Source organism: Agromyces mediolanus (assembly GCF_014648575.1).
GTDB classification, from domain to species: domain Bacteria; phylum Actinomycetota; class Actinomycetes; order Actinomycetales; family Microbacteriaceae; genus Agromyces; species Agromyces mediolanus.
The window spans coordinates 91,491-148,126 of record NZ_BMRJ01000004.1 but is presented as its reverse complement, the minus strand read 5'-3'; the positions used below and the strand labels follow the sequence as shown (position 1 = coordinate 148,126).

At 71.2% G+C, this 56,636-nt stretch carries 51 protein-coding genes (1 of these 51 only partly in view); 23 read left to right on the top strand and 28 right to left on the bottom strand.

Annotation, left to right across the window (positions count from 1 at the left end; genetic code table 11):
- Nucleotides 1-299: the 3' portion of a hypothetical protein gene (locus IEY71_RS15745; RefSeq protein WP_229781798.1), read on the top strand. Its footprint begins 154 nt before the window's first position; the window shows 299 of its 453 coding nt (coding positions 155-453); its start codon lies off the left edge, out of view; the stop codon is at nt 297-299.
- 36 nt (nt 300-335) lie between these two features.
- Here IEY71_RS15745 and bcp read toward each other — a convergent pair whose 3' ends face one another.
- The 4 genes from bcp to IEY71_RS15725 all read right to left on the bottom strand — a co-directional run bounded on the left by bcp (nt 336) and on the right by IEY71_RS15725 (nt 4,285).
- Entirely contained in the window at nt 336-812 is a 477-nt protein-coding gene (bcp, locus tag IEY71_RS15740) for a thioredoxin-dependent thiol peroxidase (RefSeq protein WP_189086321.1), read from the bottom strand.
- 111 nt (nt 813-923) lie between these two features.
- The gene (locus tag IEY71_RS15735; RefSeq protein WP_189086320.1) at nt 924-2,417 is read right to left on the bottom strand and encodes a sensor histidine kinase; all 1,494 of its coding nucleotides are present in this window, start codon (nt 2,415-2,417) and stop codon (nt 924-926) included.
- 3 nt (nt 2,418-2,420) lie between these two features.
- Entirely contained in the window at nt 2,421-3,677 is a 1,257-nt protein-coding gene (locus IEY71_RS15730; RefSeq protein WP_189086319.1) for a CpaE/TadZ family protein, read from the bottom strand.
- Nucleotides 3,677-4,285 carry a hypothetical protein gene (locus IEY71_RS15725; protein WP_189086318.1) on the bottom strand — a complete coding sequence of 203 codons (609 nt, stop codon included), beginning with the start codon at nt 4,283-4,285 and terminating at the stop codon, nt 3,677-3,679. The genes IEY71_RS15730 and IEY71_RS15725 overlap by 1 nt, the downstream gene beginning before the upstream one ends.
- Before the next feature lie 159 nt (nt 4,286-4,444).
- Between IEY71_RS15725 and IEY71_RS15720 the strand changes: the two genes are divergently transcribed.
- Entirely contained in the window at nt 4,445-4,738 is a 294-nt protein-coding gene (locus tag IEY71_RS15720) for a helix-turn-helix domain-containing protein (RefSeq protein ID WP_189086317.1), read from the top strand.
- A gap of 101 nt (nt 4,739-4,839) precedes the next feature.
- On the opposite strand, the gene IEY71_RS15715 is transcribed toward IEY71_RS15720, so the two are convergent.
- Complete coding sequence (locus IEY71_RS15715; protein ID WP_189086316.1) at nt 4,840-5,418, bottom strand: hypothetical protein; 579 nt, start codon at nt 5,416-5,418, stop codon at nt 4,840-4,842.
- Between the two features lie 179 nt (nt 5,419-5,597).
- Between IEY71_RS15715 and IEY71_RS15710 the strand changes: the two genes are divergently transcribed.
- A complete protein-coding gene (locus IEY71_RS15710; protein WP_229781797.1) occupies nt 5,598-6,041 on the top strand; it encodes an Rv3235 family protein in 444 nt (147 codons plus the stop codon).
- Nucleotides 6,042-6,131: 90 nt separating this feature from the next.
- On the opposite strand, the gene secA is transcribed toward IEY71_RS15710, so the two are convergent.
- From secA to mtrA, 6 genes are all read right to left on the bottom strand, one after another.
- Complete coding sequence (secA, locus tag IEY71_RS15705) at nt 6,132-8,933, bottom strand: preprotein translocase subunit SecA (protein ID WP_189086314.1); 2,802 nt, start codon at nt 8,931-8,933, stop codon at nt 6,132-6,134.
- Nucleotides 8,934-9,155: 222 nt separating this feature from the next.
- Entirely contained in the window at nt 9,156-9,860 is a 705-nt protein-coding gene (hpf, locus tag IEY71_RS15700) for a ribosome hibernation-promoting factor, HPF/YfiA family (RefSeq protein ID WP_189086313.1), read from the bottom strand.
- 23 nt (nt 9,861-9,883) lie between these two features.
- Nucleotides 9,884-10,654, bottom strand: coding sequence for a ComF family protein (locus tag IEY71_RS15695; RefSeq protein ID WP_189086312.1), 771 nt, complete (start codon nt 10,652-10,654; stop codon nt 9,884-9,886).
- A gap of 130 nt (nt 10,655-10,784) precedes the next feature.
- The gene (locus IEY71_RS15690; RefSeq protein ID WP_189086311.1) at nt 10,785-12,461 is read right to left on the bottom strand and encodes an LpqB family beta-propeller domain-containing protein; all 1,677 of its coding nucleotides are present in this window, start codon (nt 12,459-12,461) and stop codon (nt 10,785-10,787) included.
- Nucleotides 12,454-14,121: an MtrAB system histidine kinase MtrB gene (gene mtrB, locus IEY71_RS15685; RefSeq protein WP_189086310.1), complete on the bottom strand. Its 1,668-nt coding sequence runs from the start codon at nt 14,119-14,121 to the stop codon at nt 12,454-12,456. Before mtrB ends, IEY71_RS15690 begins: the two co-directional genes overlap by 8 nt.
- A 3-nt stretch (nt 14,122-14,124) precedes the next feature.
- Nucleotides 14,125-14,805 carry an MtrAB system response regulator MtrA gene (gene mtrA / locus IEY71_RS15680; RefSeq protein ID WP_189086309.1) on the bottom strand — a complete coding sequence of 227 codons (681 nt, stop codon included), beginning with the start codon at nt 14,803-14,805 and terminating at the stop codon, nt 14,125-14,127.
- A 175-nt stretch (nt 14,806-14,980) separates the two neighbouring features.
- On the opposite strand from mtrA, the gene IEY71_RS15675 reads away from it, so the two are divergent.
- The 6 genes from IEY71_RS15675 to IEY71_RS15650 all read left to right on the top strand — a co-directional run bounded on the left by IEY71_RS15675 (nt 14,981) and on the right by IEY71_RS15650 (nt 21,420).
- Complete coding sequence (locus tag IEY71_RS15675) at nt 14,981-16,210, top strand: DUF7847 domain-containing protein (RefSeq protein ID WP_189086308.1); 1,230 nt, start codon at nt 14,981-14,983, stop codon at nt 16,208-16,210.
- A gap of 6 nt (nt 16,211-16,216) precedes the next feature.
- On the top strand, nt 16,217-16,867 hold the full coding sequence (locus IEY71_RS15670; RefSeq protein ID WP_189086307.1) for a DUF4129 domain-containing protein: 651 nt from the start codon (nt 16,217-16,219) through the stop codon (nt 16,865-16,867).
- 11 nt (nt 16,868-16,878) lie between these two features.
- Nucleotides 16,879-18,144 (top strand): DUF4350 domain-containing protein, encoded by a 1,266-nt coding sequence (locus IEY71_RS15665; RefSeq protein WP_189086306.1) that lies wholly within the window; start codon nt 16,879-16,881, stop codon nt 18,142-18,144.
- Nucleotides 18,141-19,112, top strand: a complete 972-nt coding sequence (locus IEY71_RS15660) for an AAA family ATPase (RefSeq protein WP_189086305.1) — start codon at nt 18,141-18,143, stop codon at nt 19,110-19,112. Before IEY71_RS15665 ends, IEY71_RS15660 begins: the two co-directional genes overlap by 4 nt.
- Before the next feature lies 1 nt (nt 19,113).
- Nucleotides 19,114-20,499: a DUF58 domain-containing protein gene (locus tag IEY71_RS15655; RefSeq protein WP_189086304.1), complete on the top strand. Its 1,386-nt coding sequence runs from the start codon at nt 19,114-19,116 to the stop codon at nt 20,497-20,499.
- A 195-nt stretch (nt 20,500-20,694) separates the two neighbouring features.
- The gene (locus IEY71_RS15650; RefSeq protein ID WP_189086303.1) at nt 20,695-21,420 is read left to right on the top strand and encodes an aquaporin; all 726 of its coding nucleotides are present in this window, start codon (nt 20,695-20,697) and stop codon (nt 21,418-21,420) included.
- A gap of 101 nt (nt 21,421-21,521) precedes the next feature.
- Here the strand turns inward: IEY71_RS15650 and IEY71_RS15645 are convergent, their stop codons facing one another.
- A complete protein-coding gene (locus IEY71_RS15645; RefSeq protein ID WP_189086302.1) occupies nt 21,522-22,517 on the bottom strand; it encodes a stage II sporulation protein M in 996 nt (331 codons plus the stop codon).
- A gap of 17 nt (nt 22,518-22,534) precedes the next feature.
- Here IEY71_RS15645 and IEY71_RS15640 point away from each other — a divergent pair, with 17 nt between their 5' ends.
- Nucleotides 22,535-23,371, top strand: a complete 837-nt coding sequence (locus tag IEY71_RS15640; RefSeq protein WP_189086301.1) for an RDD family protein — start codon at nt 22,535-22,537, stop codon at nt 23,369-23,371.
- A 97-nt stretch (nt 23,372-23,468) separates the two neighbouring features.
- Here IEY71_RS15640 and ahcY read toward each other — a convergent pair whose 3' ends face one another.
- The 3 genes from ahcY to IEY71_RS15625 form a co-directional block, all read right to left on the bottom strand.
- On the bottom strand, nt 23,469-24,950 hold the full coding sequence (gene ahcY, locus IEY71_RS15635; RefSeq protein WP_189086300.1) for an adenosylhomocysteinase: 1,482 nt from the start codon (nt 24,948-24,950) through the stop codon (nt 23,469-23,471).
- 97 nt (nt 24,951-25,047) lie between these two features.
- Nucleotides 25,048-26,484 (bottom strand): phosphomannomutase/phosphoglucomutase, encoded by a 1,437-nt coding sequence (locus tag IEY71_RS15630; protein ID WP_189086371.1) that lies wholly within the window; start codon nt 26,482-26,484, stop codon nt 25,048-25,050.
- Nucleotides 26,484-26,699 (bottom strand): DUF3499 family protein, encoded by a 216-nt coding sequence (locus tag IEY71_RS15625; RefSeq protein WP_189086299.1) that lies wholly within the window; start codon nt 26,697-26,699, stop codon nt 26,484-26,486. Before IEY71_RS15625 ends, IEY71_RS15630 begins: the two co-directional genes overlap by 1 nt.
- A 153-nt stretch (nt 26,700-26,852) precedes the next feature.
- Between IEY71_RS15625 and IEY71_RS15620 the strand changes: the two genes are divergently transcribed.
- Complete coding sequence (locus IEY71_RS15620; RefSeq protein WP_229781796.1) at nt 26,853-27,188, top strand: hypothetical protein; 336 nt, start codon at nt 26,853-26,855, stop codon at nt 27,186-27,188.
- A gap of 25 nt (nt 27,189-27,213) precedes the next feature.
- Here the strand turns inward: IEY71_RS15620 and IEY71_RS15615 are convergent, their stop codons facing one another.
- The 5 genes from IEY71_RS15615 to IEY71_RS15595 form a co-directional block, all read right to left on the bottom strand.
- Nucleotides 27,214-28,635, bottom strand: coding sequence for a DUF5719 family protein (locus tag IEY71_RS15615; RefSeq protein ID WP_189086297.1), 1,422 nt, complete (start codon nt 28,633-28,635; stop codon nt 27,214-27,216).
- Nucleotides 28,625-31,690 (bottom strand): glycosyltransferase family 2 protein, encoded by a 3,066-nt coding sequence (locus tag IEY71_RS15610; RefSeq protein ID WP_189086296.1) that lies wholly within the window; start codon nt 31,688-31,690, stop codon nt 28,625-28,627. The genes IEY71_RS15615 and IEY71_RS15610 overlap by 11 nt, the downstream gene beginning before the upstream one ends.
- Nucleotides 31,691-31,842: 152 nt before the next feature.
- A complete protein-coding gene (locus IEY71_RS15605; RefSeq protein WP_189086295.1) occupies nt 31,843-32,163 on the bottom strand; it encodes a WhiB family transcriptional regulator in 321 nt (106 codons plus the stop codon).
- A gap of 214 nt (nt 32,164-32,377) precedes the next feature.
- Nucleotides 32,378-33,340: a UDP-glucose 4-epimerase GalE gene (galE, locus tag IEY71_RS15600; RefSeq protein WP_189086294.1), complete on the bottom strand. Its 963-nt coding sequence runs from the start codon at nt 33,338-33,340 to the stop codon at nt 32,378-32,380.
- A gap of 60 nt (nt 33,341-33,400) precedes the next feature.
- Nucleotides 33,401-33,550 (bottom strand): hypothetical protein, encoded by a 150-nt coding sequence (locus IEY71_RS15595; protein ID WP_189086293.1) that lies wholly within the window; start codon nt 33,548-33,550, stop codon nt 33,401-33,403.
- Between the two features lie 84 nt (nt 33,551-33,634).
- Here IEY71_RS15595 and IEY71_RS15590 point away from each other — a divergent pair, with 84 nt between their 5' ends.
- Complete coding sequence (locus tag IEY71_RS15590; protein ID WP_189086292.1) at nt 33,635-34,603, top strand: GlxA family transcriptional regulator; 969 nt, start codon at nt 33,635-33,637, stop codon at nt 34,601-34,603.
- 12 nt (nt 34,604-34,615) lie between these two features.
- Here the strand turns inward: IEY71_RS15590 and manA are convergent, their stop codons facing one another.
- Entirely contained in the window at nt 34,616-35,863 is a 1,248-nt protein-coding gene (gene manA / locus IEY71_RS15585; protein ID WP_189086291.1) for a mannose-6-phosphate isomerase, class I, read from the bottom strand.
- A 104-nt stretch (nt 35,864-35,967) separates the two neighbouring features.
- Between manA and IEY71_RS15580 the strand changes: the two genes are divergently transcribed.
- Nucleotides 35,968-37,149: an acyl-CoA dehydrogenase family protein gene (locus tag IEY71_RS15580; RefSeq protein ID WP_189086290.1), complete on the top strand. Its 1,182-nt coding sequence runs from the start codon at nt 35,968-35,970 to the stop codon at nt 37,147-37,149.
- On the opposite strand, the gene IEY71_RS15575 is transcribed toward IEY71_RS15580, so the two are convergent.
- Together IEY71_RS15575 and IEY71_RS15570 are read right to left on the bottom strand one after the other, a co-directional pair.
- Entirely contained in the window at nt 37,146-38,243 is a 1,098-nt protein-coding gene (locus IEY71_RS15575; RefSeq protein WP_189086289.1) for a glycosyltransferase family 2 protein, read from the bottom strand. The genes IEY71_RS15580 and IEY71_RS15575 overlap by 4 nt on opposite strands.
- A 55-nt stretch (nt 38,244-38,298) precedes the next feature.
- Nucleotides 38,299-41,448, bottom strand: coding sequence for a CDP-glycerol glycerophosphotransferase family protein (locus tag IEY71_RS15570; protein ID WP_189086288.1), 3,150 nt, complete (start codon nt 41,446-41,448; stop codon nt 38,299-38,301).
- Nucleotides 41,449-41,530: 82 nt separating this feature from the next.
- On the opposite strand from IEY71_RS15570, the gene IEY71_RS15565 reads away from it, so the two are divergent.
- The 3 genes from IEY71_RS15565 to IEY71_RS15555 are packed head-to-tail and all read left to right on the top strand — an operon-like array spanning nt 41,531 to nt 45,631.
- Nucleotides 41,531-42,943, top strand: a complete 1,413-nt coding sequence (locus tag IEY71_RS15565; protein ID WP_189086287.1) for a bifunctional cytidylyltransferase/SDR family oxidoreductase — start codon at nt 41,531-41,533, stop codon at nt 42,941-42,943.
- Between the two features lie 23 nt (nt 42,944-42,966).
- On the top strand, nt 42,967-44,328 hold the full coding sequence (locus IEY71_RS15560; RefSeq protein ID WP_189086286.1) for an O-antigen ligase family protein: 1,362 nt from the start codon (nt 42,967-42,969) through the stop codon (nt 44,326-44,328).
- Between the two features lie 16 nt (nt 44,329-44,344).
- Entirely contained in the window at nt 44,345-45,631 is a 1,287-nt protein-coding gene (locus IEY71_RS15555; RefSeq protein ID WP_189086285.1) for an O-antigen ligase family protein, read from the top strand.
- A gap of 27 nt (nt 45,632-45,658) precedes the next feature.
- Here IEY71_RS15555 and IEY71_RS15550 read toward each other — a convergent pair whose 3' ends face one another.
- Complete coding sequence (locus IEY71_RS15550) at nt 45,659-45,874, bottom strand: hypothetical protein (RefSeq protein ID WP_189086284.1); 216 nt, start codon at nt 45,872-45,874, stop codon at nt 45,659-45,661.
- A 53-nt stretch (nt 45,875-45,927) separates the two neighbouring features.
- Nucleotides 45,928-47,373 (bottom strand): LicD family protein, encoded by a 1,446-nt coding sequence (locus IEY71_RS15545; protein WP_189086283.1) that lies wholly within the window; start codon nt 47,371-47,373, stop codon nt 45,928-45,930.
- 71 nt (nt 47,374-47,444) lie between these two features.
- Between IEY71_RS15545 and IEY71_RS15540 the strand changes: the two genes are divergently transcribed.
- From IEY71_RS15540 to IEY71_RS15530, 3 genes are read left to right on the top strand one after another with little or no spacing between them, the layout of a single operon-like run.
- On the top strand, nt 47,445-48,383 hold the full coding sequence (locus IEY71_RS15540; protein ID WP_189086282.1) for an ABC transporter permease: 939 nt from the start codon (nt 47,445-47,447) through the stop codon (nt 48,381-48,383).
- Nucleotides 48,367-49,110, top strand: a complete 744-nt coding sequence (locus tag IEY71_RS15535) for an ABC transporter ATP-binding protein (RefSeq protein ID WP_229781795.1) — start codon at nt 48,367-48,369, stop codon at nt 49,108-49,110. The genes IEY71_RS15540 and IEY71_RS15535 overlap by 17 nt, the downstream gene beginning before the upstream one ends.
- 14 nt (nt 49,111-49,124) lie before the next feature.
- Nucleotides 49,125-49,829, top strand: coding sequence for a class I SAM-dependent methyltransferase (locus IEY71_RS15530; RefSeq protein ID WP_229781802.1), 705 nt, complete (start codon nt 49,125-49,127; stop codon nt 49,827-49,829).
- A gap of 13 nt (nt 49,830-49,842) precedes the next feature.
- Here the strand turns inward: IEY71_RS15530 and IEY71_RS15525 are convergent, their stop codons facing one another.
- The 3 genes from IEY71_RS15525 to IEY71_RS15515 are packed head-to-tail and all read right to left on the bottom strand — an operon-like array spanning nt 49,843 to nt 52,060.
- Nucleotides 49,843-50,928: a glycosyltransferase family 4 protein gene (locus IEY71_RS15525; RefSeq protein WP_189086280.1), complete on the bottom strand. Its 1,086-nt coding sequence runs from the start codon at nt 50,926-50,928 to the stop codon at nt 49,843-49,845.
- Nucleotides 50,925-51,326: a DUF2304 domain-containing protein gene (locus IEY71_RS15520; RefSeq protein WP_189086279.1), complete on the bottom strand. Its 402-nt coding sequence runs from the start codon at nt 51,324-51,326 to the stop codon at nt 50,925-50,927. Before IEY71_RS15520 ends, IEY71_RS15525 begins: the two co-directional genes overlap by 4 nt.
- The gene (locus IEY71_RS15515; RefSeq protein ID WP_189086278.1) at nt 51,323-52,060 is read right to left on the bottom strand and encodes a glycosyltransferase family 2 protein; all 738 of its coding nucleotides are present in this window, start codon (nt 52,058-52,060) and stop codon (nt 51,323-51,325) included. The genes IEY71_RS15520 and IEY71_RS15515 overlap by 4 nt, the downstream gene beginning before the upstream one ends.
- A gap of 116 nt (nt 52,061-52,176) precedes the next feature.
- Here IEY71_RS15515 and IEY71_RS15510 point away from each other — a divergent pair, with 116 nt between their 5' ends.
- The 4 genes from IEY71_RS15510 to IEY71_RS15495 form a co-directional block, all read left to right on the top strand.
- On the top strand, nt 52,177-53,268 hold the full coding sequence (locus IEY71_RS15510) for a polysaccharide biosynthesis C-terminal domain-containing protein (RefSeq protein ID WP_189086369.1): 1,092 nt from the start codon (nt 52,177-52,179) through the stop codon (nt 53,266-53,268).
- Nucleotides 53,265-54,410 (top strand): non-hydrolyzing UDP-N-acetylglucosamine 2-epimerase, encoded by a 1,146-nt coding sequence (wecB, locus tag IEY71_RS15505; protein ID WP_189086277.1) that lies wholly within the window; start codon nt 53,265-53,267, stop codon nt 54,408-54,410. The genes IEY71_RS15510 and wecB overlap by 4 nt, the downstream gene beginning before the upstream one ends.
- A 3-nt stretch (nt 54,411-54,413) precedes the next feature.
- Nucleotides 54,414-55,601 carry a glycosyltransferase gene (locus IEY71_RS15500; protein ID WP_189086276.1) on the top strand — a complete coding sequence of 396 codons (1,188 nt, stop codon included), beginning with the start codon at nt 54,414-54,416 and terminating at the stop codon, nt 55,599-55,601.
- A gap of 39 nt (nt 55,602-55,640) precedes the next feature.
- On the top strand, nt 55,641-56,636 hold a 996-nt coding region (locus IEY71_RS15495; protein WP_308426165.1), incomplete at its 3' end, for a polysaccharide biosynthesis protein.

Below are 56,636 nucleotides of genomic sequence, written 5' to 3'. Positions count from 1 at the left end.
CCCTCGCCCCATCGTCCTACGCGACCGCGGTCGCGCTCATCGTGCTGGTCGCGATCGGCGCCGTGTTCACCGCCGCCGTCGCCGTCGCCTCGATCCGCCGCGCCGGATGGTCCCGCGCGGGCGCCATCGTCTGGCAGGTGCTGCAGGTGTCGGTCGCCGCCGGCGCCTTCCAGGGGCTGTTCGCCCGCCCCGACATCGGCTGGGCGCTGCTCATCCCCGCGATCGTCGTCGTGGTCCTCATGCTCGCCCCGTCGGTGCGCCGCGCCTACGGCAACGCCGGAGCGGCGCCGGAGCACTGAGCTTCCGGCGCCGCCCCGGCGGTGTGCGGCGGTGGCTCAGCCGTCGAGGCCGAGCTCGCGGCGGATGCGCGCGACGTGCCCGGTGGCCTTCACGTTGTAGAAGGCCTTCGCGATGCGGCCTTCCTCGTCGATGACGAACGTCGAGCGGATGGAGCCGACGACGATCTTGCCGTAGAGCGACTTCTCGCCCCAGACGCCGTAGGCCTGCTGGACGGCGAGGTCGGGGTCCGCGAGGAGGGTGAAGTTCAGCCGGTCCCGCTCGGCGAAGCGCTTGAGCTTCTCGACCTCGTCCTTGGAGACGCCGAGCACCCGGATGCCCGCGGCCTTGAAGGAGTTGAGGCTGTCGCGGAAGTCGCACGCCTCGGTCGTGCAGCCCGGGGTCATCGCCTCGGGGTAGAAGTAGAGCACCACCTTGCCGCCGCGGAGCGACGAGAGCGTCACCGGGGTGCCGTCCTGGTCGTCGAGCGTGAAGTCGGGGGCGAGATCGCCGGGGGCGAGTCGTGCATCGTTCATACCGACCATGGTAGGCCGCCTCCGCCGTGCCGCCCCGCGCCGGATGCCCCGCTGGCCGCCCCGGCACCGGATGCCCAGCCACCACCGGCGGCTCGTCGGCGGCGCGCCAGCTCAGGCCGGCGCGATCCAGCGCAGCGGCACCTCGATGGTCACCTCGGTGCCCGTGCCCACGACCGTGTGCCAGTCGATGGTTCCGCCGAGCTCGCCCTGGATGAGCGTGCGCACGATCTGCGTGCCGAGCCCCTCACCGACGCGCCCCTCCGGGAGCCCGGATCCGGTGTCGCGCACCTGCACCGTGAGCAGCTGCTCGGATCGGTCGGCGACGACCTCCACCTCGCCCACTTGGCCGGCGAGGCCGTGCTCGACCGCGTTCGTGACGAGCTCGGTCAGCGCGAGCGCGAGCGGGGTCGCGTACTCGCTCGGGAGCACGCCGAAGCTGCCCGACCGCTTCGGGTGCGCCGTCGTGTTGTGGGCGGCGGCGACCTCGGCGACGAGCAGCAGCGCGCGGTCGAACACCTCGTCGAAGTCGACGTTCTGCGAGAGCCCGGTCGACAGCGTGTCGTGCACGACGGCGATGGCGCCGACCCGGCGCATCGCCTGGGTCAGCGCCTCGCGCGCTTCGTCGGAGTGGGTGCGGCGCGCCTGGATGCGCAGCAGCGACGCGACCGTCTGCAGGTTGTTCTTGACCCGGTGGTGGATCTCCCGGATCGTCGCGTCCTTGGTGATCAGCTCCTGCTCCTGGTGGCGGAGCTCGGTGACGTCGCGGGTGAGCACGATCGCGCCGATGCGCGCGCCCTTACGCCGGATCGGGATGGCCCGGAGCGAGACCGTGACGCCACGGGACTCGACGTCCGTGCGCCAGGGTGCGCGGCCGGTGACCACGAGCGGAAGCGACTCGTCGATGACGAGCTTGCCGGCAAGGAGCCGCGTCGTGACATCGGCGAGCGACTCACCCTCGAGCTCGTCGTCGAAGCCCATGCGGTTGAACGCCGACAGCGCGTTCGGGCTCGCGAAGGTCGTCACGCCGTCGACGTCGAGGCGGATGAGCCCGTCGGAGGCGCGCGGGGCGCCCCGGCGCGGGCCGGTCGGCGCACCGAGGTCGGGGAAGTCGCCGGAGGCGATCATCTGGAAGAGCTCGCCCGCGCAGTCGTTGAAGGTGAGTTCCTGGCGGCTCGGCGTGCGCGTCGCGCCGAGGTTCGTGTGCCGGGTGATCACCGCGACCGGCTCGGGCGCGACCGCGGTGCTCGACTCCGCGAGCCGCCTCATGACGGGCACCGCGCGCACCCGGGTGGGCATCTCCTCGTACCAGTCGGGCGCGGAGGAATCGATGATCTCCGCGCTCGAGTAGGCCTGGGTGACGAGGTCCCGCCACTGGGGCTTGATGCGCTGGCCGACGAAGTCGCGGTAGAAGAGCGTCGCGGCGCTCGACGGGCGCGAGTGCGCGACGGCAACGAAGTCGTCGTCACCCGACGGCACCCACAGCACGATGTCGGCGAAGGCGAGATCGGCGAGCAGCTGCAGGTCGCCGACGAGCATGTGCAGCCAGTCGACGTCGGCCTGACTGCTGCGGCCCTGGGCGAGGACGAGTTCACTGAGGGTCGACACGGTTCAAGCGTAGTGCGGCGCACGTCGTCGCACGCGATCCAGGAGTCGTGTTCCGGGCGCGCCGTCGCCGAGCGCGCCCGGCTCGCCCCTGCCGCCGAGGAGCCGCTCCGCCGTGTACTCGCGAACCGCCGTGGCGAGGGCCGAGCGGGGCGCTGCGTCTCGGAGCGCCCGCGCCCGCAGGATGGCGGCGTCGGCCCCACGGACGTCCTGCGGGAGGAGCCACGCCCGCTCGATGCCGCCCAGCCGGTGCAGCGTCGACCGAACCTGCCCGTAGGCGTCGAAGCCGAGCGCCCCGGGGCGGACGCGGTTGACGAGCACGTCGATCTGCGCCGGGTCGACGTGCTCCGCGAGCTCCGCGCAGCCCCGGAGGAGACGGCCGAGCCCCAGCGGATCGGCGAGCCCGACGGCGATCACCCGGTCGGCGGCCTGGAGCGCGGCGAACGTCGCGGCATTGCGCCGCGGCGCGAACTGGTCGCTCGTGAGCTCCTCGTCGCGCTCGAGACTGAAGCCCGTGTCGATGACGACCGTGTCGGCCTGCGCCGAGATCGCCGCGATCGCCGTCGCGACACGCTCGGCGCCGAGCTCCGGCCAGCGGGCGGCGCCGATGAGCCCCGTGAACACGTCGAATTGCGCGCCGCTCGTCGTGCACGGCTGCGCCAGTCGCTCGAGTTCGGCGCGGTCGAGTGCTCCCATGCCGGCGAGCCGGCACGCCGCGGCGAACCCCGGCGTCTCGTCGAGGAGCCCGAGGGCGGCCGCCGTCGCCCCGCCGTACGGATCGGCGTCGATGAGCGCGACCCGCCCGCCGGCCGCCGCCAGCTCCGCAGCGACGTTCACGGCGATCGTCGTGCGCCCCGGTGCGCCGGCCGGCCCCCAGACCGCGATCGTCCGAACCGCCGACGGGCCCGGCGGTTCGGCATCCGGCGCGGCGAGCCCGACGACGACGGGCTCGAGCTCGGACCAGCCGAGCTGCGAGCCGAGCACCTCGTGGAGGCCGGTCGACCGTGCCGCGGCGCGCTGCCGGTCGTCGTCGGCGAGCGCGATGACCCGGATGCCGAGGGCATCGCAGGCGGTCAGCAGCGCTCGGTCGAAGGTGCCCGCACCGGCGCCGACGAGGACGACGTCGGGGGCGTGCTCGCCCAAGCCGGCGCGCAGTTCGGCCCAGCTGCTCGCGCGCGCGACGAGCTGATGCCCGTGCTCCATCGCGTCCGGGAGCAGCCGGCGCTCGAGCTCCGGCGAGAGTGCGACGGCGAGCCGGACCATCAGGCCGCTCGCCGCGCGGGGACGAGGTCGATCGCGTCTCCGGCGGAGAGCGACTCCAGCAGGAGCGGCAGACGCTCGCGGTCGAGCCGCAGCTCGACGAGCGGGCCGTCGGCGCCGGGCGAGTCGACCGCCAGCACGGACACGACCTCCGCACCCGGCACGAGCACGACGGGAGGCTCGAACCCGCGCTCGATCGCACCGGCCACCCAGACGTCGACCACGCTGCCCGGCTCCACCTCGGCCGGGAGCGCACCACGGCTCGGCACGACGACCGTCGCGACGGCGTCGTCGGCGGCCGAGCCGATCGCCTCGACCGGGATGAGCTCGCCAGACCCGACGGTGCGGGTCAGTACGGCGCCGGCCGGCGGCACGGTCTCGGCGGACAGGTACCGCGCCGTGTGCTCGCCGAGGACGACCCGGACGCGCTGGAGCCCGTCGAGCTCCAGCTTCGAGCCCGCCGGAATGGTGTCGCGCGCCGTGTAGACCTCGACCGAGCGATCGAGTCCGCCCACGATCACCCAGACGCCCAGCACCGATCCGACGACGAGCACGACGCCCACCGCCAGCCTGAGGTCGATGCCTCTCCCCCGTCGAGCGCGCCAGCCCATTCGTTCTCCTACTCCTTCGTTCGCGCGGCCGGTGCCGGCGTTCGCCGACGGCACCACGATCCCCGCCCGGTCACCCCATCGTCGCCACGGCGCCGACTGCTTGCCCGGAGTTATCCACAGACCGCACGTTCGACGCCCGCCGGGTCGATAATCGAGGGCATGACCTCACCTGGATCGACTGGCGAGCTCGGGCGGTTCCTGACCCTCGCCGATACCGCGGAGCTCCTCGCCGTCGACGTGGGCGTCGTCGACGCCCTCATCGGCTCCGGCGAGCTGCCGGCCATCCGGGTCGGCGAGCACGGCCCCTGGCGCGTCGAACGCGCGCAGCTCGAGGTCTGGATCGACGAGCAGTACGAGACCGCCCGTCGTCACGCAGCCTGGAACGAGGGCGAGTTCGCGACCCTCGCGGAGCTCTCCGGCGTGCGCCGCGGCGGGGTTCACCCGGTCGACTGAGCTCGTTCGGCACTCGCCGCGCGGGCCGAAACCACCACTGGATCACTTCGGGATGCCAATGGCTCGACGATCCCCGGTCGGCCCGCGAGCCGACGGAACGCTCAGAACGCGACCGTCGAGATCCGTTCGAACGGCACCAGCCGATACGCCCTGACCTCGACCTCCCGCCGCGGCGTGCCCGCCGGATGAACGGCGAGTTCCAGGTGGTCGCCGCCGACGCGATCGATGGTGCCGTGCCAGCTCGCGCCGCCGACCCCGTGCACGAGGACGGGCGCACGGCGGCGCGCGAGATCACGGAGGACGAAGCCGAACCCGATGCGCGCGGCGAGCGCCGTCGGCGGCTCCGGGACGGCCACGAGGCTCGCCGTGAGATCGTCCCGATCCGCCAGGATCGCCGTGATTGCGGGGATGCGCACGATGAACTGCCCGAGTCCCGGTGGCTCCGGTCGCGCCGCCACCCAGTCCCGACCGAACGACGTCAAGCCGAGCGACAGCGTGCGTCCGTCGACGAGTTCGCAGCGCAGGGGCCGCCCGGCCTCGTGCAGCGCGCGCATCCGCTCGCGCAGCGAGAGCCGACCGAGCCGATGGCGTTCCTCCTCGAGCGCGAGGGCCCGCTCCTCCTCGCGCTGCTCGTGATCGATCTGCGCCGCGAGGTCGTCGATGAGCCGTTCGAACCGCATGCCGGCGACCATAGTCCGCCCGTCCGCGAGGCCACCTGAGACTCTCCACAGGGCCGCCGTTCGCTTGACAGGGATTCCAGGCCCCGTCTAGCGTTCAAGCACGGGTCCCCCTCCTCCCCCATTCGGGGGTGATCCGGTCGTCGGGCTGCGCTCGGCGATCGCCACGATCCAGGAGCAGCATGGTCCCCCACTTCGAATCGGCGCAGCCCGCCGAGCCCTTCCACGACCACGTCCCGTTCGACCGCGACGACTTCTTCGGTCCGCAACCGGCCGGCCGGGCCGAGCTCCCCGATCCGATGCCGGTGCTTCGCAACCTCGCGCACTGCGTCGTCGAGGCGCTCGCCGGGGCGCGGGAGCTCGAGCAGCTCGCGCGCTGGGTCACCGACGATGTCTACCGCGGGCTCGAGAAGCGGGTCGCCCTCGCCGCACGTGCCCGCCGCGTGCGCGGCGCACGCCCGCAGCGCCCGGTCTTCGCGATCGGCACGATCCGGGCCAGTGAACCCGCCGACGGCGTGGTCGAAGCGGTCGTGCTCGTGCACCAGCGTCCCCGCACTCGCGCCATCGTCATCCGGCTCGAGGGCTTCGATGCCCGGTGGCGCGCATCCGTGCTCGGCGTGCTCTGAACGCGTCCCGCCGACGGCCCGGCCGGGCACGAGGCGTGGACACGGCGAGGGCCGCGCATCCTCGGATGCGCGGCCCTCGTCTCGTGATCCCTAGCGGCCCTTGCGGTCCTGGGCGCGCCGCTCGGCCCGGTTCTGCGGGGAGGCCTCGCCGGTGGCCTGCCCGAAGGCGCCGCGCGCGCCGCCCTGTGCGGGTGCGTCGCCGGCCCCCTCGCTCTGCGACTCGGCGACCGCACGACGGAGACGCTGCGTCGCCGCCTGCTGCAGCTGACCGCGCTGGTTCCGCACTTCGGCCTCGCCCGAGTCGCTCGGCGCGGTGTAGCTGAGCTTCTCCTCGGGGGTCGCCTGACGGCCGAGCCCCTTCGCCTCGATGTTCGGCCCGGCGACGCCGCCCTGCTGCGCGACCTCGACCTCGAGGTTGAACAGGAAGCCGACGGTCTCCTCGCGGATCGAGCCCATCATCTGCTGGAACATGGCGTAGCCCTCGCGCTGGTACTCGACCAGCGGGTCGCGCTGCGCCATGGCGCGCAGGCCGATGCCGTCCTTCAGGTAGTCCATCTCGTACAGGTGGTCGCGCCAGCGGCGGTCGATCACCGAGAGCACGACCCGGCGCTCGAGCTCACGCATCGCCGGGCTGCCGAGCTGCTCCTCGCGGCGCTGGTAGGCGAGCTTCGCGTCGGAGAGGATCTCGCGTCGGATGAAGTCGCGGTTGACCCGGCCCTTCTCGCCTGCCTCGGCGACGACCTCGTCGATGGTGATGTCGATCGGGTAGAGCGTCTTCAGCTCGGTCCAGAGCGCGTCGAGGTCCCACTCGTCGGGGTTGCCCTCGGCCGTGTGCTGGTCGAGGACCTCGTCGATGACGTTCTCGAGGAAGGCCTGCGTGCGCTCGTGCAGGTCGTCGCCCTCGAGGATGTGCCGGCGGTCGGAGTAGATCGCCTCGCGCTGCCGGTTCAGGACGTCGTCATACTTCAGCACGTTCTTGCGGATCTCGGCGTTGCGGGCCTCGACCTGCGACTGCGCCGAGCGGATGGCCCGGGAGACGACCTTCGACTCGATGGCCACGTCGTCGGGCACGCCCCGGGCCATGATGCTCTCGGCCGCGCCGGCGTTGAAGAGCCGCATCAGGTCGTCCGTGAGGGAGAGGTAGAACCGGCTCTCGCCGGGGTCGCCCTGACGCCCCGAACGACCGCGGAGCTGGTTGTCGATGCGTCGCGACTCGTGCCGCTCCGTGCCGAGCACGTAGAGGCCGCCGGCCTGGAGGACCTTCTCGCCCTCGATGTCGACCTCGCGCTTGACCTCGGCGAAGACGTCGTCCCAGGCGGCCTCGTACTCCTCGGGCGTGTCGACGGGCGACAGGCCCTTCTCGTGCATCCGCTGGACCGCGATGAACTCGGCGTTGCCGCCGAGCATGATGTCGGTGCCTCGACCGGCCATGTTCGTGGCGACGGTGACGGCGCCGTGGCGGCCCGCCTGCGCGATGATCGCGGCCTCTCGCGCGTGGTTCTTCGCGTTCAGGACCTCGTGGCGCACGCCCTTCTTCGCGAGCAGGCGCGAGAGGTACTCGCTCTTCTCGACGCTGGTCGTGCCGACGAGGACCGGCTGTCCGTTCTTGTGCCGCTCGACGATGTCCTCGACGACCTGCGCGAACTTCGACTCCTCGTTCTTGTACACGAGGTCGGGCTGGTCGATGCGCTGCATCGGCTTGTTCGTCGGGATCGGCACCACGCCGAGCTTGTAGGTCGACATGAACTCGGCGGCCTCGGTCTCGGCCGTACCGGTCATGCCCGAGAGCTTCGAGTAGAGGCGGAAGTAGTTCTGCAGGGTGACGGTCGCGAGGGTCTGGTTCTCGGCCTTGACCTGCACGCCCTCCTTCGCCTCGATCGCCTGGTGGATGCCCTCGTTGTAGCGACGACCGACGAGGATGCGGCCGGTGTGCTCGTCGACGATGAGCACCTCGCCGTTCATCACGACGTAGTCCTTGTCCTTCTTGAACAGGGCCCTCGCCTTGATCGAGTTGTTCAGGAAGGAGATGAGCGGCGTGTTCGCCGACTCGTAGAGGTTGTCGATGCCGAGGTAGTCCTCGACCTTCTCGATGCCGGGCTCGAGCACGCCGACGGTGCGCTTCTTCTCGTCGACCTCGAAGTCCTCGCCGGGGACGAGGCGCTCCGCGAGGCGGGCGAACTCGGTGAACCAGCGGTTCGCCTCGCCCGAGGCCGGGCCCGAGATGATGAGCGGCGTGCGCGCCTCGTCGATGAGGATCGAGTCGACCTCGTCGACGATGGCGAAGTAGTGCCCGCGCTGCACCATGTCGGACGCCTGCCACGCCATGTTGTCGCGCAGGTAGTCGAAGCCGAACTCGTTGTTCGTGCCGTAGGTGATGTCGGCGGCGTACTGCTCGCGGCGCTGCTGCGGCGTCTGGCCGGAGAGGATGCATCCGGTCGTCATGCCGAGGGCGCGGAAGACGCGTCCCATGAGCTCCGACTGGTACGACGCGAGGAAGTCGTTCACCGTGATGATGTGCACCCCGCGGCTGGTGAGCGCGTTGAGGTACGCCGCGGTCGTCGCCACCAGCGTCTTGCCCTCACCGGTCTTCATCTCGGCGATGTTGCCGAGGTGCAGCGCGGCGCCGCCCATGAGCTGCACATCGAAGTGGCGGAGGCCCAGCGTGCGCCGGGACGCCTCGCGCACGGCGGCGAACGCCTCGGGCAGCAGGTCGTCGAGCGACTCGCCGTTCGAGTAGCGCTCGCGCAGCTCGACCGTCTCGTGCTTCAGTTCCTCGTCGCTGAGGTCCTTGAAGTCGTCCTCCAGGGCGTTGATCGCCTTCGCGTAGTTCTCGAGACGCTTGAGGGTACGGCCCTCGCCGACGCGCAGGACCTTTTCCAGAATCGAAGCCACGAAATGCTCTCCCAGTGTCGTCGGCCGCACCCGCTCGGGTGGAGGGCGCGCCCGCTGCCGCCTGTGCAGACGGTCATCATAGCCATGCTAGTGGGCAGCGAGCTGGACACGAGCCGGATGCGCGCCGGGCGCGACCGGTGCGTCCGCCGGCCCAGATCGCAGCCCCAGGTGCAGACTGCGGGGCATCCGGCCGGCGACCGGATGCCCCGCGCGATCGTGCGGCTAGGAGGCGACCGCCTCGCGACCCTTGGTGACCGGGTCGTCGATGGCGGCGCCGGCCTGCTCGTCGATGCCGATCACTCCGTAGTCCCAGCCCTTGCGCCGGTAGACGACGCTCGGCCGGCCCGACTCGGAGTCGACGAAGAGGTAGAAGTCGTGCCCGACGAGTTCCATGAAGTAGAGGGCCTCGTCGACGGTCATCGGTGCGGACGCGAACACCTTCCGGCGGATGACGACCGGGGTGTACACCTCGTCCTCGCCGTGCTCGTCCTGCTCCTCGACGACCGGGATGCTGCCGGTGCGGACCCGTTCGAGCACTTCGGCGCCCGCGGCCTGCACGCCGACCCCGGCGAACCCGGCGTCCGCAGCCTCGCGCAGCGAGGTGTGCCGGTGGGCGCCGCCGCGGTGCACCTTCTTGCGGTCCTTCGCCCGCCTGATCCGTTCGAGCAATCGCCCGAGCGCCACGTCGAACGCGGCGTACTTGTCGCTGCCGTCCGCCTCCGCCCGGACGACGGGGCCGCGGCCGACGAGCGTGAGCTCGACGCGGTCGGGGCCCGGGTTCCCGTTCTTCTCGCTGTGGCGCACGAGCTTCACATCGAGCGCGATCGCCCGCTCGGCGAGGTGCGAGACCTTCTCGGCCTTCTCAGTGACGTAGGCACGGAATCGATCGGTGACCCCAAGGTTGCGTCCGACGATGTTCAGTTCCATTACGGCCTCCATCTCCCGGCGTGTCACCCGGTTCTGAAGGGTGGTTGGACCACGCCTGTGCTGCCACCGTAGCCCGCTTCGGGCCGCTTGTCACGGAGAGTTCGCCGAAGATCTCCTGCGATGTTCATCGGTGGCGGCGCGGGGTCTCGGCGAGCACGGCGAAGCCCGCGACCCGCCCCCCCGGCGGACTCGATCGCCGCCGCGGCGGCCGCGAGCGTGGAGCCGGTGGTGAGCACGTCGTCGACGAGCAGCAGGGTCCGCCCCGCCGCTCCCCGCGCGCGGAGCCAGCCGGTGGAGTTGCGTCGTCGCGCCTCGGCGTCGAGCCCGGCCTGGTCGAGGTGGGCGGCGACGGGCCGCAGTACGCGGGCGGACCGCAGCCCGAGCTGCGCGAGCAGGCGTTCGACGGGCCGGTAGCCGCGCGCCCGCAGCGCCGCGGGCGTCGACGGGATCGTGCAGAGCTCGATCCCGTCCGACCCTCCCGGCGCGGCGATCGCCAGCAGCGCGGCGGTGATCGCCGCACCGAGCGCGGGCGCGAGTGCCGCGGCCGTGTCGGTGCGGCCGGCGTCCTTGAACGCGCCGAGCACGGGCCGGACCACCCCGCCGAAGGAGAGCCCCGCCCAGGCGGCGAGCGCCGCGTCGCCCGTCTCGCGGACGACGAGCCGCGGGGCGGGGGCGAGCTCGCGCAGGCACCTCGCGCAGACGGATCGGTCGAACGCCCCGCACCCGGCGCAGGAGACCGGCAGCGCGAGCGCGACGGCCTCGGCGAAGGCGGCGCCGACCCGTGATCGATCCATGCCTCGAGGATCCCAGCGAGCCATCCGCCCGTACGCCGCACCCCCCGTTCCCGGGGGGAAGTGCCATCGTGCGAGAGCTGGGGAGGACGACTCCGCCTCGGCCCGCGAGCTGGGTGCCGAGGGAAACGGCTCAGCCCGCGAGCTGGGTGCCGAGGAAGCGCACGCCGCTCGCCCGGACCTGCCACCCGACGCCGCTCACCGTCTCCAGCTCGCCGTCCCTCGTGAGCACGCGGTACTCCCTCGGACTGGCCGCCGCGTCGAGCTGGATACCGCCGGCGGGGCCGTCGCGGCGCGTCGCGAGGCCGCCGAGCACCTGGCTCACGATGCCGCTGCCGCCCTCCGTGGCGGTGAGCGACGCCACCGTCGTCTGGTCGAGCCAGCTGACGTCCTCCGCGTCGCCCGTCTCCCCCGCGAGCACCAGTTGCGCGGTCCCGAGCGACTGCGGGACGCCGTCGCCGGTGCGCGCGACCGCCACCGCGACGAAGCTGCTCGTCGCGCCGTCGTCGAGCAGGGCGATGAGCCTCGTGCCGTCGGGCGCCAGCTCGAGCGCCGCGATGCCGCTCGACGCCCACGGCGGGGTGATCGCCACGGCGCTGCCGTCGGGCCCGGTCACGCGGATCTCCCGCGGCGAGCCGGCCGGCACGGTCCAGATGTACCCCTGGCCGTCGATCGCCGGCGCGATCAGCCCGGCGCGGTCGTCCACGCGGACGGGCTGGGCCTCGAAGTCGACCCGGTACACGTCCCCCTCGACGGAGCGCACCGCCGCCGCCTGGGCGTCGGGCGCGAGCGCCGCGGCGGTCGGCAGCAGGGAGGCGATCTGATCGGAGAGGCCGGGGATCGGCTCGATCTCGCCACCGCCCGCCGCGAGCCGGCCGAAGCTCGTCCCGTCGTAGACGACCGCCCGGGTGTCGGCGACGGGGTCGGTGATGGCGGTGAAGGCGAGGGGGCCGGTCTGCACCGTGCCGTCGAGGGAGAGCTGGACGTCGTCGACGTTCGGCACCGAGGCGAGGCTCTCGCGCAGTTGGAAGCGCATCCGCTGCGCCGCCAGCTCGTCGTCCACCGGCACGCCTTCGAGGGAGACGTCAGCCACGCCCCCGTCGATCGGCACCGCGTCCGGGTCGAGGCGGACGCCCTCCGGGAACGCGGACACCACCCCGGCGTCGAGCCAGTCCGCCGGCCCCGCGAGGAGCGCGCGGACGATGCTCGTCTGCACCGACTCGCGACCGGCGAACCAGCGCACGTCGGGGACGGCGAAGCGGAAGTCGACGTCGTAGAAGTAGAGGGTGTGGGTGCGGTAGACCCGCGAGAAGTTCGACTCGTCCATCAGCACGCCGGCCGGGGCCTCGCTGATCCGCCACTCCGCGCCGACCTTCACGAAGCGGTAGTCGAGCTGGATCGGCGCCTGCGACTGCGCCGCCTGGTACTGCCCGTTGGCGGCGAGCTCGGCCGCGGGCACGGCGTCGATCTGCAGGCGGGTGTCGTCGACGCGGACCGTGTCGCGGTCGGCGAAGCGATCGATCGTCGCCCCCTCGCCCGGCTGCCACTGGTCGGCGAACTGCGGGGCGAGGTACTGCCTGGCCACGGCGTAGTTGCTCCGCGGACTCGTCGCGGCGTTGATGAAGCCGCGGAGGATCTCCTCCTGGCTGGCGCCCTCGGTCGGCGACGGCGCCTGCAGGTCGAGCTCGAGCGTCTCCTCCCCCGTTCCCGGGCTGCCGGCGTTCACCCCGCCGGAGCTCGGCAGGGAGGCGCAGCTCGCGAGCAGCAGCGCGGCGAGCGCCGCCGCGGCGAGCGCGAGACTCTTACGCATCGGGCACCCCCAGGCTCTTCGTGTCCGTGGTCACCGTGTTCGGCGCGCCGGGCCCGACCGCTTCCGGGTCGACCGGTGCGAGCGGGAGCGGCGACTCGCCGAACTCCCCGCCCGCCTTCCTCGGGATGGTGAGCCGGAAGACGGTCCCCACGCCCGGGCGCGACCAGAGGTCGAGCGCCCCGCCGTGGGCGACCGCGTCCTCGAGCGAGATCGCGAGCCCGAGCCCGGTGCCGCCGATGGTCCTGGTGCGACTCGGGTCCGCTCGCCAGAAGCGGTCGAAGACGTGCGCCTGCTCCTCCTCGCTCATGCCGAGCCCGTAGTCGCGGACGCTCAGCGCCACCGCCTGCTCGTTCGAGTCGACCGCGATCACGATCGGTCTGCCCTCGCCGTGCTCGATCGCGTTGCCGAGGAGGTTCCGGACGATGCGGCGGATCCGCCGGGGGTCGACCTGCGCGTCGAGGTGGCCGCCGGGAGCATCGAGCCGCAGCTCACTGCCCCGCTCCTGCGCGAGTTCGTGCATCGACTCGATCGCATCGCCGGCGAGATGCACGAGGTTCGTGGGCTCCGTCGCGAGCTCGACGGAGCCGGCGTCGTAGCGGCTGATCTCCAGCAGGTCGGCGAGGAGCTGCTCGAATCGGTCGGTCTGGGTGTGCAGGAGTTCGACGGTCCTCGCGGTCGGGCCGGGGAAGTCGTCGCGCTGCCCGTAGAGCACGTCTCCGGCGAGCCGGATCGTCGTGAGCGGCGTACGCAGCTCGTGCGAGACGTCCGAGACGAAGCGCTGCTGCACGACGGAGAGCTCGGCGAGTTCCCGGATGCGCGCCTGCAGGCTGTCGGCCATGCCGTTGAACGAGGCGGCGAGGGTGGCGAGCTCGTCCTCGCCCTTCTCCGGCATCCGCACGCCGAGGTCGCCCGCGGCGAGCCGCCGACTCGTCATCGCCGCGGTACGGATCGGCTCGATGACCCAGCGGACGACGAGGAGCGTGACGACCGCGAGGAGCGCGAGGAGCGCGATCGCCCCGACGACGCCGGTGGCCTGCATCTGGTCGAGGGTCTGCTGGGCGTCGGCGAAGTCGTAGCCGATGTACAGCTCGTACCGGCCGGCGCCCGGCACCTGCAGATCGGAGCCGACGACCACCCCGGGGTCCGTGCCGCCCGCGCCGTCGTCGAGGGCCACGGACTGCCAGAACTGGCCGCCCGGGTTCTCCTGCACCCGCTCGCGCAGTTCGTCGGTCAACACGGCTTCGAGGCCGGGGGCGATGCTGCCGAGCGGGGCGATCGTCGACGGGTCCTGCTCGGGCGCCCGGTAGACGCCGATGAGCGAGCTCCCCGAGCTCGACTGCACGATCTTCACCGTCGAGTCCATGAGGGACTGCATGGCGGCCTGGTCGGACGCGTCCGAGGGATTGAGGATGCGCTGCGCGGCGGCCGTGGCGTTGTTCGATGAGCCGAGCACCTGGTCGAGCTGCGTCTGGAACAGGTTCGAGGCCACGCTGAAGCTGATGTACAGCCCGATGACGAGGATCGCGAGGCCGGACAGCGCGAGGGTGATCAGCACGGTGCGGAACTGCAGCGAGTGGCGCCAGAGTGACGCCAGCCGCCGCGGGATGCCTCGCCAGCGGCCGATCCGCAGCGTCGCCGGCGCCGCCTCGGCCGAGCTCATGGCCTAGGTGGTGGCGCCGGCGCGGTAGCCCACGCCGCGCACGGTCATGACGATGCGGGGATTGTCGGGGTCGTGCTCGACCTTCGCGCGGAGGCGCTGCACGTGGACGTTGACGAGCCGGGTGTCGGCCTTGTAGTGGTAGCCCCAGACCTGCTCGAGCAGCATCTCCCGCGTGAACACCTGCTGCGGCTTCGCGGCCAGGGTGTGCAGCAGGTCGAACTCGAGGGGCGTCAGATTGATGCGCTCGTCGCCGCGCCGCACCTCGTGCCCGGCGACGTCGATGACGAGGTCGCCGACGCCGAGCGTCTCGGGCGCCTGCTCGGGCGCCGGGCGCAGTCGGGTGCGGATCCGCGCGATGAGCTCCTTCGGGTTGAAGGGCTTCACGATGTAGTCGTCGGCGCCGGACTCCAGCCCGCGCACCACGTCGGCCGTGTCGCTCTTGGCGGTGAGCATGATGATCGGCGTGCCTGACTCGGCCCGGATGCGGCCGCAGACCTCGATGCCGTCCATTCCCGGGAGCATGAGATCGAGGAGGACGAGGTCGGGTCGCGCCTCGCGGAACGCCTCGACGGCCTGCGCGCCGTCGCTGCAGAAGATCGGCTCGAAGCCCTCCGAACGCAGCACGATGCCGATCATCTCGGCGAGGGCCGTGTCGTCGTCGACGACCAGGATGCGTTGGGACATCGATTCACATCTCCGCTCGGGCCGGGGCTTCTGCGACGTGGCCGGTCGTCCCAGCGTAGCCGTTCGGCGGCGGCGGGGGCGGGATCCGGGTGCTCGCGCCCCCGCCTGTGCACGGCGGCGACGCGTTCCGTTCCGGATGTGAAAGCATGGGAAGACCGCCGGAAGGAGCCCGTTCGTGACCGATCCGCAGTGGCAGCCGCCCGCAGAGGGCGCGTGGCCGCCGCCGGCGAACGGCGGCCCGGTCCCCGGTCCCTGGTCAGCCCCCGGCGCGCCGCAGTGGGCGAACGGCTCCCAGCAGGCCTACGGCGCCACGCCCCCGCCCGGATACGGCGCGCCCCAGCCGGGATGGACGCCGCCGCCGAAGCCGGGCCTCCTGCCGCTCCGACCGCTCGGCTTCGGCACGCTGATGTGGGCGCCGTTCCGCACGCTCCGGCGCAATCCGGGGCCGGTGCTGGGCAGCGGGCTGATCGTGCAGCTCGTCGTCGCGCTGACCACCGTCGGCGCCTTCGTCCCGTTCTTCTTCGCGATGACCGCGCGGCTCGGCTCCGCGAGCGTCGCCGACCAGGACGCGATCACCGCGGGGGCGGTCGGAGGCTTCCTGCTGCTGATGCTGATCCCCATGGCGCTGTCCATCGTGGGCAGCGCGTTCTTGCAGGGCATCATGGTCGTCGAGGTGGCGAGCAGCACGCTCGGCGAGCGGCTCCGCTTCGGCGAGCTGTGGCGGCGCACCGCCCGACGCATCTGGCCCCTCGTCGGCTGGACCCTGCTCGTCGCGATCGCCGTCGTCGTCGCGATCCTCGCCGTCGTGCTGCTCGGCGTCCTCGTGGGCGTCGGCTTCGCCTCGGTCACTTCGGGCGGAGTCGGCGGCATCGTCGCGACCGTCCTCATCGTCGGCGTGGTCGCGCTCGGCGTCGTCGCGCTCGGCGTCTGGCTCGCCGTGAAGCTGTCCCTCGTCCCGAGCGTCATCGTCATGGAGCACGTCGGCGTCGGCCGCGCGATCGCCCGCTCGTGGCAGCTCACGAACGGGTATTTCTGGCGCACGTTCGGCGTCGAGGCGCTCGTCGCCGTCATCCTGTACTTCGCCGCCCAGCTCGTGACGACGCCGGTCACGCTCATCGGCGGCATCATCGCCGGCCTCATCGATCCGACCGGCACGGGCAGCGGGGCGGGCGCGATCATCGCCGTCTACGCGATCTCGATGGTGCTCTCGCTCGTCATCGGCGCGGTCACGGCCGTCGTCCAGTCCGCCGTCGTCGCCGTCGTCTACCTCGACCTCCGCATGCGCAAAGAGGGGCTCGACCTCGTCCTGCAGCGGCACGTCGAGCTCCGCGAGGCCGGCTCCCCGGTCGGCGACCCGTTCGTGCCGTCCGCGGCACCGCTCGCGAGCTCGCCGGGCTGGGCCTGAACCGCCGTGCGCATCGAGATCCCGGTCGACCCGGATGCCGAGGAGGCCCGGCGCTGGCTCATCGACGAGCTCGCGAAGCCCGAGTACCGTGCGGCCGAGCCGAGCTGGTTCGACCGGCTGATGCAGCGCATCGGCGAGTGGCTGGGCGAGCTCTTCTCGGGGGCCGGCGGGGTGCCGCAGCCCTTCGTCATCGGGATCGTGGTCCTCATCGTGGTCGCCCTCGTCGTCATCGGGCTGCTGGTGTTCGGCGTGCCCAGGCTCCGACGACGGCGCGCCGCGCAGGTCCCGTTGTTCGAGGACGGCGACGTCCGCGGGCTCGACGAGCTCCGCAGGGCCGCCGCGCTCGCCGCGCAGCGCGGCGACTGGCCCCTCGCCATCGAGGAGCGGTTCCGGGCGCTCGCCCGCGGCCTCACCGAACGCGAGCTCGTGCGCGTCCATCCCGGCACGACGGCGCACGCGATCGCCGCGGCGGCGACGACACCGTTCCCCGAGCACGCCGCCGGGCTGCAGCAGGCCGCGCGGGCGTTCGACGAGGTCCGCTACCTGGGCCGCAGCGGCGGCGCAGCCGAGTACGAGCAACTGACCGCGCTCGAGACCGTCATCGCGACGACCCCGCCCGTCGACGCGGTCGCGCACGGACCGGCGGTGCCGGTGTGAGCGGCCCGAGCGTGCCCGAGGCCGTTGCGCCGGCGACCCCAACGGACACCGGCGCCCGGGCGGCGACCTCGCTCACGCCGACCCTGCGCGGCGGCCTGCACCGCGCCCGCACCTGGATCGCCATCGCGGCCGTCGCGGTGCTGGGCGCCGTCGTGCTGCTCGTGCTCCAGGGCCGGGTCAGCGGCGGTGGCACCCCGCTCGGCGCCGACAATCCCGGCCCGGCCGGGGCGAAGGCCGTCGTCGAGGTGCTCCGCGCGCAGGGCGTCGAGGTCGGCGAGGTCTCCACCTTCGACGCTGCGCGAAGCGCTGCCCGCGACGGGGCGACCGTCGTGGTCGCCGATGTGGCGGGCTTCCTCGAACCCGAACGGCTCGCCGAGCTCGCGGGCTCGGCCGATCGCCTCGTGGTCATCGCCCCCGACTTCGCCTCGCTCGACGCGCTCGCCGACGGCGTCCGGCTCGCTGGTTCGGCGAGCGGACCGCTCGAGCGAGCCGGCTGCGCCCTTCCGGCGGCCGAGCGGGCCGGGACCCTCTCCGATGGGCAGCGTCTGCTCCGAATCGACGACGAGGCCCGGGCCGCGGGCTGGCAGGGCTGCTTCCCCGACGGCGAGTTCGGCGTCGCTCTCGCCGAGGGGCCGAGCGACGGCGGACGGATCACGGTGGTCGCGGCCCCGACCGCGTTCGCGAACGACACGATCGACGAGGCCGGCAACGCGGCGCTCGCACTCGGGCTCCTCGGCGAGACGGCGGAGCTCACCTGGTACGTGCCGGGCCTCGAGGACGTGGATGCCGCCTCCGCCCCGACGCTCGGCGAGCTCACCCCGGGTTGGGTGACGCCCGTCATCCTGCTCACCATCGCGCTCGTCGTCGCGGCGGCGGTGTGGCGCGGCCGCCGTTTCGGACCGCTCGTCGCGGAGGACCTGCTCGTCGACGTCCCCGTCGCCGAGACCCGCGAGGGCCGCGCGCGCCTCTACGAACGCAGCTCGGTCCGCACCCACGCGCTCGACCAGCTGCGGATCGGCGCGCTCGGCCGCCTGCTCGGCCTGCTGAAGCTGCCCCGCTCCGCCGATGCCCGTGAGATCGCCGTCTCCGCCGCGCTCGCGACCGGACGGGCCCCCCACGCCACCGAGCGGCTGCTCGTCGACGAGGAGCCGGCCGACGACCGGCGGCTCGTCGAGCTCGCCGCCGCGATCCACGAGCTCGAGGCCGAGGTGCGGCGCACCCTGCGACCCGACGCGGACCCCACGCAGACCACCGAACGACCAGGAAGGCCCTCATGACCGACCCCATCCAGACGGATGCCGAGCTGCGCGACGCCCTGAACCGGGTGCGTGCCGAAGTGGGCAAGGCCGTCGTCGGCCAGGACGGCGCGATCACCGGCCTCATCATCGCCCTGCTCGCCGACGGCCACGTCCTGCTCGAGGGCGTTCCCGGCGTCGCGAAGACCCTGCTCGTGCGCACCCTGAGCCGCACGCTGCGACTCGAGACGCGCCGGCTGCAGTTCACTCCCGACCTGATGCCCGGCGACGTCACCGGCTCCCTCGCCTACGACCCTCGATCGGGCGAGTTCGCGTTCCGCGAGGGCCCGATCTTCACGAACCTGCTCCTCGCCGACGAGATCAACCGCACCCCGCCGAAGACCCAGTCGGCGCTGCTCGAGGCGATGGAGGAGCGGCAGGTCTCCGCGGACGGCGTCACCCGCCCGCTCCCGGACCCGTTCCTCGTGGCCGCGACGCAGAACCCCATCGAGTACGAGGGCACCTATTCCCTGCCCGAGGCGCAGCTCGACCGCTTCCTCATGAAGCTCGTCCTCGAGGTGCCCGAGCGCGACGCCGAGTTCGCGATGCTCCGCCGTCACGCCGACGGCTTCTCCCCGCACGACCTCGAGGCGGCCGGGGTCCAGCCCGTGCTCTCGGCGGGCGAGCTCTCGGCCGCGCGCGCCGCGGCCGGCCGGGTGGGCGCCTCCGACGACGTCCTCGCGTACCTCGTCGATCTGGCCCGGGCGACTCGGCGCGCGCCGTCGCTCCGCCTCGGGGTCAGCCCGCGGGCGGCGACCGGCCTGCTGGCCGCGGCGAAGGCCTGGGCCTGGTTGACCGGCTACGAGCGCCTGACGCCCGACCACGTGCAGGCCATGCTGCTGCCGGTCTGGCGTCACCGCGTCCAGCTGCGGCCGGAGGCCGAGCTGGAGGGCGTCGCCGTCGATCAGGTGCTCCGCGGCATCGTCCAGCAGGTCAGGGTCCCGCTCTGAGATGACGATCTCCGGGAGGTTCGTGCTGCTCCTCGCGCTCGGCGTGGTGCCCATCGTGGTCGCGGGTGCGCTGGCGGGCGCCGCGTCGGGTGCGCCGACGCCGGCCGCGGTGGCGGCCGCCGGGGGGCAGGCCGCGTGGCTCATGCTGCTCGCCTGGGCGGCGCTCTGCGTCGGGCTCGGCGCGATCGATCTCTCCCTGGCCGCCTCCCCGCGGCGGGTCGCGCTGCAGCGGGAGCTGCCGCCGCGGGTGCGGCTCGGAGAGGCCGCGGAGTCGCACCTCATCGTGCAGAACCTCGGCGGGCGGGCGCTCCGCGCCGTCGTCCGCGACGGCTGGCAGCCCTCCGCCGGCGTCGTCGGCGCGAACCGCTCCCGGCTCCGCATCCCCGCCGGCGAACGGCGTCGGGTGTCCCTCGTGCTGGTCCCCCGCCGACGCGGCGACCGTCGGGTCCAGCAGGTCACGATCCGCAGCGCGGGACCGCTCGGCCTGTGGTCGCGGCAGGCGACGCTCGCCGCGCCCGGCGTGCTGCGCGTGCTGCCCCCGTTCGCCTCGCGGGTGCACCTGCCGTCCCGGCTGACGAGGCTCCGGGAGCTCGACGGGCGCACGCCGATCCTGATCCGCGGGCAAGGCACCGAATTCGACTCCATCCGGGAGTACGTCCGCGGCGACGACGTCCGCTCGATCGACTGGCGGGCGACCGCGCGCCGCACCGACCCCGACGCCCCGGGCGGCACCCGGCTGATGGTGCGCACCTGGCGCCCGGAGCGTGACCGGCGCATCGTGATCGTCACCGACACCTCGCGGACCGCGGCCGCCCGCGTCGCCGACGAGCCCAGGCTCGACACGGCCTTCGAGGCCTCCCTGCTGCTCTCCGCCCTCGCCTCGCACGCCGGCGACCGGGTCGACTGGCTCGCCTGGGACCGCCGCGTCCGCGGCCGGGTGCACGGGGCGAACGGGGCCGAACTGCTCGCGAAGCTCGTCGACGTCATGGCAACCATCGACCCGGAGCTCATCGAGGCCGACTGGGCCGCCGTCCCCGCGCAGGTGCGGCGGCTCACCAGCCGTCGCGCGCTCGTCGTCCTCCTCACGGGCGTGGACTCGCCCGCGAACGCCGCCGGTCTGCTCGCCATGCTCCCGCAGCTCACCTCACGCCACCTCGTGATCGTCGCCTCGGTGGCCGATCCCGAGGCCGTGGCCGCGAGCGCCCGCACCGAGGACCTCGACGACGTCTACCGGGCCGCCGCCGCCGAGCGCGCCCTGCTCGACGGGGCACGGGTCGAGGCGGCCATCCGCCGGCTCGGCGCGGAGACGGTGAGCGCCCCGCCGCACGAGCTCCCGCCCGCGCTCGCAGACCGCTATCTGGCGTTGAAGGCCGCTGGCCGGCTGTAGCCGTCGCCTCCGAGCGGCCCGATGCGGCACGCGATGTCGCCCGCCGTCATCCGACGTCGTGGCGCGACACACCGGTGCGCCTCGCCGCTTCGGCGATCCGTGTTCTCGATAGGCTCATGCCCGGCGCGGAGGGGTCCCGCGCCGTTTCGTCGCCTCCGCAGGAGGCGATTCGTCTCCCTAGGAAAGGACACCAGCATGGCCGGAACGGCCGCCCCCTCGACGGGGCAGAAGCTCACCGCCGAATTCCTCGGCACCTTCATCCTCGTCTTCGGCGTCATCGGCGCGGCGATCTTCTCGTCCGCCAACGCCACCCTCCTCGGCGTCGCCTTCGCGCTCGGCCTCAGCGTGCTCGTCGCCGCCTACGCCTTCGGTCCGATCTCGGGCGGGCACTTCAACCCCGCGGTGACGCTCGGCCTCGCGGTCGCCGGTCGTTTCGCGTGGAAGGACGTCGCCGGGTACCTCGTCGCGCAGATCGTCGGCGGCATCCTGGGCGCCGTCGTGCTGCTCGGCATCGTCGCGAGCGCTCCCGGGGCCGACGTCGTCGCGACGTTCCGCTCGGCCTCGACGGGCTACGACGAGCTCTCCCCCGCCGGCTTCGGCATCGGTGCCTTCTTCATCGCCGAGATCGTCGCCACGGCGGTCTTCCTGTTCGTCATCCTCGGCGTGACCTCGGCGGGCCGCGCCGCGGCGAACTTCGCCCCGCTGGCCATCGGTCTCACGCTGACCGTGCTGGTGCTCGTCGCGGGCCCGATCACGAACGGCTCGTTCAACCCGGCCCGCTCGATCGCGACGGCGATCTTCGGCGGCAGCGAGGCGCTCGTGCAGCTCTGGGCCTCGATCGTCGCCCCGATCGTCGGCGGACTCATCGCAGGCGTGCTCTACAAGCTGATCTTCGACCGGGCGGCGAAGCTCAGCGCCTGAGCCGGACCACCACGATGGCGGATGCCCCGACGGGGCATCCGCCATCGGCGTCTTCGCGCCGCCTCGGCCGACTCCCGCCGGCCGGCGCGGCCGGACCGGACTCAGCCGGCGACGATGCGGCGCTCACCGGAATCGAACTCCGCGAGGTCGCCCGTCTCGCCCGCCTTCGCAGCGCGGCGGCCGAGCACGAGCATCGTGAACAGGAACGCGGCGAGCGCGAGCGCGCCGATGCCGATCTTCACGGCCCATGGCCACGGCTGCGGGGTGACGAAGCCCTCGATGAGCCCGGAGACGAACAGCCAGAACACGAGGCCGATCGCGATGGTGAACAGCGCCCTGGCCTCGGCTGCGAGCGCCGCGCCTCGCCCGCGCGGGCCCGGGGCGATCCAGGCCCAGAAGATGCGCAGCCCCGCGGCGGCCGCGACGAACACGCAGGTGAGCTCGAGCAGGCCGTGCGGCGCGATGTAGAGGAAGAAGGTGTCGGCCTCGTCGAAGTGCAGCATGATGCCGGCGGTCACGCCCAGGTTCTGCGCGTTCTGCAGCAGCACCCACGGCACCCAGACGCCGACGATGCCGAAGGCGATGCACTGCGCGGCGATCCAGGCGTTGTTGGCCCAGACGGAGCCGGCGAAGGAGGCCGCCGGGTGCTCGGAGTAGTAGGCGGCGAAGCCCTCGTCGGCGAGCTGCTTGAGCTCGGCCTCGCTGCCGAGATTCGCGATCACCCGCGGATCGGAGAGCACCCAGGATGCGAAGAGGCCGGCCACGACGACGGTCGCGACGGCCACGGCGAGGGTGATCCAGCGCACCCGGTACAGCGCGGCGGGGAGCGAGACGAGCCAGAAGCGGGTGAACTGGCGCAACGGGTTCTCGGGCACGCCCGTGAAGCGGAGCCGCGCCCGTGCGAGGAGGATCGACAGCCGCTCGCCGAGTGCGGTGGATCCGGCGGTCGTCTTCACCGTCGACAGGTCGGAGGCGGCGGACTGATAGCGCTCGATGAGCTCGTCGGTCTCGCGACCGTCGAGGCGGCGCTGCCGGGTGAGCGCGTCGAGACGCTGCCAGTCGTCGGCACGGGCTGCTGCGAGAGCGTCGAGATCCATCTGCTTGAATACTACCCATGACCGTCGCAGCGCCCGAGCGCCGTTCCACCGCGACCGACGAGGGCGTGCTCACGGGCGAGGCGGTGCAGCTCGACGTCCGCCCGGCCGGCGCGGTGCTGCGGGCCGCCGGCGCCGCGATCGACGTCCTGGCGACCCTCCTCGTCGGCGGCGGGCTGGTCTGGCTCGCCGCGAGTCTCAGCCTCGACGAGGCGGCGTTCCGCGCCGTCAGCATCGCCGTGCTCGTGGTCTGCCTCGTCGTCGTGCCGACGACGGTCGAGACGGCGAGCCGCGGCCGATCGCTCGGCAAGCTCGCCGTGGGCCTGCGCGTCGTCCGCGACGACGGCGGCTCGATCGGGTTCCGGCACGCCTTCATCCGCGCGCTCACCGGCGTGCTGGAGATCTACTTCACCCTCGGCGGGCTGGCGCTCCTCGTCGGCTTCCTGAACCCGTCCTCGAAGCGGCTGGGCGATCTGCTCGCGGGCACGCACGCGCAGATGGAGCGCGTGCCGAAGCTCGAGATAGATCCCTTCGGCGTGCCCGCCCCGCTCACGGCGTGGGCGGCGACGGCCGACGTCGGCCGTCTCCCGGCGCCGCTCGAGCGGCGCATCTCCGCGTTCTTCCGCAACGCGGCGCACCTCGTGCCCGAACGGCGCGCCGGATTCGCCGCGGCGCTCGCGCAGGAGGCGTCGCCGTACGTCTCGCCGATCCCGGATGCCCCGGCCGAGCTGTTCCTCGCGGGCGTCATCGCCCTGCGCCGGGAGCGCGACGCCGCCGCGCTCGAGCTGGAGGCGGCACGGATGCGCTCCCTCGAACCGGTGCTCACCGCACGTCCGAACGGCTTCCCCGAGCGCTGAGCGGCTGACGCCGACGTAGGCGCGGGCGCCGACGCAGGCGCGGGCGCGGGCGCCGAGCCGACACCGAGGCGGCGCCGGCGCGCCGCCGCGGCATCCGTCAGTAGCGGTAGTGGTCCACCTTGTACGGCCCCTCCACCGGCACGCCGATGTAGGCGGCCTGCTCGGGGGTGAGCTCGGTCAGCTCGACGCCGAGCGCGTCGAGGTGCAGGCGCGCGACCTTCTCGTCGAGGTGCTTCGGCAGCACGTACACCGCGGTCGGGTACGCCTCCGGACGGGTGAAGAGCTCGATCTGCGCGAGCACCTGGTTCGTGAACGAGTTGCTCATCACGAAGGAGGGGTGCCCGGTCGCGTTGCCGAGGTTCATCAGCCGGCCCTCACTGAGCACGAGGACGCTGCGCCCGTTCGGCAGCCGCCACTCGTGCACCTGCGGCTTGATCTCGATGCGCTCGGCGCCCGGGAGCGCCTCGAGGGCAGCCATGTCGATCTCGTTGTCGAAGTGCCCGACGTTCGCGACGACGGCGAGGTGCTTCAGCGCGAGGAGGTGCTCGAGGCGCACCACGTCCTTGTTGCCGGTCCCGGTGACGAGGATGTCGACGTCGCCGACGACCGACTCGAGGCGGGCGACCTGGTAGCCGTCCATCGCCGCCTGCAGCGCGTTGATCGGGTCGATCTCGGAGACGATGACCCGGGCGCCCTGGCCGCGCAGCGCCTCCGCCGCGCCCTTGCCCACGTCGCCGTAGCCCGCGACGAACGCCACCTTGCCGCCCATGAGCACGTCGGTGGCGCGGTTGAGGCCGTCGGGCAGCGAGTGGCGGATGCCGTACTTGTTGTCGAACTTCGACTTCGTGACGGAGTCGTTGACGTTGATCGCCGGGAAGCGCAGCTCCCCGCGGGCGTGCAGCTCGTAGAGCCGGTGCACCCCGGTCGTGGTCTCCTCGGTGACGCCCCGGAGCTCGTCGGCGATGCGGGTCCAGCGGTCGCTCGACAGCTCGAGCGAGCGGCGCAGGGTCTCGAGCACCACCCGGAACTCGGCGCTGTCGTCGGCGGCGGCCTCCGGCACCGCGCCGGCGAGCTCGAACTCGCGGCCCTGGTGCACGAGCAGCGTGGCGTCGCCGCCGTCGTCGAGGATCATGTTCGGGCCGATCCAGTCGGCCCCGGCCGCAGCGGCCTCCGCCGACCAGTCGAAGATGCGATCGGTGCACCACCAGTACTCCTCGAGCGACTCGCCCTTCCAGGCGAACACCGGCACGCCGGCGGGCTCCTCGGCGGAGCCGTCCGGGCCGACGACGACCGCGGCGGCGGCCTCGTCCTGCGTCGAGAAGATGTTGCAGCTCGCCCAGCGCACCTGCGCGCCGAGGGCGACGAGGGTCTCGATGAGCACCGCCGTCTGCACGGTCATGTGCAGGCTGCCGGCGATGCGGGCGCCGGCCAGCGGCTGCGCCTCGCCGAACTCCGCGCGGAGCGCCATGAGCCCCGGCATCTCGTTCTCGGCGAGCCGGAGCTGGTGACGGCCCGCTTCGGCGAGCGAGAGGTCGGCGACCTTGAACGGCAGGGTGGTGGCGAGGGGCTGGGAGCTCATGGCATCCATTCTCCGGCCTCGGCGGGAGAATCGGGAACTCCGGGCGCGAGTGTGACGCTGCACGCCCCGGACTCGAGGCGTGCGCCCGCGCCGCGGCTCAGGCGCGGATGAGCGCGAGCACCTCGTCGCGGATGCGGATCATCGTCGCCTCGTCGGCGCCCTCGACGTTGAGCCGCAGCAGCGGCTCGGTGTTGGAGGGGCGCACGTTGAACCACCAGAACGGCTCGTCGATCGCGGTGACGCCCTCGACGGTGAGGCCGTCGAGCTCGTCGAACTCCGCGCGGCCCGTGAAGGCCTCGAAGATGCGGGCGTAGGCGGCCGGCACGTCCTCGACGGTGGAGTTGACCTCGCCCGAGAGGGCGTAGGGCGTGAAGCGTGCGGACAGCTCCGAGAGCGGGCCGGTCTGGGCGCCGAACTCGGCGAGCAGGTGCATCGCGGCGAGCATCCCGTTGTCGGCGCCCCAGAAGTCGCGGAAGTAGTAGTGCGCGGAGTGCTCGCCGCCGAACACGGCGCCGGTCTCGCGCATGCGGTCCTTGATGAGCGAGTGGCCGACGCGGGTGCGCACGGCCACGGCGCCGGCGCGCTCGATCGTCTCGGGCACGACGCGGGAGGTGATCAGGTTGTGGATGACGGCGACCTCGCCGGTCTCGCCCGCGGCGCGGACCCGGGCGATCTCGCGGAGCGCGACGATCGCGGCGACCGCGGAGGGCGTGACGGCCGTGCCGCGCTCATCGACCACGAAGCAGCGGTCGGCGTCGCCGTCGAAGGCGAGGCCGAGGTCGGCGCCGTGCTCGACGACCGCGCGCTGCAGGTCGACGAGGTTCGCCGGCTCGAGCGGGTTGGCCTCGTGGTTCGGGAAGGTGCCGTCGAGCTCGAAGTACAGCGGCACGAGCTCGAGCGGGAGCCGGGGCAGCCCCGCGGCCTCGCCGAGCACGGCGGGCACGGTGAGCCCGGCCATGCCGTTGCCTGCGTCGACGACGATCTTCAGCGGCCGGATGCCGGAGAGGTCGACGAGGCCGCGAAGGTACGCGGCGTAGTCGGCGAGGACGTCGCGGGTCGTGACCGCCCCGGGCTCCGCGACGGACGGGATGCCGTGCTCGAGATAGCCTGCGGCGCGATCGCGGATGGCCGCGAGCCCGGTGTCGAGCGAGATGCCCTGGGCGCCGGCGCGGGAGAGTTTGATGCCGTTGTAGGCGGCCGGGTTGTGGCTCGCGGTGAACATCGCGGCCGGGGCGGCCAGGGCGCCCGAGGCGTAGTAGCTCTCGTCGGTGGAGCAGAGCCCGATCTCGGTGACCGAGGCGCCGCGCGCCGCCGCGCCGCGCGCGAACGCCGCCGCGAAGCGGGGCGAGGAGTCGCGCATGTCGTGGCCGACGACGACGGTGCCGCCGGCCGCGTCGACCTCGTCGACGAAGGCCGCGGCGACGGCCTCGACGATCGGCTCGGTGAGCTGTTCGTCGACGAGGCCGCGGATGTCGTACGCCTTGACGACGGCGGACAGGCTGGCGATGGAACCGGAGGAGTCGGCGGCGGAGATCACGCCTTGAAACCTACCTCACCCATCGGTTTGTGCCGCACGACCTGCCAGCCGCGCGGGGCGCTCGTGCGCTCGGAGTGCCTGGCGCAGAGGTCGTAGCCGTGCGGCTCGCGCACCGGCGAGAGCGGCCCCACGACGATCATGGAATCGGCGTAGTCGTAGCTCAGCGTGGCGACCGCCTCAGCGGTGCATGCGGTGCGCGAACAACGTCTCATGGCTCGATCAGCGTAGCGAGCCGCACGGACATTACGATGGAGGGCATGCCCCGTCCTCGTCGTGTCGCCCGGGTCCCGAGCTCGCCGCGGCGCCTCGCGAGGGATCGCCACGGTCGCGGCCTGCGCTCCCCCGTCACCGGGCCGCATCTGCCGTTGCTGACCACCCGCATCGACGAGTTCGAGATGACGATCGCCGCGACCGCGTCGTATCTGCGCGGACTCTGGCCGGAGCTCGACGGCGCGGTGTTCGAGGTCGCGCAGGCGCCGGCGGAGGCCATCCACGACGACCACGTCGACCGTTGGCATGTCTCCCACGACGAGCGGCGCATCGTCTTCTTCCGACTGCCGATCGTGCGCTTCCTCCGTCTGCAGGAGGGTGAGGACAAGGACGAGAAGCTCCTGATCGAGAGCTGCGTGTTCCGAGCAGTCGGCGAGCTCATCGGCCGTGATCCCTGGGAACTCGCCCCCGGACGCTACCGGCACTTCTGAGCCCGAGCGCCGCCCGAGCCGATGCTCAGCGCGGATAGATCAGGATCGGCGAGTCGAGCGGGCCGGGCGGCTGCACGGCGAACGCGGCCAGCTGCCGCTCCCCGGAGAAGCTGACGGAGGCCTGCAGCCCCGCCCCGCCCGTGATGAGCACACGACCGCCGCTCGCCGGCATCGCCGTGGAGACGGCTGCACCGGCCGGGACGGTGATCGCCTCCTCGCCGTCCTCGGCGACGAGGCTCGCCTCGACGTCGGCGTCGCTCGGGTTCGCGAGGTGCAGCTTCGCGCCGGGCCCCTGCGGCACCGCCACGAGCGTCTCGTCGAGCAGCGGCAACGAGGCGGGGAACCAGGCGAAGTCGCTCGGCAGCTCGTCTCCTGAGACCCGCGTCGCGGTGCGCGCGGCGGCGACGAACTCGCCGTCGCCGTCGATGCGGACCGTGTAGTCGCCCGCGGCGAGTTCGCCGAGCGGGATGTCGCTCACCTGCCCCGCCTGCAGCACGACGTCGAAGACGGACCCCTCCCCGCCGGTCTCCGGCACGACGGAGACGGCGGCCTCGACCGGCTCGGTGCCGGTCGCGAGCAGCCGCAGGCTCGGGTGCGCGTCGCCCTCGGCGTGGTCCTCGTCGACGGCGATGCCGCCGGACTGCTGCACCACCACGCCGGTGATGGTCTGCCGCTTCGCCGGGGGCGCCGTCGTGCCGATGAGCTCGGCCCCGCTCGGGGTGAGCACGTCGATCGACGTCTGCTCGAGGCTCGCCGCGACCGTGCCGCCGCTGCTCGTCACCTGCACGACGGGCGACGCGGCCGCGGGCGCGAGTCCCGCGAGCGAGACCACGCGCTGCGCGCCCGGCTGCACCACGAGGCCGAGTCCCGACGGCGCGTCCACCGGACCGGTCTCCGAGTGCACGCGCACGTCGACCGTGGCGGGCACGTCGCCGGGGTTGGCGAGCAGCAGCAGCGTCGAACGGCCGAGCTCGGTCGTGCCGCCGGCGAGCCACGCCTCGGCGACGGGTTCGGCGCACGCCGCCGCCACGAAGCCGGCGGCGGTCTCGGTGGCGAGCTGCTGCGCCTGCCCGCCGGCGAGCATGCCGGCATCCACCCCGCCCGGCTGCGTCGCGAGCGACACCGCGATGTCGTCCTCGGAGCCTCGCGGCGGGGCGAGGGTGAGCTGTTCGACGTCGGCGTCCGCGGGCTCGGTCGCCGTGACCAGGCGGACGCTCCCGAGCGCGGAGACGCTCTCCGCGTCGTCGCCGAGCTCGAGCATCGGGCCGGGGCAGACGCGGACCGTGCGGCTCTCGGCGGGCTGGATCGAGCGCGACAGCGGCTCAGCGCGATGCTCGGGCCACGGGACGATCGCGGCGGCGCCCAGCACGGTCACGCCGACGGCCGCGGCGACGAGGATGACGAGGCCTCGGCCGCCCGCGCGGATCAGGGTACGGCTATCGGGCATCTCGGCCTCCCTCGGGCTCCTCCGCCGGCGGTGTCCCGCCATCCCGGGCGTCGCCCGGCTCGGCCGACGCCGGCGCATCACCCGGCTCCGCCGAGTGCGAGGTCTCGGCGACTGACGGCGCGCCGTCGTCCTGCGCCGTCTCGCCCGGACCCGCGCCGGCGCCGTCCGCGGAGCCGGCAGCGTCCTCGGCCGAGTCCACCGCCGACGGCCGGGGCTTCGGCCGGCGGCGCGACGGACGTTCCGGCCGGGGGCGGCGCGGTCGCCTGCCCGGCTCCTCGCGGCCCACACCGGCCGGGATGGAGAGCAGGAGCACTGCGCCGAACACGAGCAGTTGCACGGTGGCGATCCAGCCCGTCAGCGGGGCCCCTGCCCGGGCCGGGATCTGCGCCGCCGGCGCGTCCGGCTCCGCGGCGGCGAAGCGCCACAGCGTGCCGAAGTCGGTCTCACCGACCGGGACGAGCGCCGCGTTGGCCTCGAGCGCGGCACGAGCACGATCGGCGGTCTGGATCTCGGAACGCTCCGCGTCCTCGCCGGCCGCCCCGAGCAGCACGTACGAGACGCCGAACTCGTCGATCGCGCGATCCGCGTCGAAGCCGCCGCGGGACGCGAGATTGCCGGCGATCTCGGCGAGCGCGAGTTCGCCCGCGTCGAGCTTCGTCCGCGTCTGCGCGAACGTCGACTGATCGTCGAGCGTCGCTCCGCTCCCGTGCTCGAGGGTCGCGCGGAGCCCGCCGGATGCCTCGGGGACGAGCCGCAGCGTGGTCACCCGCGGATCGTGGTCCGCCTCGGCCGTGACGAACGCGGGCAGCGACCGCTGGGCGGCCGGCGCCACGTCCGCGCGTCCGGTGCTCATCGAGACGCCGAGCGGGACGACCGCTCCCGCCGTCACGACGACGAGCAGCGCCGCGAGCCAGGCGGCGGCGCGACGCAGGCCGTCCAGGGCGACGACCGCCGCGAGCACCAGCCCCAGCCACATGAGGCTCTGCCCGGGGATCGTGGAGACCGGCACCGCCGTGTCGCCGACCACGGCGACGGAGAGCTGCGCCGCGGCGATCGCCGTGCCGAAGCCGAGGGCCACGGCCGCGAGCGTGAACGCGGCCGCACGGTACCGGCCCGTCGCGATCGAGGCGAACGCGGCGAGCAGCAGCGGGATCAGGAGCGCTGCGACCACCCAGCGCGGGTCGATCGGGGCGCCGATCGCGTCGAGCACCCCCTGCCACCCGCCGAGCTCGGCGCCGTCGAAGCCGAGGGCGATCGCGCCAGGGCCCGGCACCGCGGCGGGCACCGGGAGCCCCGGGTCGGCGAAGAGGGCGATCGCGTTGCCCGCGGCGAGCTGGGCCCAGATGAGCGGCGCGGCGAGCGCGAGGGCCGGGATCGGCAGCAGCGCGAGGCGGGCGGCACCGCGCCCGGAGAAGCACATCGCGACGATCCAGGCCAGGAGCAGTGCGGGCGCGAGGCTCGGCGCCGAGGCCACGACCGCCGCGAACAGCAGGGAGGCGGTGGCGGCTGTCGCCCAGCTCGTCGCCGAGCCGAGCGCGGCGTAGAGCAGCCAGCCGAGGAGGACGTGCGCGAGCACCGGCCCCGGCCGCCCGTCGGCGAGCGCCGTGAGCAGCGGCGGTGCGAACATCCAGAGCGCCGCGGCGAGCGCTCGGAGTGCGCCGCGCTCCGTCAGCCGGGCGGCGGCGAACCAGGCGCCGAGCGCGGCGACGGGGAGCGCGAGCAGCCACACCGCGACCATCGCCCACGACGGGGACCAGAAGGCGAGCGAGCCGAGCACGGCGAGGATCGCCTGGAAGGGGTCGGCGGCTCCCACGAAGCCGGTGCTGACGTCGCGCCAGCCGTAGGCCGCGTTCCGCCACAGCTCGTCGACCGCCGGGGACAGCGGGAGCAGCCCGCCACCCGCGACGCCGCCCGCCGTCAGCAGCGGGAACAGCACGACGACCACGGCGACGACCGAGGCGAGCAGCACCCAGCCGCCGCCGGTGGCGAGGAAGTCGACGCCGTCGACACGGCCGCGGGCGCGAGCGCGGCGCTCCTCCGCCTCGATCCGGCGGCGACGGCGCATCTCGTCGGGCTGGAGCCGCAACGGTGCGATGGCCGACCACCCCACCGTGCGGGCGCCGCGCAGGATCCGGCGGGAGTGCGCGATGGCCCCGAACGCGAACAGCGTGCGGAAGGCGGAGCCGAACTCGCCGACGATGCGGCCCGGCGCCTTCGTCACGAGCAGGACCACCGAACGCAGCAGCGCGAGCGGGAGCAGGCTCAACCAGTGCACCGGGAGCGCGGCGGCGGGGGCGTAGCTCATCCTGCGGTGCAGGGCTGCCCGCCGCGTCGCTGCGGCGCGCTTGCGGACCGCGCCGGCGCGATGGCCTGCGGCCGGTCCGATGAGCCCGCCGCCGGCGAATCGCACGTGCGCGCTGGGGACGACCGACACCCGGTGCCCGGCCAAGCGGGCGCGCACCGCCAGATCGAGGCCGTCGTCCACGACGGGCAGCGCGGGGTCGAAGCCGTCGAGCGAGCGCCAGACGGCGCGTCGGACGAGGATGCCGCCGGGGTCCACGCCGAGCACGTCGCTCAGCCCGTCGTGCTGCCCCTGGTCGAGTTCGCCGGAGACGAGCGGGACCGCGGCGCCGAAGCGGGTCATCGAACGACCGAGGCTCGCGATCCGGTCCGGCGCCTCCGCGTCGAGCAGCTTCGGTCCGGCGATCGCGACGGAGCGCGCGGTCTCGAGGGTGGTCTCGAGCGCGAGGAGCGCTCCGGGCTGCGGCTCGGTGTCCTCCGAGAGCAGCCAGACGGCGTCCTCGTCGTCCACGGGCGGGGGCAGGGTCTGCTCGGCGCGGCGCACCGCTTCGCCGAAGGCGACCCGCTCCTCGATCTGGATGAGACCGTCGGGGGCGGCCTCGGCCGCGAGGTCTCGGGTCTCCGCGTTCACCTGGGCGAGGACGATCAGCAGCCGCTCGGGCCGGCGCGATTGCGCGCGGATGGCGTCGAGCACACGGGTCAGGCGTTCGCCGCCGTGGTGCACGACGAGGATTGCGGTCACTCTGGGGGACATCGGAGTCAGCCTAAGCACCGGCTCGCCACCAGCCGGTGCCATCGGCGGGCGTGCCGCCGATCCGCGCGCCGGCCCGCCGGGGCATCCGTCCGCCCGCTCGCACGACGAAGGCCCGTGCGTCGCACGGGCCTTCGTTCGTCTCGCCGGTCTCGCTACACCGCTCGCTTGCGGAGCTTTCGTCGTTCTCGCTCGGAGAGCCCGCCCCAGATCCCGAACCGTTCGTCGTTCGACAGCGCGTACTCGAGGCACTGCGCACGGACCTCGCAGCCAGTGCAGATCTTCTTCGCGTCCCGGGTCGATCCGCCCTTCTCGGGGAAGAACGCCTCCGGGTCGGTCTGCGCGCACAGCGCGTCGCTCTGCCATGCCAGGGGGTTGTCGTCGTCCGTCGTTGGACGCACCCCCGGGACTCCCAGCCGCACCGGATCGATGAACCAGTCGTCAGGTACTCCAGAACGATATTCAGGAATTGCCATATCGTCTCCCACCCAGTTGTACCGCCCGCCGCTCCCGAGGATCCGGGGACCGCGTCACGACCAATTACAGCGGTGTAATTCGAGCGAGTCAAGTCGCAGATCGTAAACCCTCAAGCAGGGCTGGAGGCTTCCGCCTCGCCGCGACACGCCGGAGTCGTTCCGGAGTTGTGATCCCGTCCCCCGCTCTGGGGGCACGACGCTCCTGGCCGGAACCTCAGGCGGCGGCGCGTCGCGCCTCCCACGCGCTCCGCACCATGTCCTCGAGCGAGTGCCGCATCCGCCAGTCGAGATCGCGCGCGGCGAGCTCCCCGGAGGCCACGATCCGCGCGGGATCGCCGGGCCGCCGCGGCGCGGACTCGGGGACGAAGTCGATCCCGGTGACCTTCGCGACCGCCGACATGATCTCCGCAACGGAGACACCGTCACCCGAGCCGAGGTTGTAGACGGGGGCGACGGGCTCGCCCGCCTCGAGCCGCTCGGCCGCCACGACGTGCGCCGCGGCGAGGTCGGCGACGTGGATGTAGTCGCGCACGCAGGTCCCGTCGGGCGTCGCGTAGTCGTCGCCGTTTACCTTCGGCGTGCGTCCGTCGAGCAGCGCGTCGAAGACGAGGGGGAAGAGGTTGTGCGGGCTCACGTCGAAGATCTCCGGCGTCCCGGAGCCCACGACGTTGAAGTAGCGCAGGCTCGTGTGAGCCAGGCCGGTAGCTGCGGCCTGGTCGGCGAGGAGCCATTCGCCGATCAGCTTCGACTCGCCGTACGGCGACTGCGGGTGCTTCGCGGTCTCCTCGGTGACGAGGTCGACGTCCGGGGTGCCGTAGACGGCGGCGCTCGACGAGAACACGATCCGGGCGACGTTCGCCGCCTCCATCGCGGCGAGCAGCGTCGCGGTGCCGGTGACGTTCTGCTGGTAGGTGTGCAGCGGCCGCTGCACCGAGACGCCCGCGTACTTGAAGCCGGCGAGGTGCACGACGCCGCGCACGTCGTGACGGGCGAAGACGCTCTCGAGGAGGGCGCCGTCGAGGATCGAGCCGTGCACGAAGTCGACGCCGTCGGCCACGAAGCCGCGGCGGCCGGAGGACAGATCGTCGAGCACGACGACGTCGATGCCCTTCGCCTGGAACGCCCGCACCACGTGCGCCCCGATGTACCCCGCTCCCCCAGTGACCATCCAGCTCATCCGTCGTTCCCTCCGCAGCACCTCGACGCGGCGGCCGGTCCGGCCGCCGCCTCGACGATGCTAACGGCTGGAGATCGGCTCGTGCTGGGCGTGCCGCACGCGGTCGCGGATCTCCGGTCGGCCGTATCCGTCGGAGTCGAGGCGGAGCAGGGTCGCCACCACGCCCCAGACGGCGAGGCCGGCGAGAATCAGGAGCAGGATCGTGGTCATGGCAGGAAATCTATGACTTGTGAGAAGCTGCCGAAAGTGGCAGCATTGCCACGATTCCACCAGTTCCTGCCACGCGAGGTGCCCATGCTCCGATCCATCGCCTGCATCGCCGTGCCGCACATGGCGCCGTTCGAGTTCGGCGTCATCTGCGAAGTGTTCGGCATCGACCGGCGCGAGCACGGCGGCCCCGAGTTCGACTTCCACGTCGTCGCGGCCGAGCCGGGGCCGATCCCGACGAAGCTCGGCTTCGACGTCGTGGTGCACGAGGGGCTCGACGCGGCCCGCACGGCCGATCTCGTCGCCGTGCCCGCCGCGCTCATCGATCAGGACGCCGACGAGCGGGTGCTCGCGGTGATCCGCGAAGCGGTCGACCGCGGCGCCTGGGTGCTGTCCGTCTGCTCCGGCGCGTTCATCCTGGGACAGGCCGGGGTCCTCGACGGCCGCCGTTCGACGACGCACTGGATGTACACCGACCGCCTCGCGGCCGCCTTCCCTCGGACGGAGGTCGATCCGGACGTGCTGTTCGTGCAGGACGGCCTCGTCGTCACGGGCGCCGGCACCGCAGCCGGCATCGACGCGGCGCTGCACATCGTGCGCACCGAGCTCGGCGCGAGCGCCGCGAACATCGTCGCCCGTCGGATGGTCGTGCCCCCGCAGCGCGACGGCGGCCAGTCGCAGTTCATCCAGACGCCGGTCGTCGAGTGCAAGAGCGACTCCTTCGCGACCGTCACGGCCTGGATGCTCGAGCACCTCGACGAGGAGCTCACCGTCGACCGGCTCGCCAGGAAGGCGCTCATGTCGCCGCGCACCTTCGCGCGGCGCTTCCGCGCCGAGACGGGCACGACGCCGAACGCGTGGCTCAACCGCCAGCGCCTGCTGCGCGCGCAGCAGCTCCTGGAGGAGACCGGCCTGAGCCTCGAAGAGATCGCGCGGGAGTGCGGCTTCGGCGCCGCCGCAGTGATGCGGCACCACTTCGTGAAGGTCCTCCAGACGACGCCGACGGCCTACCGGCGGCTGTTCGGACGGCGCGAGCCGGTCGAGCTCGCCGGCTGAGCGGCGGCGGCCTCAGCCCGTCGTCGCGACCCAGAGGACGCCGGGGCGCTCGAGGCGCAGCACGCCTTCGTCCGGCGTGACGAACGCGACGTCGCCGCGCGCCAGCTCCACCGAGCCCCGCGCACCCGTGACCCGCACCGTCCCGCCCTCGGCGAGCACGATGGCGGGCCCGTCGAGGGCCACCTCCGGCTGCGGTCCCGCGTCGCCCGCCTCGAGCCGGTGCAGCACGAAGTCGGGCACCGGCGGCCGGAAGCTCAGCACCCCGGGCGCAGTCGGCTCCGGCGCGAGTCGGGGCGGGGGCATCGGCGTGAAGTCGAGCACCTCGACGAGTTCGGCCACATCGATGTGCTTCGGGGTCAGTCCGCCGCGGAGCACGTTGTCGCTCGCGGCCATCAGCTCGATGCCGAGGCCGCCGAGGTAGGCGTGGATGTTGCCCGCGGCGAGGAACAGCGACTCGCCGCGCGCGAGGCGCACACGATTCAGCAGCAGCGAGATGACGATGCCCGGATCGCCCGGGTAGGCGTCGGCGAGCGCCGTGACCGTGCGGAACGACGCCGCGTACGGCGAGGCGAGGGCGGCATCCGCCCCGGCGAGCGCGACCACGCGCTCGACGAGCCACGCGGACTCCCCCGTGTCGCCGCCACGGCCGTCGGTGAGCAGCCACTCGACCGCCCCCTCGAGCCCCTCGGCGTCGAGGCGTGCGGCGAGCAGCTCGATCGCCCCGGGCTGCGGGTCGGCCGAGGCGGCATCGGCGGCGCGCAGGGCCTCCACCACCCCGGCGACCTCCTCGAGCGGCCGGAAGCCGGAGAGCGCGTCGAACGTCTCGCTGAGCGCGACGACGAGCTCCGGCTTGTGGAAGCGGTCGCGGTAGTTGCGGTCGTAGGCGTCGACGGGCAGGCCCGCCGACTCCTCCTTGGCGAAGCCGAGCCGTGCGCGTTCCGTCGTCGGGTGCGCCTGCAGCGACAGGGGGCCGCCGGCGGCGAGCAGCTTCAGCAGGAACGGCAGCCGGGGCGTCCCCTCGTCGGCGAAGCGCTGCGAGACCTCGGCGCCGAGCGCGCGCTCGGGCTCGGCGGCGATCCAGCTCGCGAGCTCGTCGAACGGCGGCTCGGCGTCCAGGATGCGGGACGGCGAGCCGGGGTGCGCACCGAGCCAGAGCTCCGCCTCGGGCCCGCCGCTCGCCTCCCGGCCGCGGAAGCCCGCGATCAGCTCGCGGTCGCCCCAGGCGTAGTCCCTGGGCTCGTTGTCGATCCTGACGAACATCTCGGCGCAGTTCCTTTCGCGGCTTGGCTCCAAACTACCAACGGCTTCGGATGCCCCGACGCGGAGTCCTAGGCTCGGGGCATCCGACCCGCATTGGAGCAGTCATGACCTTCGCGCCCCTCTCGAGCGACTTCTACGGCTACGCCGAGGCCCTCCTCAGCGATCGCGAGCAGGAGGCCGTCATGGCCATCCGGGCCTGGGGCGAGCGGGAGGTGCAGCCCATCATCGGCGGCTACTGGGAGCGCGCCGAGTTCCCGACCGAGATCGTGAAGCCGCTCGCCGAGCTCGGCGTGCTGTCGTTCGCCTGGGACGAGACCAAGCCCTTCGAGAACTCGGCGGTGTTCCGCGGCTTCGTGGCCCTCGAACTCGCCCGCATCGACGCCTCGGTCAGCACCTTCGTCGGCGTGCAGAACGGTCTGGCCGCCGGCTCGATCGCCGTCGCCGGCTCCGCCGAGCAGCGTGCGGAGTGGATCCCCAAGCTCGCCTCCGCCGAGATCATCGGCTCCTTCGGCCTCACCGAGCCGCTCTCCGGCTCCGACTCGGCGAGGGGCCTGCGCACCACGGCGCGGCGCGAGGGCGACGAGTGGGTGCTGAACGGCCGGAAGCGCTGGATCGGCAACGCCACGTTCTCCGATGTGACGATCATCTGGGCGAAGGACGAGGCCGACGGCCAGGTCAAGGGCTTCATCGTGCCGACCTCCACCCCCGGCTACACCGCGACGAAGATCGAGGGCAAGATCAGCCTGCGACCGGTGCAGAACGCCGACATCGAGCTGCGCGACGTCCGCGTGCCCGAGGCGCTGCGGCTGCAGAACGCGAACTCGTTCCGGGACACCGCCGCGATCCTCCGCCAGACCCGTGCCGAGGTCGCCTGGGCGGCCGTCGGCACCGCGATCGGCGCATACGAGGCGGCCGTCGCCTACGCGACGGAGCGCGAGCAGTTCGGCAAGCCGATCGCCGCGCACCAGCTCATCCAGGAGCACCTCGTGAACGGACTCGGGAACATCACCGCCTCGCTCGCCATGGTCGTGCGGGTCTCGCAGATGCTCGACGCCGGCACCCAGCGCGACGAGCACTCCGCCCTCGCGAAGGCCTACGCCACCGCACGGATGCGCGAGACGGTGGCCTGGGCGCGCGAGACGCTCGGCGGCAACGGCATCGTGCTCGACTACGGCGTCGCCCGCTACTTCGCCGACGCCGAGGCGCTCTACTCCTACGAGGGCACCCGCGAGATGAACACCCTCATCGTCGGTCGCACCATCACGGGCGAGGCGGCGTTCGTCTAGGCGTCGGCCGCTTCGCGCCGGTCGAGCCAGGCGATCGCCTCGGCCTGATCGTCCGCGAGGACGAGGTCGAACAGCGCTCTCGTCCGCTGGGGAACCTCCCCGAGCACCTGTGCGCCCGCGCGTTCGACGAGAGCGCTCAGTCCGGTGCGCAGCGCGGCGAATGCCGCCTCGTCCATCCGCCGCAGCTCCGACGCCGCAATCGCCGCATCGTTCGAGAGGAACTGCGCCGCGCGGCGGTCGCTCACGCCCGCACCCGCCTCCCTTTCGAGGACGTCGAGGGCGCCGATCGCGGACGTGAATCGATCGCGCACCGCAGCAGCGCGAGCACCCTGCTGGGTCATCGAGCTGCCGTCGTCGCGGATCCGCCAGTCGACGGTCCGCCGGGCGAGCACATCGAACGACGTCGCCCGAGCGTAGGCCCGGGCGCTCACGAGCTGGTCCTGGAAGTGCCCGCCGAGCGGAAACCGGAGGCCAGCGGCGTTCCAGAACGAGCGACGGTAGAGCTTCGTCCACTGCACGGCGTTCACCATGATGTCCGGGAAGTCGGCGAGCGCGGTCGCCGGCCGCGCCACCGCGTGGGCGGTGTCGATCCAGGGGGCCGGTGCGACCCGTCGCCCACCGACGAGGCGGTCGTAGGAGCCCACGGCGAAGTCTGAGCCGGTCGATTCGAGACTCGCCACCAGATCCCGGAGGGCACCGGGGCGCAGCACGTCGTCGGCGTCGAGGAAGGTCAAGTACTCGCCGTCGCCGAGCGCGATCCCCTCGTTCCGTGTGGCGTTCACGTCGTGGTGCTCGACCTGGACGAGCGTGACGCGAGGGTCGCGTCGCGCCCAGCGTCGCACCCGTGCCGCGGTGTCATCGATGGAGGCATCGTCGAGCACGTAGAGCCGGAGCCGCCAGCGGTCCTGTGCGAGCACCGAGCGGATGGCTTCGTCGATGAACGCTGCGACGTCATGCGCCGGCATCACGATGTCGACCCGACCCGCCATCGTCGCCGTCCCGCCCGTCGCCATCAGCCGTCCGCGCAGCGCGTAGCCTCGCAGGGCCAGGCCGGTGAGGGCTGCACCGGGTGGACGGCCGATCGGGTTCAGCACCCGGGCAGCGTACCGCAGAGGGCGGCTCGGAGCGCGCTCGCCTGGAAGAGCTGGATTAGTCCGTTTCGGGCACCGCGGGCCGTGCGCCGACGGGTGGGTTCGGGCCGATCTGCGGAACGAACCGTCTCTTGGGCAACCGAGCGACGAATCCGAACCAGATGCGCTTCACCCGTCGGCGGAATCCCACCTTCCGTTGGAGCGTGAACAGGAGGGGTCCGAGCCCTCGCGAACGATGCATGCTCATCGGGAACGAGCGCGTGATCTCGCCGACCGGCTTTCCGCGGAGGTACGCGACGACATCACGGACGCGCAGACGGGGGGCGAACTCTCGTTCGGATCCGCCGAGTTCCACCGAGTAGCGAAGCGGTGCGATGAGCTCGAGGTAGTCCTTGAACGTGGGATTCGCCCGGTAGTGCTCGAAGCCGAAGCGGAAGGCGTCTCGCGCCAGCTGCGGGCGATCCAGCACCGGGAGCGCGAGGAACTGTTCCGTGAACTCCGGTAGCACTCGCTCAGCGGCCTCGAGCAGCGCGGCGTTGTGAGGCCGCGGGGAGGTCCGTGGTTCGATCCGCCCGTCCACCCTCTCGTACCCCTCAGTGGTGCCGTAGGGCAGATTCCCGAAGATGGACTCGACCATCAGCAGCGAGTACGACGCGGAGGTGTAGTTGTGCCGTTCGGACGATTCCTTGGGCGGGTAGATGCTGCGCGCGTAGTAGAACGGCGCGCCGTCGTCGACCCCCATCGTCCCGAAGAGCCGGACGAGGCAGTCCTGGGTGTATCCGCGCCCCCAGTATTCGACGAACGCGAATGGCTCGTCGAAATCGATCTCCTGAGCGAGATACGCCGTGACGAGCTCTCGGTCCTGGCGCGCGATCGCCGCGAGCCTTCCCCGGTACTCTGACGACGCACGAAGCGCCTCCACGATGCCAGCTGCCTCGGCCACGTCGAAACGGCGCGCGCGTCGGAAGCGATCGAACTCCGGGAACATCGCAAGCAGTTCGGCTTCGTCGAGCCGTGACGCCTCGACCAGAGCGTCGAAGGTGCGGATGCCTCCGAAGCTGCCGTGCGGAGAGAACGTGTCGTCGTCGATCCCGTCGAGCTGGGACGCCAACCGCCATGCACGGCGCGAACCGAAGAGGTACTGCGTCTTCAGATCGAGTCCCAGACTCCGGATGCACGCATCAGCGATGAAGCGCAGCAGGTACCCGTCGCGCGAGACGAAATACAGTGTCCGATACCCTCGGGCGACCGCGTCCATGACCAGCCAGAGCACGTAGGGCACCAGGTAGAGCGCGACGATGCGGAAGACGAAGAGCTCCTCCGGTGTCGCACCGGCCAGCCGACGCTCTCGGAGCATTCCGGCCAGAAGGAAGCCGTCATATGAACCGATCGTGCGAGTCAACGCCCGCTCGAACTCGTCGAGCCGCGGGGTCTCGAGCGCAACTGTGGAGATACCGAGCTGAGACGCCATCCTGACGTCGGTATGCGCGTTGTCACCGGTGTGCACCCAGCGCCCGAACTCATAGCCCACATCGACGAAGGCGCGCACATAGAGCTGCTTCGTCGCCTTCTCGACCCCGAACTCGCTCGAGAGGTAGAGCGGCAGCCCCGCCAGGAGAGGGTCCGCGCTCGCCAGCATCCGCTGGATAACCTCCCGCGGCAGATACATGTCGCTGATCAGGATCACGCGTTCGCCCGCGGCGACAAGCGCCCTGACCTCCTCGACGCGCGCGACGGCCGGGACCACGTTGCGCAGCTCGTAGTCGATCTCCCATGCAATGAGGCTGGCCACCTGGTCCTGTGTGAGATCGAACACCCTCGCGATCCGGTCGTAGATGGCCTCGAAGGTGATCTCGAACTCGCCCGCCTCGGCGAGAAGGGGGTCCTTCCGGCGCCCCTCCCGCACTGCGAACTCACTCTGCTGGCGAATCTCCACGAAGTGCTGCGCAAGAAACGGCGGAAACGCGCTGCCCGCACGCTGGATCTCCTGACGCACGGCGTGGAAGATCGCGACCGGCGCAACGGCGCGCCGATGGATGAGCGTATCGAACACGTCGAAGCTGTAGAGGGTCGGGAGCTGTTCGTCTCGGATCTCATAGGCGAGCGCGTGCTCGACGATCCGCTCGAGCGTTTCGTCGTCGTCGTAGGACCAGAACCGCCGTCGCAGCTCCTCGAGTTGCGCATCGGGTACTCGATTGTCGGATCCGAGCGCGACGAGCAGTTCGTCGAAGCCTTCGACCAGGGTGCCGCAGGAGGAGTCGAGATAGTCGAAGCCTGGTTCCAGGGCTGCCGGCGAGTCGAGATCGTAGGCGTACCGGATGAAGGAGTCGACTCCCGCAGCGATGAGGTCGTAGTGGATCGATGAGTAGTCGATGATCGCGGTGTCGATCTGACCGAAGACCTCGTACACGTCGAGCGCGTTGTCCCAGAAGAGGAGCCGCGGATGATGCCCATAGCGGGCGCGCAACTCGACGAACGCCCGATCGCCGAGCAGCTGCGGGTGCATCTTGAGGATCAGGAGCTGATTGTTCCGCTCGAGCGCTTCGACGACGAGATCGAGATCGGGGAGCGCCCTGAGCATGAAGCCGCTGTTGCCGCTCAGCCGGTAGGTGGGGGCGTACAGGACGATCCGCGTGTCTGGAGCGAGCCCTTTGGCGCCCAGGAGGTCGTGGTCGTAGCTGGCGATCGGGCCGTGGAGTCTGGGGTAGATGTTCTGGGGGTAGCCGCCACGGATGATCTGGTCCTCGGAGAATCCGATCTGCCGCTCGAAGTGCTCCTCCATCATCTCGGAGGTCACCAGGAAGAGCTGGGTGTCGCGGTACGCCTTGTTGTTGCGGATGTACTTCGCGGCAATGCGCGGCAGCAACAGACCGGTGCTCATCTCCCGCTCGACGCGCTTCACCCCGACGCCGTGCCACAGGTTGAGCAGCACGATTCCCCGCATTGCTTCGGGGATGCGTTCTTTGACTTGGTTGACGACGAAGACGCCAGCCCGAGCCTGGAGACGCTGGCTTCGCTCCCCTTTGAAGCCGACGGCTTGGAATCCCAAATCGCGAACCCTGCGGGCGATTTGTGGCGAGTCTGTGATCCAGTACGCCTCGATATCCGGACGGAATCGGGTCACGAAGGTGAAGAGCCACTTTGGGTTGCCGGAGAAATCCGCGGAATTGAACAGCCAAACCCGCCGATCACGCACAATTTGCGACAAGATACTCCACTTTCTGCCCCCGGCTCTCCCCTAGTCTAGGGGCTTGAACATTCGATGAACGAGTCCGAGAGGGATCCCAATGATGAGAGCCGACCGAGTGATCGCCGTCGTGCTCGCCGGAGGAGTCGGGACTCGTGTCGGCCTCGGCATGCCCAAGCAGCTCATCCGGATCGCCGGCAAGGCGATCGTCGAGCACACCCTCGAACGGCTCGAGCAGCACGCGACGATCGACGAGATCCTCGTCGTGATGAACGCCGGCGCGATCCACGAACTCGATCACCTCCGGGCCGATCCGCGCTTCACGAAGCTCTCCGCCATCATCCCGGGCGGCGAGACGAGAAACGACAGCACGCGGGCGGCCCTGGCCGCGATCCCGGATGTCGACGCGAAGGTGCTCTTCCACGACGCAGTCCGGCCGTTCCTCGACGACCGCATCCTCGACGACTGCATTGCCGCCCTCGACTCCTATGACGCGGTCGACACCGCGATCCCCTCGGCCGACACGATCATCGAGGTCGACGCCGACTCGGTGATCACGAGCATCCCGAAGCGCGCGGTGCTCCGTCGAGGGCAGACCCCGCAGGGATTCCGGCTTCCCGTCATCCGCCGCGCTTACGAACTGGCAGCCGGCGACCCCGACTTCGCCGCCACCGACGATTGCGGCGTCGTTTTCACGTATCTGCCCGAGGTCGCGATCAAGGTCGTCGAGGGCACGGCCGAGAACATGAAGGTCACCGAGCCGCTCGATCTCCACATCGCCGACAAGATCTTCCAGCTCCAGTCCGCCTCGTTCGCCGCGGAACCTTCGGAGTCGGCGCCCCCCGACCTCACCGGGCGGTCCGTCGTCATCTTCGGCGGCAGCTACGGAATCGGTGCGGCGATCGCCGACCGCGCTCGCGCAGCGGGCGCGCTGGTGCACGCCTTCAGCCGCAGCGGCAGCGGAACCGACGTCAATTCCCGGAAAGCGGTGCGCAGAGCGCTGGCCGAGGCGGCGCGCAGCGCGCCGATCGACTACGTCGTGGTCACCGCCGGCGTGCTCACGATGTCCGAGCTGACGCGAACCTCGAAGAAGCGCCTCCGTCGGACGGTCGAGACGAACCTGGTCGGACCTGCCAAAATCGCCCAGGAGGCCTATCCGTACCTCGAGGCGTCGCACGGTCAGCTCCTGCTGTTCACGTCGAGCTCGTACACGCGCGGCCGGGCCGGGTACAGCATGTACTCGGCGACGAAGGCGGGAGTCGTCAACCTGTCGCAGGCGCTCGCAGACGAATGGGCCGAGGCGGGCGTCTCGGTGAACTGCATCAACCCGCAGCGCACCAGGACGCCGATGCGCGTACAGGCGTTCGGAGAGGAGCCGGCGGGAACGCTGCTCGACCCGGACGAGGTCGCCCGGGTGTCGCTCGAGGTGCTCGCCTCCGGCCTCACCGGCCAGGTGGTCGACGTGCGAGTGCAACCGAAGACCGCCGCATCCGTGCGGCGCGCCTCGGCCGGGTGATCCGCCGCGCTACCCTGGTCCGCATGACCCCGGCCCGTCGCGACACTCTCGTGGGCGCGTACGCGACCTTCGCATTCTTCACGCTGTTCGCCGGGCAGTTCTGGCGGAACCTGCTCGGCTGGTGGGGCTTCGGGGCGATCGCGCTCCTCGTCGTCGCCGGCGGCGTCTGGCTCCTCCTCTCGCAGCGACCGGCCTGGAGCTGGCGGCGTGTGCCGAAGTCCACGCTCGTGTTCGCGCTCATCGCCACAGCCTCGATCGCCTGGTCCGCCTACCCCGGGTCCTCAGCGCTCGGGGTCGCGCTCGCGCTCGTCACCATGTTCGTCGGCGTCTCGCTCGCGACCGCGCTGAGCTGGAATCGCATCGCACGGGCGCTCGCGGCCGCCCTGAAGTGGATCCTCGCCCTCTCCCTCCTCTTCGAGCTCTGGGTCGCGCTCATCGTCCGCGGTCCGGTCCTGCCGAACTTCCCCGACTTCGAGGTCACCGGTGAGAAGCTGCCGATGGCGTTCTACTGGTCGCGCGGACTCCTGCTCGGCGGCGGCCCGATCGAGGGCATCGTGGCGAGCCGCAACCTCCTCGCGATGGTCGCGCTGCTCGCGGTCATCCTGTTCGCCACCATGCTCGCTGCGGGCAGCGTCCGTCGCGGGTCCGGCATCACCTGGCTCGTCGTCGCCCTGCTCACCCTCGCGCTCACCCGTTCCGCGACGGTGATCCTCGCCGGGCTGCTGGTCGCCGTCGCGCTCGGCTTCGCGGTCTGGGCGCGCCGGGTGGGCCCCGAACGCCGTCGACGCGTCTACGTGACGGCCCTCGCGGCCCTGCTCGCCGGGGTGGCCGCCCTCGTCGCCGGCTGGGATCTCCTGCTCCGGGTGTTCGGCAAGGGCGAGGATCTCACCGGCCGCCTGGACATCTGGAACGCGGTCCTCGGAATGGCCCTGGAACGACCGTGGTTCGGCTGGGGCTGGATCGGCTACTGGATGCCGTGGGTGCCCCAGTTCGAAGACCTCGCGGTGCGGAAGGGGGTCACCTATCTGCAGGCGCACGACGCCTGGCTCGACGTGTGGATGCAGCTCGGCGTGCTCGGCCTGCTCGCCTTCGCCTCCATCGTGATCGGTGCGCTCTGGCGCAGTTGGTTCCTGGCGGTCGATCCACCGATGGACGCAGTCGGCCACCGTCTCCGGCACACGGCCGCTTCTCTCGCCCCGCTGCTCCTGCTCGTCGCCCTGATCGGGCAGAGCTTCGCCGAGAGCCGGCTGCTCGTCGAAGGCGGGCTGGCGCTCCTCGTCGTCATCGCGTGGTCGACCAAGCGCGGTCAGTGGCTGCCGGAGCCGATGCCGGCCGAGGCGCCGCCCGTTCCAGCCCACCGGCTGCCGCCCGAGGCTGACGCATGACCCGGAGCGCTCGCCGATGACCGGAGGCTCGGCCGTCGCCGCGCTGCGCGAGTTCGCGGGCTCCGCCCGCCTCGCGCAGGCGCTCACGCTGATCGCGGTCGGCCTCGCCTTCTCGACGCACGCCGTCCGGAGCCTCATCGGCTGGCCCGGTCTTCTGGCCGCGCTCACGGCGCTCATCGCGCTCTGCGGCGTCTCGCTCGTCGCCAGGTGGCGCGCGGTCGAGTGGTACGGCATCCTTCCGCTCACGATCCTCGTCTTCGTCGGCTGGTGCGCGGCCTCGGTGATCTGGAGCGCGACGCCGGCGCGGAGCGCCGCCGGAGTCGCCTACCTGGTCGCGTTCACGGTGCTCGGGATCTACGTGGCGCTCATGCGCGACACCATCCAGATCGTCCGCGCGTTCGGGGACGTCCTCCGCTTCCTGCTCGTCGTCTCGCTCGCACTCGAGGTGCTGTCCGGCGTCCTCCTCGACCTCCCCATCGTGTTCCTCGGCATCGAGGGGGACATCGCGTCGCTCGGCCCGATCCAGGGGGTGTTCGGCTCCCGCAACCTGCTCGGCTTCGTCGCCCTCATCGCGCTGCTGACCTTCGTCATCGAATGGCGCACGAAGAGCGTGCAACGCGGGCGGGCGATCGCCTCCGTCGTCATCGCCGGGATCTCGCTCCTGCTCACCGGCTCGCCGACGACCTGGATCGCGCTCGGCGCGGCCCTCGTCGCGGCCCTGGCCCTGTACGGGCTGCGACGAGCTGCCCCAGCGACCCGGTGGAATTGGCAAGCGGCGCTGCTCGGCATCGGCATCATCGGCATCATCTCCGCCTGGCTGCTGCGCATCCGGATCATCGAGATCCTCGACGCACGAGCCGAGTTCGACGTCCGTCTCGACGTCTGGCGGGAGCTCTCCCGCTACCTCAATCAGAATCCGCTGCAGGGCTGGGGCTTCGTCGGACCCTGGCCCGACCGGATCCCCTACACCTGGATCGAACTCGCCACGGGCCGTCCGCACGGGTCGGCGCTCAGCGCCTATATCGACGCCTACTTCCAGGTCGGCGTCATCGGCGCCGTCCTCTTCGTCGCCCTGCTCGGGATCGCCCTGGCCCGTTCGTGGCTGCTGGCGTCGACGCGGCGGAGCGTCGTGTACACCTGGCCGGCACTCATGCTCGTCGTCCTCGTCGTGACGAGCTTCGCCGAGAGCTTCGCGCTGCTCGAGGGCGGCTGGATGCTGCTCGTCGTGTGCGCCGTGAAGGCCGCGCGTGACATGAGCTGGCGGGACGCGCTCGCGCAGGCCAGATCGGCCGCCGGCGGCTGAGCGCGCCCGGCCGGTCCTCGGCGAGCGTCAGCGCCGCTCGGCGAGCCGCTCGAAGACGAGGTCGTAGAGCTCGGCGATCCGCGGGGCGTCACGGCGGAGCTCGTCGATCTCGCCCGACGCCTCGTCGAGCCTCGCCACCAACTGCCCCAGATCCTCGCGAAGCTCGACGTTCTCCGCTCGAAGCCGCTCGATCTCGACCAGCACACCACCGTAGCGGCTCCGGATCTCGGCGAGCTCCGTCATCCCTTCCGCCGTGCGGGGGGCCAGTGCCCTGAGCATTCGGCCGATCGCACGTCTCATCGCGTGTCCTTCCCTTTCGGCCGGAGAATCCGGCTGTCGACGTTTTCGTCATTGCGCCGCTCCACTGCAGCGCGATCCGTCGCGATTCCGTCGAGCACCTGTGCGTTCGCCGGGTCTCGCTCCGCGAGCACCACGACCCCACCGCCGCTGACGACGGCATCGACCAGCAGGCGAGCATTCGTGAGCCCGTCGTCCGAAAGGTCCGAGAGGACGTCGCTCAGCACGACGGTCGCCCCGCTCCCGGCCAGCTCGACCCCGAACTCGAGCACCTGGCGCCGGTCGTACAGGTTGAGAGAGCGGGTGGGCACTCCGGCCGCTCGCTGGATCGCGAGTGCTTCGAGCGCATAGTCGAGCGCCACCGCCGTGCCGCTTCGGCGGATGAGCGCGGAGGCGAGCCCCGACGTGCCCGCGCCGACGTCGTACACGGGACCGCCCAGCTGCCGGAGCAGGGCAAGCAGCCGGCGGTCCGGTTCCGCGATCGCGGCGCCGCGGAAGACGGACTCCCAGTAATCGCGCCGATGGTTGAATGAGCCGAACCAGGCGTCGAACCGTCGACGAGTGCTCAACGGTGTATCGAACCGGAACCCCGGGTCCGGCTCGCGCCACCCCGGCCCGTAGCAGAGCGCGAGCCATGCGTCCGGGGAGGCGGGCGCGGGGAAGAGCCGCCCCTCGAGGTTCGTCGTGCCCAGGGGAAGGATCGCCTCTCGGCGCATCGTGCCACGCATGGCGAACGGCTGGTGGTACTCGCCGTCGCGGAAGTACCCGGTGAAGATGTCCAGATAGAAGCGAGGCGCGGATGGTTCCTCCGCCCCGAAGTAGAGCTGAAGGTGCGCTCCACTGTGCCGGACGACCGTGTAGCCGAGCTCGAGCAGCGCCCGTTCCATCCGATAGCTGAGCAGGTTGAGGTCTGCGGGGTGCCCGGTCGGTGCGACGAACCCGAAGTCGATGTCGTCGTCGTGCGCGAGCAGGACGCCGCCGCGAAGCGCCCCGAGGAGCGAGCCGCTGCAGAGGAAGAGGTCGATCCCGGCGCCGCGGACGTCCTCGACGAGCCGGCTCGCATGGTCGAGCAGACGCGCGGCGAATCCGGACGCGCGCCCCTCGATGGCGACCGCGAGATCCCCCCATTTGTTCACCGACAGCCGCTGACCGTGCTGGTCGGTCAGCTCGGGCCCGCCGTCGTCGTCGGAGAACCGGGCCTCCACCGCGGCGCCCGGCGCGCCACCGTTCGATGGCCGGACCTCGACCTGAGCCTGACCTCGCAAGCGCTGCGCGAGCGCCGACGGCCAATCGAAACGCTGGCCCGCACCAGCAGCATCCCTCACGGGATCGACGACGACCGACCAGACGCGATGGCCGTCGATGAGCACGTCGAAGCTGCCGCCGGGGGCCCCGGGCTCGATCACGACTCGGATCGACTGTGCGTCCGCGTCGATGCGTCGCACAACTGGAACGGTGAAGGGCAGGGGTCTCTTCGCTTTCGATCGCGTGCGGGGGCACGTGCCGCCATTCTTCCATGATCGGACGCGCCTTGCGCGCCCGGGTGACGGATTGGCGCGCCAGCCCAAGTACAATCGTGCGAGTGACGAGATCGACCCCGGCCGAGGACCTGAGCGGCTTCAGCGTTCCCGGTGCCGGCCGAGGAATCCTGGACGTCTTCCGGTATCGCTACCTGCTTCGCCTCCTCATTCGCAAAGGGACGCAGACGCGCTACCACGGTTCGGTGCTCGGCTGGACCTGGTCGTATGTGAAGCCCGCCGCGCAGTTCGCGATCTTCTACGTGGTGCTCGGCGTCTTCCTCGACCTCAATCGGGGCATCGAGGGCTTCCCGATCTACCTGTTCTCGGGGATCATCGTCATCAACCTCTTCAACGAGGCTTTCGGCAACGCGACGAAATCGATCGTCAACAACGCACCGCTGGTGAAGAAGATCTATCTGCCTCGCGAGCTCTTCCCGGTCGCCGATGTATTCATCGCGTTCGTCCATTTCCTGCCCCAGCTCGCGATTCTCCTCGTGGTCGTCCTCTTGAACGGGTGGGCACCGACGGCGGTGCAGATCGCGGGGGTCTTCGTCGCACTGATCCTGGTCCTGGTGCTCGCGCTCGGACTCGGCCTCCTCTTCGGATCGGTGAACGTCTCATTCCGCGACGCCCAGAACGTCGTCGAGATCATCCTGCTCTTCTCGACCTGGTCGGCTCCGGTGCTCTACTCCTTCACGCTCGTCCGGGACAAACTCCCCCAGTGGCTGTTCGAGCTCTACATGGCGAACCCTCTGACCAGCGCCGTCGAGCTGTTCCACTCCGCGTTCTGGTACCCGACCACGGTCACCTCGCCGGAGCGTCCTGAGAATCTGTGGCTGCTCGCAACAGTCGGGATGGTCATCGCGGCGCTCTTCCTCCTCATCGGTCAGCTCGTCTTCAGGAAGTTCGAGGGTCGGTTTGCGCAAGATCTCTGAACAGCCGCGCATCATCGTCGACGGTGTCAGCAAACGCTTCACGCTGAATCACACTCAGTCCTTCAAAGAGCTCTTCATCGCCTGGATCAAGCGCAAGCCCACTCGATCGACATTCCAAGCTCTCACCGACGTGGACATCCGCATCGGCGAGGGCGAATCGGTCGCATTGCTCGGTCTGAACGGCTCTGGCAAGTCGACCACCCTGAAGCTCATCTCGGGTGTCCTGCGACCGGATCAGGGGCGCGTGCTCACCAGGGGACGCGTCGCAGGTCTGATCGAAGTCGGGGCCGGGTTCCACCCGGATCTGACCGGACGCGACAACGTGTATCTCAACGCTGCCATCCTCGGAATGTCGAAGCCCGAGATCGACGAGCGGTTCGATGACATCGTCGCGTTCTCGGAGATCGGCGAGTTCATCGACACCGAGGTGAAGCACTATTCTTCGGGCATGTTCGTTCGGCTCGCCTTCTCGGTCGCGATCCACGCGGAACTCGACATCCTGCTCGTGGACGAGGTCCTCGCCGTGGGCGACGCACCGTTCCGCGAGAAGTGCAAGCAGAAGATCCGAGAGCTCTCGGCGCAGCGCAAGACGATGCTCGTCGTGAGCCACGACATCGGTATGGTCAAGCAGCTCTGCGAACGGGGCATCGTGCTGCGGCGCGGCGAGATCACCTTCGACGGGCCGATCGACGAGGCCGCGCGCCAGCTGGAGCAGAGCAGCCGCTGAGCGGCGTGGTCCGCATGGTCGACGGGTATCTCGATTGGAAGGGATGGAGCCAGGACAGCTTCGGCGCGCCCAGGCGCGGCGACGACGCCTACTACCGGCGTGAAGTGCGAGAGGCGGCCCGGATCCGGCGACCGCTCGATGTGCTCGAGATCGGCTTCGGCAACGGCGAGTTCCTCGGGTTCGGCCGTCGACGCGGCTGGCGGATGAGCGGCACCGAGCTGCTTCCAGAGCTCGTGGACGCGGCGAACGCGGCCGGGTTCTCAGCGCACGCCGCCGACGCCTTGCCCGCCCTTCCGGACGAGGACTTCGACCTCGTCGCCGCCTTCGACGTCTTCGAGCACATCCCGCCCGAGCTGAGCGTCGAGTTCCTTGGGCTGCTCGCGGACAAGGTTCGCCGCGACGGCTTGATCGTGCTGCGATTCCCCAATGCCGACAGTTGGATCGGCAACCCGTTCCAGTACGGCGACGTCACCCATGTGAACGCGATCGGCATCCTCAAGATGGAGTACTACGCCAGCCGGTGCGGCCTCGTGATCGAGCGAGTCCGTGGAGGGACCCGACGCGGCTTCCGGACGTCGCTGATCCACGGGCTGCACCTGATCACGGCCGGTGTCGCGATCCGGATCGGCGCCGGCGTCGCGAAAGCCATGTTCTTCCCCGGGCTGCGGGTCGTGCTCTCGTCGTCGAGCGTGGTCGTCGTACTGCGCCGCGCGTCGTGACGCCTGCCCGCTTCTAGCGTGCGGCGGCGTGCCCGCGGTACGCGGGCAGATGAGCCGCGACGCACGCGTCCCAGCTGAAGCTGGACGCGCGGCTTACCCCTCGAGCGGCCAGCTCCTCCGAACGGCGGATCGCACGCTCGACACCCTCGGCGATCGAGACCGGATCGGTCGGATCGAAGAGTTCGGCCGCATCCCCGCAGATCTCCGGCAACGAGGCTCGGTCGGATGCCGCGACCGGGCATCCGGACGCCATCGCCTCGAGCACCGGGAGACCGAACCCCTCGTAGAGACTCGGGAATACGACAGCGCTCGCGGTGCGGTAGAGCTCGGCGAGCCTCGCCTCCGTCACATGTCCCAGCACCTCGACGCCCTCGGGCAGCGGATGGAGCTTCGCAGTGTCTCCGCCGGTCAGGACGAGGCGGAGCTCCGGGCGGCGCTCGCGCAGCAGGCGGAAGGCCTCGAACAACCGCGCATGATTCTTGTGCGCCCACGCACGGGCCGGGTAGTAGATGAAGGGTTCACGAGCGCCGAAGTTCGGCGAGAATCGCTCGGCGTCGACACCCAGGTACGCGACGTGGATCCGATCGAGCGGCACCCCGAGGTGATGGTGAATGCGCTCCTTCGTGAACTCGCTGACCGTCACGACCGCGTCGGCGCGCTGCGCAGCGCGGTCGTAGGCGAATCTGCGGAAGAGCCGTTCGGCGGGGCTGAACAGCGCAGGCAGATCGCGGTGCTGCATGTCGGCGAGCGTGACCACGCTCCGTCGTGCACCGGCACCCGGCAACGGGATCGTCAGCGGATAGTGGACGACGGCGGCCTCGTCAATGGTACGGCGGACACTTCGACCGGCGAACCAGACCCCGAGCATGCTGAGGAGCCGGGGCACCGTGCCCGAGCGCGCCTGCACTCTGAGCACCCGTTCGGCAAGCCCACCGTTCCACCCTCGCGCGCCTCGGGGCAGCAGGACCTCCGCCTGGGCGGATTCGAGCAGGGGAAGCCGCGCGCAGAGCTCCTTCGCGTAGACCTCGCCGCCACCGTGATTCCCGGGGGCGAGGGTGAGCATCGAGAGCGTGACGAGCACCGGAGGCTCAGCGCTCATCGAGCGCCCTCAGCGCGGCCGCCGTTCCTGCCGTCCTCGGCGGCGTCGAGAGCTGCCTCGAGCCGCTGGATACGCTCGTTCTGCATGGCGACGTGCTCGGCGAGCGTCCTGGTCTTGTTCTCGACCACGGTGAGCTCCGAGCTGTGCTGAAGGCAGATCATCACCAGGATCGCGATACTGACGAAGAAGACGAGGTTCGTCGGCTGGCCGACGCCGAGCAGTTTCGCAGCCCAGTCGAGGAGTCCGGGGAACAGGCCGACGACGAGTGCGAGCACCCCGGCGATCAGCCACCACAGTGCGTGTCGCTCCCGCAAGCGACGGCGGCGCAGCATCTCGACGACGAGCAGGAAGACCGCCAGGGCCGCGACGACCCCGAACAGATAGCTGACCGGGCTCACGGGGTGGCCGTCCCGACTCGGAGGGTGGACTTCGGGCGGATCAGCGCGAAGATGAGCGCGATACCGGCACGACCGAGGTAGACGGTGGACTTCCACGGGTTGTGCGAAGGCGTTCCGCCCGTTCGCACCCGCATCTCCACCGGGACCTGGCGGACGACGCAGCCGCTGCGCCCAGCGATCACGAGGGCCTCGATGGTGTCGCCGAGGTACTCAGCCGGATAGTGCGCCGCGAACAGCCGCACCGCTTTCGGACCCGACGCACGGAACCCCGACGTCGTATCGGTGAGCTTCGCTCGAGCGACGCGGCTCAGCACGACCGCCAGCACCCGCATCGCCCACTTCCTCGGCCCACGCACCTCATAGTCGCCGACGCCGGCGAACCTCGCCCCCATGACCACATCGGCCGTCTCGAGTTCGTCGAGCAGGGCGGGGACCGCCGCCGGATCATGCTGGCCGTCGGCGTCGATCTGCACCACGTTGTCGAAGCCGTTCGCGAGCGCGTAGCGGAACCCGAGTCGCATCGCGCCTCCGACGCCGAGGTTGAACGGGAGGCGAAGGACCTCGGCGCCCGCAGCAGCCGCAGCCTGCGCAGTGCGATCGCTCGACCCGTCGTCGATGACGACGCAGCGGACCCCGGGGAGCACCGCCTCGATCTCACGGACGACCTTCGCAACGGAGGCTTCTTCGTTGAACGCAGGGAGCACGATCAACGTACGGTTCAGAGCTGCGTTCACGGAGCCGATCCTACCAACTCCCACCCCGCCGGATCGCCGACGGCCAGGCGGGACACGCAAGCCGAGAGGGTACAGTGATCTCTCGGATCGCCCGCGCGGACAGTGATTGGAACGATATGGCGAAGATCGCGCTCACCGGAGCGAGAGGCTTTCTCGGCTGGCATGTCCGGTGCGCGGCCGCATCGGCCGGCATCGAGACGATTCCCATTCCCCTGGGCGACGGCTTCGACCTCTCGTCAGCCGCTGCGGCCCTCTCGGATTCCGATGAGGTGATCCACCTCGCCGGTGTGAATCGCGGGAGCGACGAGGAGGTCGAGTTCGGCAACGAGCGCTTCGCGCGCCAGCTCGCAGAGGCGATCGCCCGTGCCGGGAACAGGCCTGCGCGGCTCGTCGTCGCCAACTCGATCCAGGCAGGTTCGCCGACCCCCTACGGACGGGGCAAGGCGCTCGCGTCCGGCATCCTCTCGGAAGCGGCTGATCGCTCAGGGATCGACTTCCGCTCGGTTCTCCTCCCGAACTTGTTCGGCGAGCACGGCCGACCTTTCTACAACTCCGTTGTTGCGACCTTCGCGCATCAGCTCGCCGTCGGCGAGGAGCCCCGGGTCGATGGCGATCGTGCACTGACGCTGCTGCACGCGCAGGACGCCGCGGACGTCCTGCTCGGCACCAGCGACGCGTCGCAGCACGAGACGGTGGCGACGGTGCGCGAGGTCCTCGATGAGCTGCGGAGCATCGCGTCCGCGTACGCGGACGGAACGATTCCCGATCTCTCGAGCCCGTTCCGCCGAGACCTCTTCAATACGTATCGCGCGGCCTCGTTCGATGCCCGCCCGACCATCCCGCTCCAGCGCCACGCCGATGCGCGGGGCTCGTTCTTCGAACTCGTCCGAGTGGCCGGCGGCGGGGGGCAGTCCTCCTTCTCGACGACTGTGCCGGGAGTGACGCGGGGCGAGCACTACCACCGGCGCAAGATCGAGCGCTTCATCGTGCTCTCCGGCGAAGCGACCATCTCGATGCGGCGACTCTTCCACGACGAGGTCGTCGAGTTCCATGTCCGAGGAGACGAGCCCACAGCGGTCGACATGCCGACCATGTGGTCGCACGACATCACGAACACCGGGGCGGAGGCGCTCTACACCGCGTTCTGGATCAACGAAGTGTTCGATCCCAGCAACCCCGACACCTACGCGGAGAAAGTACAGCCATGAATGCAGCCAAGCTGAAAGTCCTGACCGTCGTCGGAACCCGCCCGGAGATCATCCGGCTCGCCGCGACGATCGACCGCCTCGACCGATCGACCGAGCATGTGCTCGTGCACACCGGTCAGAACTACGACTACGAGCTCAACGAGGTCTTCTTCGAGGACCTCGGCCTTCGCCGGCCCGATCACTTCTTGAACGCCGACACGAGTTCGCTCGGAACCGTGCTCGGAACCGTGCTGAGCGGCATCGAACGTGTGCTGATCGAGGAACGCCCCGATGCCATGGTGGTGCTCGGCGACACGAACAGCTGCATCTCCGCGCTCATGGCCCGCCGGCTGAAGGTCCCCGTGTACCACATGGAGGCCGGCAACCGCTGCTTCGACGAAAACGTGCCGGAGGAGGTGAACCGCAAGCTCGTCGATCACGTGTCCGACTACAACCTGGTCTATACGGAGCACGCACGCCGCAACCTGCTCGGCGAAGGTATCCACCCGTCCAGGATCCTGCTCACGGGATCACCGATGCGCGAGGTGCTCGAGCGCAACGCCGAGGCGATCGATGCGAGCGAGGTGCTCGACCGGATGTCGCTCGAAGAACGCGGATACTTCCTGGTGAGCCTTCACCGCGAGGAGAACGTGGACGATCCGGCGCGCCTCGAAGCGGTCCTCAACTCGCTGCTCGCCGTCCGGCAGCAGTACGGACTGCCCGTGCTGGTGTCGACCCACCCTCGCACGCGCAAGCGCCTCGAAGCTCAGCCGGACGAGCTGAAGGAGGGCATCGTCTTCCACCCGCCGTTCGGCTTCCACGACTACGTGCGACTGCAGAAATCGGCGAAGCTCGTGCTCTCAGACAGCGGCACCATCAGCGAAGAGTCCTCCATCCTCGGGTTCCCGGCGATCTCCGTCAGAGATGCGATCGAACGCCCGGAGGCGATCGACACGGGAGTGACCATCACGTCCGGAACCTCGAGCGAGGACGTCCTCGGCGCCATCGCTCTCACGCTCGAGGAGTTCGACCAGGACGGCCCGGCCGCGACTCCGTGGGAGTACGACATCGACGACACCTCCCGCAGAGTCGTGAACTTCATCCGATCGACCGCGAAGACGCATCACCGCCGCGCCGGCATCCGGATGCCGGCGGTCGACTGAGCGATGCGCATCCTCTTCGTCCACGAGGTCAACTATCTCGAGAAGGTGATCTTCGAGATGCACGAGTTCCCGGAGCTGCTCGCGCTCCGGGGGCATGAGGTGTCCTTCTATCACTTCCCAGAGGCGAGCGGCGAGCGCAGCGCACCATCGCTCCGGACGACACGAGAGCGCGTGCGAGGACGCGTGCACCCCGACGCGAATCTGGAGCTCATCACGCCGCCCCACCTCGGAGGCGGCGGCCTCGATCGGTACCTCGCACCGGTCATCGACGTACCCGGGCTCCGTCGTGAGATCCGAGACGGCGGCTACGACGTCATCGTGCTCTACGCCGTGCCGACCACCGGGTGGCAGACCGTGGCATTCGCGAAGCGGTTCGGCGTCCCCGTGGTGTTCCGCGCACTCGACGTCTCCCACCTCATCCGACGCACCCCCGTCGCCCCCCTCATCCGGCGGGCCGAGCACTACGTGTACCGCAACGCCTCGTTGCTCTCCGCCAACAACCCCGCTATGGCCGACTATTGCGTGGAGGCCTCCGGTCGGACCGGTCCGACGCAGGTCGACCTGCCGCCGGTCGACCTGAGCCACTTCGCCGATGAGGGGGTTCGGATCGATCGCAGCACCATCGGGCTCCGCGAAGACGACGAAGTGCTCCTCTACATGGGAACCTTCTTCGAGTTCTCCGGCCTGGACACCGTGCTCGAGGCGCTCGTGCCCGAGTTCGCACGACGGCCACGGCTCAGAGTCGTCCTGGTCGGCGGAGGCGAGCTCGAGCCCGAACTTCGACGCATCGTCGAGCGGGAGAGCCTCGGCGACCGGGTCGTCTTCACCGGGGTCGTCCCGTACGCGCAGCTTCCCGGCTATCTGCGCCTCGCCGACGTGGCGATCAACCCGTTCCGACCGGAGCTCGTGACGCACGTCGCGCTCCCTCACAAGGTTCTCCAGTACATGGCAGCGGGCGTCCCCGTCGTCTCCACGGCGCTCCACGGCATCGTCGGCATCCTCGGCGACGACGCCGGCGTGACCTGGGCGGCGGAACCGGCCGCGGTCGCCGCCGAGGCGCTGGCGCTGCTCGACACCCCGACGGAACATCGCCGGGGCATCGTCGAGCGCCAGCGCGATACCGCGCTGCGCACCTTCTCGGAGGCCGCATCGGTCAGCGGCTTCGAGGAGACCCTCCGGTCCATCGACTAGCATGGCGAGGTCGATGTCAGCACACACGAGCCGCAGGGTATGGAAAGGCGCATGACGCACAGGCAGATCAAAGACTCCACGGTGACCATCACCGGCGGCACCGGCTCCTTCGGATCGACGATGGCGAAGTTCGTCCTCGCCGAGGGCGCCGCTGAGGTTCGCATCTTCAGCCGCGACGAAGCCAAGCAGGACGCGATGCGCCACGCGCTCAACGACTCGCGGCTCCGCTTCCACATCGGAGACGTCCGCAACGAGCGGAGCGTCGACCAGGTCGTGCGCGGCACCGATCTCGTGTTCCACGCGGCGGCCCTCAAGCAGGTTCCGTCGTGCGAGTTCTTCCCGCTCGAGGCGGTGGCGACGAACGTGCAGGGAAGTGCAAACGTGCTGCACGCTTCGATCGAACACGGTGTGAAGTCAGTCGTTTGTCTGAGCACCGACAAGGCCGTCTACCCGATCAACGCGATGGGGATGAGCAAGGCGCTCATGGAGAAGACGGCGATGTCGATCGCGAGGAACAACCTGGACTCCGACACGGTCATCTCCGTCACCCGGTACGGCAACGTCATGTACTCGCGCGGCTCTGTGATCCCGCTCTTCGTCTCGCAGCTCGAGGCCGGTCGGCCGTTGACGGTGACTGATCCGAACATGACCCGCTTCCTGATGTCCCTCGCCGAGTCGGTCGACCTCGTCCGCTACGCGTTCAGCGAGGCCTCACCCGGTGATCTCTTCGTGCGGAAGGCTCCGGCGAGCACCGTCGAGACGCTCCTCCGAGCCGTTTCCCGGCTGCTCGGCTACGGTGAGCCGGAAGTCCAGGTGATCGGCTCCCGGCACGGTGAGAAGCTCTACGAGTCGCTCCTGAGTTCCGAGGAGCGTGCCCTCGCCGAGGACCGCGGCGGGTACTTCCGAGTCCCGCTCGACAGCCGCACGCTCGACTACAAGCCGTTCGTCGATGAAGGAACGAAGCTTGCCGCGGGTGACGATGACGCCTACACCTCGCACAACACGCAGCGTCTCGACGTTGCGGGCGTCGAGGAG

Bases quoted from the DNA above. Each gene is read 5' to 3' on its own strand.
- IEY71_RS15695 (WP_189086312.1), bottom strand. From the start codon at position 10,654: ATGGATCGATCACGGGTCGGCGCCGCCTTCGCCGAGGCCGTCGCGCTC.
- IEY71_RS15640 (WP_189086301.1), top strand. From the start codon at position 22,535: ATGACCGTCGCAGCGCCCGAGCGCCGTTCCACCGCGACCGACGAGGGC.
- IEY71_RS15560 (WP_189086286.1), top strand. From the start codon at position 42,967: ATGACCCCGGCCCGTCGCGACACTCTCGTGGGCGCGTACGCGACCTTC.
- IEY71_RS15605 (WP_189086295.1), bottom strand. From the start codon at position 32,163: ATGGCAATTCCTGAATATCGTTCTGGAGTACCTGACGACTGGTTCATC.
- mtrB (WP_189086310.1), bottom strand. From the start codon at position 14,121: ATGAGCTCGGCCGAGGCGGCGCCGGCGACGCTGCGGATCGGCCGCTGG.
- hpf (WP_189086313.1), bottom strand. From the start codon at position 9,860: ATGGAACTGAACATCGTCGGACGCAACCTTGGGGTCACCGATCGATTC.
- galE (WP_189086294.1), bottom strand. From the start codon at position 33,340: ATGAGCTGGATGGTCACTGGGGGAGCGGGGTACATCGGGGCGCACGTG.
- IEY71_RS15555 (WP_189086285.1), top strand. From the start codon at position 44,345: ATGACCGGAGGCTCGGCCGTCGCCGCGCTGCGCGAGTTCGCGGGCTCC.
- IEY71_RS15565 (WP_189086287.1), top strand. From the start codon at position 41,531: ATGAGAGCCGACCGAGTGATCGCCGTCGTGCTCGCCGGAGGAGTCGGG.
- IEY71_RS15690 (WP_189086311.1), bottom strand. From the start codon at position 12,461: ATGCGTAAGAGTCTCGCGCTCGCCGCGGCGGCGCTCGCCGCGCTGCTG.
- IEY71_RS15730 (WP_189086319.1), bottom strand. From the start codon at position 3,677: ATGGTCCGGCTCGCCGTCGCACTCTCGCCGGAGCTCGAGCGCCGGCTG.
- IEY71_RS15590 (WP_189086292.1), top strand. From the start codon at position 33,635: ATGCTCCGATCCATCGCCTGCATCGCCGTGCCGCACATGGCGCCGTTC.
- IEY71_RS15655 (WP_189086304.1), top strand. From the start codon at position 19,114: ATGACGATCTCCGGGAGGTTCGTGCTGCTCCTCGCGCTCGGCGTGGTG.
- IEY71_RS15610 (WP_189086296.1), bottom strand. From the start codon at position 31,690: ATGTCCCCCAGAGTGACCGCAATCCTCGTCGTGCACCACGGCGGCGAA.
- wecB (WP_189086277.1), top strand. From the start codon at position 53,265: ATGAATGCAGCCAAGCTGAAAGTCCTGACCGTCGTCGGAACCCGCCCG.
- IEY71_RS15660 (WP_189086305.1), top strand. From the start codon at position 18,141: ATGACCGACCCCATCCAGACGGATGCCGAGCTGCGCGACGCCCTGAAC.
- IEY71_RS15580 (WP_189086290.1), top strand. From the start codon at position 35,968: ATGACCTTCGCGCCCCTCTCGAGCGACTTCTACGGCTACGCCGAGGCC.
- IEY71_RS15500 (WP_189086276.1), top strand. From the start codon at position 54,414: ATGCGCATCCTCTTCGTCCACGAGGTCAACTATCTCGAGAAGGTGATC.
- IEY71_RS15650 (WP_189086303.1), top strand. From the start codon at position 20,695: ATGGCCGGAACGGCCGCCCCCTCGACGGGGCAGAAGCTCACCGCCGAA.
- IEY71_RS15720 (WP_189086317.1), top strand. From the start codon at position 4,445: ATGACCTCACCTGGATCGACTGGCGAGCTCGGGCGGTTCCTGACCCTC.
- IEY71_RS15550 (WP_189086284.1), bottom strand. From the start codon at position 45,874: ATGACGGAGCTCGCCGAGATCCGGAGCCGCTACGGTGGTGTGCTGGTC.
- IEY71_RS15645 (WP_189086302.1), bottom strand. From the start codon at position 22,517: ATGGATCTCGACGCTCTCGCAGCAGCCCGTGCCGACGACTGGCAGCGT.
- IEY71_RS15625 (WP_189086299.1), bottom strand. From the start codon at position 26,699: ATGAGACGTTGTTCGCGCACCGCATGCACCGCTGAGGCGGTCGCCACG.
- IEY71_RS15710 (WP_229781797.1), top strand. From the start codon at position 5,598: ATGGTCCCCCACTTCGAATCGGCGCAGCCCGCCGAGCCCTTCCACGAC.
- manA (WP_189086291.1), bottom strand. From the start codon at position 35,863: ATGTTCGTCAGGATCGACAACGAGCCCAGGGACTACGCCTGGGGCGAC.
- IEY71_RS15525 (WP_189086280.1), bottom strand. From the start codon at position 50,928: ATGAGCGCTGAGCCTCCGGTGCTCGTCACGCTCTCGATGCTCACCCTC.
- bcp (WP_189086321.1), bottom strand. From the start codon at position 812: ATGAACGATGCACGACTCGCCCCCGGCGATCTCGCCCCCGACTTCACG.
- IEY71_RS15530 (WP_229781802.1), top strand. From the start codon at position 49,125: ATGGTCGACGGGTATCTCGATTGGAAGGGATGGAGCCAGGACAGCTTC.
- IEY71_RS15595 (WP_189086293.1), bottom strand. From the start codon at position 33,550: ATGACCACGATCCTGCTCCTGATTCTCGCCGGCCTCGCCGTCTGGGGC.
- IEY71_RS15615 (WP_189086297.1), bottom strand. From the start codon at position 28,635: ATGCCCGATAGCCGTACCCTGATCCGCGCGGGCGGCCGAGGCCTCGTC.
- IEY71_RS15725 (WP_189086318.1), bottom strand. From the start codon at position 4,285: ATGGGCTGGCGCGCTCGACGGGGGAGAGGCATCGACCTCAGGCTGGCG.
- IEY71_RS15715 (WP_189086316.1), bottom strand. From the start codon at position 5,418: ATGCGGTTCGAACGGCTCATCGACGACCTCGCGGCGCAGATCGATCAC.
- ahcY (WP_189086300.1), bottom strand. From the start codon at position 24,950: ATGAGCTCCCAGCCCCTCGCCACCACCCTGCCGTTCAAGGTCGCCGAC.
- IEY71_RS15540 (WP_189086282.1), top strand. From the start codon at position 47,445: ATGATCGGACGCGCCTTGCGCGCCCGGGTGACGGATTGGCGCGCCAGC.
- mtrA (WP_189086309.1), bottom strand. From the start codon at position 14,805: ATGTCCCAACGCATCCTGGTCGTCGACGACGACACGGCCCTCGCCGAG.
- IEY71_RS15510 (WP_189086369.1), top strand. From the start codon at position 52,177: ATGGCGAAGATCGCGCTCACCGGAGCGAGAGGCTTTCTCGGCTGGCAT.